The 56,418-nt window shown below is 70.1% G+C and carries 53 protein-coding genes and 4 pseudogenes (1 of these 57 only partly in view); 32 read left to right on the plus strand and 25 right to left on the minus strand.

What is annotated here, in order from left to right; translation table 11 throughout:
• Positions 1-152 precede the first annotated feature (152 nt).
• Positions 153-1,172: a hypothetical protein gene (locus ACFV6H_RS30510; protein WP_385548608.1), complete on the plus strand. Its 1,020-nt coding sequence runs from the start codon at positions 153-155 to the stop codon at positions 1,170-1,172.
• Positions 1,087-1,827: an SDR family NAD(P)-dependent oxidoreductase gene (locus tag ACFV6H_RS30515; RefSeq protein ID WP_384982073.1), complete on the plus strand. Its 741-nt coding sequence runs from the start codon at positions 1,087-1,089 to the stop codon at positions 1,825-1,827. Before ACFV6H_RS30510 ends, ACFV6H_RS30515 begins: the two co-directional genes overlap by 86 nt.
• A gap of 56 nt (positions 1,828-1,883) precedes the next feature.
• Here ACFV6H_RS30515 and ACFV6H_RS30520 read toward each other — a convergent pair whose 3' ends face one another.
• Entirely contained in the window at positions 1,884-2,186 is a 303-nt protein-coding gene (locus tag ACFV6H_RS30520; RefSeq protein WP_385548612.1) for a hypothetical protein, read from the minus strand.
• A 305-nt stretch (positions 2,187-2,491) separates the two neighbouring features.
• Here ACFV6H_RS30520 and ACFV6H_RS30525 point away from each other — a divergent pair.
• From ACFV6H_RS30525 to ACFV6H_RS30540, 4 genes and pseudogenes are all read left to right on the plus strand, one after another.
• A pseudogene (locus ACFV6H_RS30525) lies at positions 2,492-2,839 on the plus strand (DUF6879 family protein); the annotation flags it as partial.
• Positions 2,836-3,669 carry a helix-turn-helix domain-containing protein gene (locus ACFV6H_RS30530; protein ID WP_385548615.1) on the plus strand — a complete coding sequence of 278 codons (834 nt, stop codon included), beginning with the start codon at positions 2,836-2,838 and terminating at the stop codon, positions 3,667-3,669. The pseudogene ACFV6H_RS30525 and the gene ACFV6H_RS30530, both read left to right, overlap by 4 nt.
• Before the next feature lie 53 nt (positions 3,670-3,722).
• The gene (locus tag ACFV6H_RS30535; protein ID WP_385548618.1) at positions 3,723-3,959 is read left to right on the plus strand and encodes a DUF397 domain-containing protein; all 237 of its coding nucleotides are present in this window, start codon (positions 3,723-3,725) and stop codon (positions 3,957-3,959) included.
• 76 nt (positions 3,960-4,035) lie between these two features.
• Positions 4,036-4,458: a hypothetical protein gene (locus tag ACFV6H_RS30540; RefSeq protein WP_385548621.1), complete on the plus strand. Its 423-nt coding sequence runs from the start codon at positions 4,036-4,038 to the stop codon at positions 4,456-4,458.
• A 76-nt stretch (positions 4,459-4,534) separates the two neighbouring features.
• Here ACFV6H_RS30540 and ACFV6H_RS30545 read toward each other — a convergent pair whose 3' ends face one another.
• Positions 4,535-5,077: a YbhB/YbcL family Raf kinase inhibitor-like protein gene (locus ACFV6H_RS30545; RefSeq protein ID WP_385548624.1), complete on the minus strand. Its 543-nt coding sequence runs from the start codon at positions 5,075-5,077 to the stop codon at positions 4,535-4,537.
• An 82-nt stretch (positions 5,078-5,159) separates the two neighbouring features.
• Between ACFV6H_RS30545 and ACFV6H_RS30550 the strand changes: the two genes are divergently transcribed.
• Both ACFV6H_RS30550 and ACFV6H_RS30555 read left to right on the plus strand, forming a co-directional pair.
• Positions 5,160-5,825, plus strand: a complete 666-nt coding sequence (locus ACFV6H_RS30550) for a GntR family transcriptional regulator (protein WP_385548627.1) — start codon at positions 5,160-5,162, stop codon at positions 5,823-5,825.
• A gap of 55 nt (positions 5,826-5,880) precedes the next feature.
• Positions 5,881-6,735, plus strand: a pseudogene (locus tag ACFV6H_RS30555) (hypothetical protein).
• A 96-nt stretch (positions 6,736-6,831) separates the two neighbouring features.
• On the opposite strand, the gene ACFV6H_RS30560 reads toward ACFV6H_RS30555, so the two are convergent.
• The 6 genes and pseudogenes from ACFV6H_RS30560 to ACFV6H_RS30585 all read right to left on the minus strand — a co-directional run bounded on the left by ACFV6H_RS30560 (position 6,832) and on the right by ACFV6H_RS30585 (position 11,691).
• A complete protein-coding gene (locus ACFV6H_RS30560) occupies positions 6,832-7,362 on the minus strand; it encodes a GNAT family N-acetyltransferase (RefSeq protein WP_385548630.1) in 531 nt (176 codons plus the stop codon).
• 112 nt (positions 7,363-7,474) lie between these two features.
• Complete coding sequence (locus ACFV6H_RS30565) at positions 7,475-9,049, minus strand: asparagine synthase-related protein (protein ID WP_385548633.1); 1,575 nt, start codon at positions 9,047-9,049, stop codon at positions 7,475-7,477.
• A 71-nt stretch (positions 9,050-9,120) separates the two neighbouring features.
• Positions 9,121-9,282, minus strand: coding sequence for a hypothetical protein (locus ACFV6H_RS30570; RefSeq protein ID WP_384982048.1), 162 nt, complete (start codon positions 9,280-9,282; stop codon positions 9,121-9,123).
• A gap of 247 nt (positions 9,283-9,529) precedes the next feature.
• Positions 9,530-9,835 (minus strand): DUF397 domain-containing protein, encoded by a 306-nt coding sequence (locus tag ACFV6H_RS30575; RefSeq protein WP_385548636.1) that lies wholly within the window; start codon positions 9,833-9,835, stop codon positions 9,530-9,532.
• Positions 9,825-10,664: a Scr1 family TA system antitoxin-like transcriptional regulator gene (locus tag ACFV6H_RS30580; RefSeq protein WP_385548639.1), complete on the minus strand. Its 840-nt coding sequence runs from the start codon at positions 10,662-10,664 to the stop codon at positions 9,825-9,827. Before ACFV6H_RS30580 ends, ACFV6H_RS30575 begins: the two co-directional genes overlap by 11 nt.
• A 116-nt stretch (positions 10,665-10,780) precedes the next feature.
• A pseudogene (locus ACFV6H_RS30585) lies at positions 10,781-11,691 on the minus strand (aminoglycoside phosphotransferase family protein).
• Between ACFV6H_RS30585 and ACFV6H_RS30590 the strand changes: the two are divergent.
• The 11 genes from ACFV6H_RS30590 to ACFV6H_RS30640 all read left to right on the plus strand — a co-directional run bounded on the left by ACFV6H_RS30590 (position 11,671) and on the right by ACFV6H_RS30640 (position 22,858).
• The gene (locus ACFV6H_RS30590; protein ID WP_385548642.1) at positions 11,671-12,306 is read left to right on the plus strand and encodes a hypothetical protein; all 636 of its coding nucleotides are present in this window, start codon (positions 11,671-11,673) and stop codon (positions 12,304-12,306) included. The pseudogene ACFV6H_RS30585 and the gene ACFV6H_RS30590 sit on opposite strands and share 21 nt — an antisense overlap.
• Positions 12,296-13,276 (plus strand): tetratricopeptide repeat protein, encoded by a 981-nt coding sequence (locus ACFV6H_RS30595; protein ID WP_385548644.1) that lies wholly within the window; start codon positions 12,296-12,298, stop codon positions 13,274-13,276. Before ACFV6H_RS30590 ends, ACFV6H_RS30595 begins: the two co-directional genes overlap by 11 nt.
• 132 nt (positions 13,277-13,408) lie before the next feature.
• A complete protein-coding gene (locus tag ACFV6H_RS30600) occupies positions 13,409-13,948 on the plus strand; it encodes an RNA polymerase sigma factor (RefSeq protein WP_385548979.1) in 540 nt (179 codons plus the stop codon).
• Complete coding sequence (locus ACFV6H_RS30605) at positions 13,945-14,799, plus strand: zf-HC2 domain-containing protein (protein ID WP_385548647.1); 855 nt, start codon at positions 13,945-13,947, stop codon at positions 14,797-14,799. The genes ACFV6H_RS30600 and ACFV6H_RS30605 overlap by 4 nt, the downstream gene beginning before the upstream one ends.
• Before the next feature lie 99 nt (positions 14,800-14,898).
• The gene (locus ACFV6H_RS30610) at positions 14,899-15,708 is read left to right on the plus strand and encodes an ABC transporter ATP-binding protein (RefSeq protein WP_385548650.1); all 810 of its coding nucleotides are present in this window, start codon (positions 14,899-14,901) and stop codon (positions 15,706-15,708) included.
• Entirely contained in the window at positions 15,705-17,219 is a 1,515-nt protein-coding gene (locus tag ACFV6H_RS30615; RefSeq protein ID WP_385548653.1) for a hypothetical protein, read from the plus strand. The genes ACFV6H_RS30610 and ACFV6H_RS30615 overlap by 4 nt, the downstream gene beginning before the upstream one ends.
• A 122-nt stretch (positions 17,220-17,341) precedes the next feature.
• The gene (locus ACFV6H_RS30620) at positions 17,342-17,962 is read left to right on the plus strand and encodes a hypothetical protein (protein ID WP_385548656.1); all 621 of its coding nucleotides are present in this window, start codon (positions 17,342-17,344) and stop codon (positions 17,960-17,962) included.
• 176 nt (positions 17,963-18,138) lie between these two features.
• A complete protein-coding gene (locus tag ACFV6H_RS30625; RefSeq protein ID WP_385548659.1) occupies positions 18,139-19,419 on the plus strand; it encodes an RNA-guided endonuclease InsQ/TnpB family protein in 1,281 nt (426 codons plus the stop codon).
• 194 nt (positions 19,420-19,613) lie between these two features.
• Positions 19,614-20,117, plus strand: coding sequence for a hypothetical protein (locus ACFV6H_RS30630; protein ID WP_385548662.1), 504 nt, complete (start codon positions 19,614-19,616; stop codon positions 20,115-20,117).
• A gap of 213 nt (positions 20,118-20,330) precedes the next feature.
• Positions 20,331-22,028 (plus strand): ribosomal protection-like ABC-F family protein, encoded by a 1,698-nt coding sequence (gene abc-f / locus ACFV6H_RS30635; protein WP_385548665.1) that lies wholly within the window; start codon positions 20,331-20,333, stop codon positions 22,026-22,028.
• Between the two features lie 125 nt (positions 22,029-22,153).
• The gene (locus ACFV6H_RS30640) at positions 22,154-22,858 is read left to right on the plus strand and encodes a universal stress protein (RefSeq protein WP_385548668.1); all 705 of its coding nucleotides are present in this window, start codon (positions 22,154-22,156) and stop codon (positions 22,856-22,858) included.
• A 98-nt stretch (positions 22,859-22,956) separates the two neighbouring features.
• Here the strand turns inward: ACFV6H_RS30640 and ACFV6H_RS30645 are convergent, their stop codons facing one another.
• Positions 22,957-23,580 (minus strand): hypothetical protein, encoded by a 624-nt coding sequence (locus tag ACFV6H_RS30645; protein ID WP_384982011.1) that lies wholly within the window; start codon positions 23,578-23,580, stop codon positions 22,957-22,959.
• A gap of 347 nt (positions 23,581-23,927) precedes the next feature.
• On the opposite strand from ACFV6H_RS30645, the gene ACFV6H_RS30650 reads away from it, so the two are divergent.
• Positions 23,928-24,638, plus strand: coding sequence for a response regulator (locus tag ACFV6H_RS30650; RefSeq protein WP_385548672.1), 711 nt, complete (start codon positions 23,928-23,930; stop codon positions 24,636-24,638).
• A 6-nt stretch (positions 24,639-24,644) separates the two neighbouring features.
• Here ACFV6H_RS30650 and ACFV6H_RS30655 read toward each other — a convergent pair whose 3' ends face one another.
• From ACFV6H_RS30655 to ACFV6H_RS30680, 6 genes are all read right to left on the minus strand, one after another.
• Positions 24,645-26,453: a GAF domain-containing protein gene (locus ACFV6H_RS30655; protein WP_385548675.1), complete on the minus strand. Its 1,809-nt coding sequence runs from the start codon at positions 26,451-26,453 to the stop codon at positions 24,645-24,647.
• Positions 26,454-26,645: 192 nt separating this feature from the next.
• The gene (locus ACFV6H_RS30660) at positions 26,646-27,641 is read right to left on the minus strand and encodes a GNAT family N-acetyltransferase (protein ID WP_385548678.1); all 996 of its coding nucleotides are present in this window, start codon (positions 27,639-27,641) and stop codon (positions 26,646-26,648) included.
• Between the two features lie 227 nt (positions 27,642-27,868).
• A complete protein-coding gene (locus ACFV6H_RS30665; protein ID WP_161230495.1) occupies positions 27,869-28,552 on the minus strand; it encodes an ABC transporter ATP-binding protein in 684 nt (227 codons plus the stop codon).
• Between the two features lie 116 nt (positions 28,553-28,668).
• Positions 28,669-30,126: an ABC transporter permease gene (locus tag ACFV6H_RS30670; protein WP_385548682.1), complete on the minus strand. Its 1,458-nt coding sequence runs from the start codon at positions 30,124-30,126 to the stop codon at positions 28,669-28,671.
• Between the two features lie 197 nt (positions 30,127-30,323).
• Complete coding sequence (locus ACFV6H_RS30675) at positions 30,324-31,592, minus strand: Ig-like domain-containing protein (RefSeq protein ID WP_385548982.1); 1,269 nt, start codon at positions 31,590-31,592, stop codon at positions 30,324-30,326.
• Between the two features lie 359 nt (positions 31,593-31,951).
• A complete protein-coding gene (locus tag ACFV6H_RS30680; protein WP_066953469.1) occupies positions 31,952-32,311 on the minus strand; it encodes a hypothetical protein in 360 nt (119 codons plus the stop codon).
• A gap of 109 nt (positions 32,312-32,420) precedes the next feature.
• Here ACFV6H_RS30680 and ACFV6H_RS30685 point away from each other — a divergent pair, with 109 nt between their 5' ends.
• Positions 32,421-32,723 (plus strand): hypothetical protein, encoded by a 303-nt coding sequence (locus tag ACFV6H_RS30685; RefSeq protein ID WP_385548685.1) that lies wholly within the window; start codon positions 32,421-32,423, stop codon positions 32,721-32,723.
• Between the two features lie 63 nt (positions 32,724-32,786).
• Here ACFV6H_RS30685 and hutH read toward each other — a convergent pair whose 3' ends face one another.
• The 5 genes from hutH to ACFV6H_RS30710 all read right to left on the minus strand — a co-directional run bounded on the left by hutH (position 32,787) and on the right by ACFV6H_RS30710 (position 39,407).
• Entirely contained in the window at positions 32,787-34,328 is a 1,542-nt protein-coding gene (hutH, locus tag ACFV6H_RS30690; protein ID WP_385548985.1) for a histidine ammonia-lyase, read from the minus strand.
• 587 nt (positions 34,329-34,915) lie between these two features.
• The gene (locus ACFV6H_RS30695) at positions 34,916-36,097 is read right to left on the minus strand and encodes a diguanylate cyclase domain-containing protein (protein WP_385548688.1); all 1,182 of its coding nucleotides are present in this window, start codon (positions 36,095-36,097) and stop codon (positions 34,916-34,918) included.
• Positions 36,098-36,178: 81 nt separating this feature from the next.
• Entirely contained in the window at positions 36,179-37,018 is an 840-nt protein-coding gene (locus tag ACFV6H_RS30700; RefSeq protein ID WP_385548691.1) for an enoyl-CoA hydratase/isomerase family protein, read from the minus strand.
• A gap of 43 nt (positions 37,019-37,061) precedes the next feature.
• Positions 37,062-38,213: an adenylate/guanylate cyclase domain-containing protein gene (locus ACFV6H_RS30705; RefSeq protein ID WP_385548694.1), complete on the minus strand. Its 1,152-nt coding sequence runs from the start codon at positions 38,211-38,213 to the stop codon at positions 37,062-37,064.
• A gap of 321 nt (positions 38,214-38,534) precedes the next feature.
• Entirely contained in the window at positions 38,535-39,407 is an 873-nt protein-coding gene (locus tag ACFV6H_RS30710; RefSeq protein WP_385548697.1) for a biotin--[acetyl-CoA-carboxylase] ligase, read from the minus strand.
• A 116-nt stretch (positions 39,408-39,523) separates the two neighbouring features.
• On the opposite strand from ACFV6H_RS30710, the gene ACFV6H_RS30715 reads away from it, so the two are divergent.
• Genes ACFV6H_RS30715 through ACFV6H_RS30730 form a run of 4 tightly spaced genes read left to right on the plus strand, consistent with a single transcriptional unit; the run spans position 39,524 to position 42,226 of the window.
• A complete protein-coding gene (locus tag ACFV6H_RS30715; RefSeq protein WP_385548700.1) occupies positions 39,524-41,164 on the plus strand; it encodes an acyl-CoA carboxylase subunit beta in 1,641 nt (546 codons plus the stop codon).
• A gap of 21 nt (positions 41,165-41,185) precedes the next feature.
• Positions 41,186-41,392, plus strand: a complete 207-nt coding sequence (locus ACFV6H_RS30720; protein WP_384794285.1) for an acyl-CoA carboxylase epsilon subunit — start codon at positions 41,186-41,188, stop codon at positions 41,390-41,392.
• Positions 41,393-41,450: 58 nt separating this feature from the next.
• The gene (mmpB, locus tag ACFV6H_RS30725) at positions 41,451-41,579 is read left to right on the plus strand and encodes a morphogenic membrane protein MmpB (protein WP_384794288.1); all 129 of its coding nucleotides are present in this window, start codon (positions 41,451-41,453) and stop codon (positions 41,577-41,579) included.
• A 32-nt stretch (positions 41,580-41,611) separates the two neighbouring features.
• Positions 41,612-42,226: a Maf family protein gene (locus tag ACFV6H_RS30730; protein WP_385548705.1), complete on the plus strand. Its 615-nt coding sequence runs from the start codon at positions 41,612-41,614 to the stop codon at positions 42,224-42,226.
• A gap of 27 nt (positions 42,227-42,253) precedes the next feature.
• Here ACFV6H_RS30730 and ACFV6H_RS30735 read toward each other — a convergent pair whose 3' ends face one another.
• Positions 42,254-42,715 (minus strand): hypothetical protein, encoded by a 462-nt coding sequence (locus ACFV6H_RS30735; RefSeq protein ID WP_385548708.1) that lies wholly within the window; start codon positions 42,713-42,715, stop codon positions 42,254-42,256.
• Positions 42,716-43,054: 339 nt separating this feature from the next.
• On the opposite strand from ACFV6H_RS30735, the gene ACFV6H_RS30740 reads away from it, so the two are divergent.
• Positions 43,055-44,809, plus strand: a complete 1,755-nt coding sequence (locus ACFV6H_RS30740) for a biotin carboxylase N-terminal domain-containing protein (protein WP_093602874.1) — start codon at positions 43,055-43,057, stop codon at positions 44,807-44,809.
• A 399-nt stretch (positions 44,810-45,208) separates the two neighbouring features.
• Here ACFV6H_RS30740 and ACFV6H_RS30745 read toward each other — a convergent pair whose 3' ends face one another.
• On the minus strand, positions 45,209-46,174 hold the full coding sequence (locus tag ACFV6H_RS30745) for a DeoR/GlpR family DNA-binding transcription regulator (RefSeq protein WP_385548987.1): 966 nt from the start codon (positions 46,172-46,174) through the stop codon (positions 45,209-45,211).
• 233 nt (positions 46,175-46,407) lie between these two features.
• A complete protein-coding gene (locus ACFV6H_RS30750; protein ID WP_385548712.1) occupies positions 46,408-47,847 on the minus strand; it encodes an NAD(P)H-quinone dehydrogenase in 1,440 nt (479 codons plus the stop codon).
• Positions 47,848-48,139: 292 nt separating this feature from the next.
• On the opposite strand from ACFV6H_RS30750, the gene ACFV6H_RS30755 reads away from it, so the two are divergent.
• The 3 genes from ACFV6H_RS30755 to ACFV6H_RS30765 all read left to right on the plus strand — a co-directional run bounded on the left by ACFV6H_RS30755 (position 48,140) and on the right by ACFV6H_RS30765 (position 51,479).
• Entirely contained in the window at positions 48,140-48,577 is a 438-nt protein-coding gene (locus ACFV6H_RS30755) for a gamma-glutamylcyclotransferase (protein WP_093601482.1), read from the plus strand.
• 184 nt (positions 48,578-48,761) lie between these two features.
• Positions 48,762-49,592 carry a purine-nucleoside phosphorylase gene (locus tag ACFV6H_RS30760; protein ID WP_384981926.1) on the plus strand — a complete coding sequence of 277 codons (831 nt, stop codon included), beginning with the start codon at positions 48,762-48,764 and terminating at the stop codon, positions 49,590-49,592.
• A 192-nt stretch (positions 49,593-49,784) separates the two neighbouring features.
• A complete protein-coding gene (locus ACFV6H_RS30765; protein WP_385548990.1) occupies positions 49,785-51,479 on the plus strand; it encodes a phospho-sugar mutase in 1,695 nt (564 codons plus the stop codon).
• Positions 51,480-51,867: 388 nt separating this feature from the next.
• Here the strand turns inward: ACFV6H_RS30765 and ACFV6H_RS30770 are convergent, their stop codons facing one another.
• Complete coding sequence (locus ACFV6H_RS30770; RefSeq protein WP_385548716.1) at positions 51,868-52,815, minus strand: FAD-dependent oxidoreductase; 948 nt, start codon at positions 52,813-52,815, stop codon at positions 51,868-51,870.
• Positions 52,816-52,825: 10 nt separating this feature from the next.
• Positions 52,826-54,268, minus strand: a pseudogene (locus ACFV6H_RS30775) (carph-isopro domain-containing protein).
• A 288-nt stretch (positions 54,269-54,556) separates the two neighbouring features.
• Here ACFV6H_RS30775 and ACFV6H_RS30780 point away from each other — a divergent pair.
• The 3 genes in view from ACFV6H_RS30780 to ACFV6H_RS30790 are tightly spaced (at most 49 nt apart) and all read left to right on the plus strand, a layout consistent with a single transcriptional unit that may run on beyond the window.
• On the plus strand, positions 54,557-55,006 hold the full coding sequence (locus ACFV6H_RS30780) for an ATP-binding protein (RefSeq protein WP_385548719.1): 450 nt from the start codon (positions 54,557-54,559) through the stop codon (positions 55,004-55,006).
• Between the two features lie 49 nt (positions 55,007-55,055).
• Positions 55,056-56,384, plus strand: a complete 1,329-nt coding sequence (locus ACFV6H_RS30785; RefSeq protein WP_385548722.1) for a glycosyltransferase family 4 protein — start codon at positions 55,056-55,058, stop codon at positions 56,382-56,384.
• Positions 56,381-56,418: the start of a D-2-hydroxyacid dehydrogenase gene (locus ACFV6H_RS30790; protein WP_385548725.1), read on the plus strand. It continues 961 nt past the right edge of the window; the window shows 38 of its 999 coding nt (coding positions 1-38); the start codon lies at positions 56,381-56,383; the stop codon falls past the right edge of the window. The genes ACFV6H_RS30785 and ACFV6H_RS30790 overlap by 4 nt, the downstream gene beginning before the upstream one ends.

Below are 56,418 nucleotides of genomic sequence, written 5' to 3' on the forward strand. Positions count from 1 at the left end.
TCTCCACCCTGGAACGCGGAATCCGCCGAGACGACGACCTCGCCCACACCTACCGCAACTGGCTCCAAACCGCTTGACGAACAATAGGAGCATCAATGCAGCGGGCACCGACCGTCACCGACGCACCATCACCGGCGCACTAGCGTGGGCCCATGTGCGTATCCATGGATCAGGCCGAGTTCTCCGGCACCACCCTGTACGCCGGGCGGCTGCGCCATGACATGCATGGGCTGATCCATGTGCTGGGCTACCAGAACACCGCCGTGAATCTCGCCGACGGCCCCAACGCCATGCTGCTCCACCTCCCGGCGCGGCGGATGAGCCGGGCGAACTTCATCTCGGTGGGACGCAGTTCGGATGTGCTCAGCCGTATGGTCGACGCCGTACGGCCCGTCGGCGCCGGTACGCGGTCCGACATCGCGTTGATGGGCTGGGACGACGACGAACGGGTCGAGGTGTTCGACCACGACATCTACACCGTCCTCCTCGCCACCGACCCGACCTTGCTGCCCGCCGCCCTCGCACAGGTCCCGCCCCACCGGCGTCCCCGTCTCAACCCCCTGCTGCTGGAGTTCTACGCCGTCCACTACCCGGGGTACCCGATCGCCGTGTGCTGCTTCGACAACGCCGAAGCAGCACAGGCGAAGCCGCTGCTCATGTGGTACGAACCGATGTTCCCGGACCGGCTGATACTCCCGGCGCTGGACTGCCACACCGGAGAGCCGCCCGACCTCAAGGGCGAGGTCTCCGCGGATCACTGGGTGCTGTACGGAACGGACGAGGCCCCGGCCGGCTGGGGCGAGCCCGTCGCCCATCCGCCCCGGATGCGCCACGAGCTGCGCCGTTTCCTCCCCGACACCGTCATGGGCACCTACTTCGGCGAACGCCCGCTGCCCAACGGCGGCTTCGTCCTCTCCCACTCGGACCTGCTCACGGGACACCTGAACCGGATCCGCCGTCTGACGTCCGCCGCCCGCCGTCCGGATAATCTGAGCGCGAGGTGGGGACGGAGCGGTCCCGAGGCCGGTAATGGACAGGCCGTAGGCACAGGCAGCAGGGACAGACGGCAGCAGCAGGAGGCAGCGCGTGTCACGTCCGGTCACCGTCGTCACCGGCGGCAGTCGGGGAATCGGCGCGGCGACGTGTGTCCGGCTGGCGGCCGACGGGCATGACGTGGCCCTCGGGTACGTCAGCAACAGCGCGGCGGCGGAGCAGGTCGCGGGCGCCGTGCGGGCGGCGGGCGCGCGTTGTGTCGTCGTACGGGTGGACACGTCGGACGAGGCGGACGTGGAGCGGCTGTTCGACACAGCAGCGGCCGAACTCGGGCCGGTGACCGGCCTGGTCAACAACGCCGGCGTGACGGGCCCGCTCGGCCGCTTCGCCGACGCGCGCACGGAGGACCTGCGGCGGGTCCTCGACGTCAATCTCCTGGGTTATCTGCTGTGTTGCCGCCGAGCCGCCCGGGACATGACCGCCCTCGGCACCGGCGCCATCGTCAACATCTCCTCCGCGGCGGCCACGCTGGGCAGCCCCGGCGAGTACGTCCACTACGCCGCCACCAAGGCCGCCACTGACGCGCTGACCGTCGGCCTGGCCAAGGAACTCGGCCCGGCCGGTATCCGCGTCAACGCCGTCGCCCCCGGCATCACCGACACCGACATGCACGCCACGATGGGCGATCCCGACCGCCCGGCCAGGACCGCGCCCGACATCCCGCTCCGCCGCCCGGGCCAACCCTCCGAGATCGCCGCCGCCGTCGCCTGGCTGCTCTCCACGGACGCCTCGTACACCACGGGCACGGTGCTACGGGTCGCCGGCGGGCGGTGAGGCGTTCCGTGATACGGCGTACTCGCCGACCCTCGCCGGCCCTCGCCGACCAGTGATCAGGCCCGGCCGGGCGCCAGTTCGTACCCGTCCAGCCAGAAGCGTACGGAACACTCGTCCTCCGGCTCGACCCTGACGGGCCGGCCCCACCACTCGCTCAGGGCACGGCCGACCTTGTAGAGGCGGATACGTTCCGCCGGGCTGTACGCGGGAAACCGTGCCCAGCCGTTGTCGGCGACGCGGTTGCCGATCTCGCTGAACAGCACGGCGTGGGCTCGCTGTTCCTCCTCCGGCGTCAACGGAGTGATACCGCCGCCGCCCGCCGAGGGCACCTCACGCACGTTGTAGAGATCCCGGACCACTTGGCCGCCTCCCAATGATGAGCACATCAACTCGGGGCCCGCCGCCCCCGTTCTCTCCCCCGCGCATCATCGCAGCTCCCGCCGCCCTGTCCCCGAGGCACCGTTTTATGCGACAACGCGCATAGTCGCGAGTCCGCATGGACGCCCGCGCCCGGGCCCTCGTACGGTCTTGTGCACGGGGTTCAACTGGACCGTGGACCCGTAGACCAGGGGGTTTGGCATGTCTGAACGTACGGGGCTCGTCCGTCTCACCGGCACCGGCACCGGCACCGGCACCGGGAAATGCGGCGGGGAAGACTGCCCCCACAACGCGCCTGAAGCAACTGCGCGAGGAGGGCCGGAAGCAGGGACGCGTCCATATCGTTTCTCGCCCGTTCTCCGAGTACTTGCAGTACGAGTTCACCCAGTACGTGCCTCACGCGCTCGCCGGCGACGAGATCCGGATCCTCGATGTGACCGACCGGGAGAATCCCTTGCCGGACGTTCAGGACTTCTGGATGTTCGACAGAACTACGGTCGTCCTGATGCATTACGAGGCGGACGGTACGCAGATCAGTCGCGAGGTGTACGAGGGTGATCCCGCCCCGTTCGTCGAGTATCAGCGGATCGCCGTGGCCGAGTCCGTACCGTTTCTGGAGTATGTAAAGGAGTGACATTCGAGCCGGAGCAGCTTGGCCGGACACGACAGGACTTGGCCGCCACGCTGAAGGATCTACGCAAGCGGGCCGGTCTCTCCGGGGATCGGCTCGCCGCGCGCTGCAATATGTCGCAGTCCAAGGTGAGCCGGATCGAGAACGGAAAGACTCGGCCGAGCCTTGTCGATGTGGAGCAGATCCTCAGAGCTGCGGACGCCTCGCCCGCTCTGGTCGCGGAGGTCCTGGAACTGGCCAGGATCGCCCACACCGAATGGCGCAGTCTCCGCGACCTCCGAAGAAAAGGGCTGGGCACACGACAGGCGGAGTTGAAGGCGCTGGAAGCCTCCTCCACCCATATGCGCTACTTCCTGCTTTCGATGGTTACCGGGCTGCTCGCGACCCCGGCATACGTTCGAGCCAGCCTGGCAAACGTTCCCGCGGACACCAGAGCGGCAGTGGCCGGAAAGCTGGAACGGCAGGCCGTCCTCTATGACCAGTCCAAGACGTTCCATTTCCTTCTCACCGAGCAGGCCGTCAGATGGCCGGTCGTGGAGCCGCTCGCATTGGCTGAACAGATAGATCGCCTTTCATCTCTCTCCCATCTGCCGAATGTGCATATCGGAATCATCCCGGTGGGGACATCGACTCCCGTCACCCCGCTCAGTACGTTCACGATTTACGACAGGTCGCTGGTCACCATTGAGACGCCGACGGGAAGCATCGTCCTGCGCGACCACCAGGATATCCAGAGCTACTTGGATGAGTTCGCGGGATACGAGGAATGCGCACTGTTCGGAGAGGAAGCCAGAGAGCTGCTGTCCGGCTGGGCGACCGTCTGCCGCTCGTGATCTTTAGTCCAGTGCGTGAATAGGCCTCTGTACCGGGCAATGCACCGGGCACCATGAACCCACTCCAGCCAACAGGATTTGAGGGAGGAAGCGTGGCACAGTACGAGTTCCGCACCGCTGCCGCTTGCGGTGGTCCGTGTACCGAGGGCTGCGTTGAGGTGGCCACGAATGTGCCCGGCATCGTGGCGATACGTGACACGAAGACCGAGGCCGTCATGCAGTTCACCGTTCAGGAGTGGAGCGACTTCCTGACGGGTGCAAAGGCCGGAGAGTTCGACCTCTCGGCCTGATTCCGCATCACCGCCGACAGCCTCGCCCTCCACCGTGGGGCGAGGCTGTCCGCTGCCCCGAGGAAGGGGACAGGCAGTGCAGCACATCCATGGGTATTCCTGGCTGGGCGAGAAATCGTCCTTCGACAAGGAGAGCGAACGGCGGCCGGAGAGTCCGGCCTTCGCTCATTCCGAGCTGCCGCCAATACAAACGGGCAACTGGCTTCTCAAACCCGTCGCGCTGATCCGGGGCACATGGGAGGAGCCCAAGGAGGCGGGGGAATGGCTCGGCCGGCAACTTGACGAATTCGCGCCTCGGTTCGCCTTCGACCGCGAGCGGGACGCGGAACGACTGGGCCAACTGGTACGGGCGGCGGTGGAGCGGGTTGGGTGGGGAGGCGACGTATCGTACGGGCACTATCTCAGGGGGAGCGTGTTTCATTCCCTGGCCCTGGTGACATGCCGGCCGAGCCGCGCGGCGCAGACCGCTGAGCCCCGCTGTCCGTTGGGCGGATTGTAGTGCTCAAGGCCTCCGTCGCCGAGACGCCCGGGGGACGGGTGCGGTGGGCTTCGTTCGGTCCCCGGGGGTGTCGGGGTCAGGGGGCTGGGGTCTCTGCGGTGGCGGTGATCGTTGCTCGGGCCAGGATGTGCGATGCGATGTTGAAGCCGAGGAGTGCCGGGGTGCCGTCGGCGGGGACGTCGATGTCGGGCGTATCCAGGGCGTGCACGGTGATGACATAGCGGTGCGGGCCATGGCCGGCCGGTGGCGCGGCGCCGATGAAGCGGGCCAGCCGCGCGTCGTTCGGCAGCTGGAACGCACCGGCCGGCAGGCCCGACCCGGCGTCGTCCCCGGCTCCCTCGGGGAGATCGGTGACATCGGCCGGGATATTCGCGACGGCCCAGTGCCAGAAGCCGGACTGTGTCGGCGCATCCGGGTCGTACACGGTCACCGCGTAGCTCTGCGTGTCCTCGGGCGCGCCGGACCAGCTCAGTTGCGGCGAGCGGTCCTCGCCGCCCGGAACTCCGAACATGCCGGACATCTGCGTGGCCGGCAACGCCTCGCCGGCCCGCACGCCGGTGCTGGTCACGGTGAAGGCGGGCGCCGCCGGCAGCCCGGCGAAGGGATCGTTCCCGTTCATTCCCTTGTGTTCCTCTCCTTGGATCCTTGGTATCTGCGATCGATTATTACATCAATAATCGATTATCTGCTACCGTCATCCTATGACGACAGGACGCGGATCACCCTCGGAGCGGCTTTACACCACACTGCGCGCGGCCATCCTGCACGGCGTGTTCGCACCGGAGCAGGCGCTCAAGCCGCAAGAACTGGCGAACACTGAGAACGTCAGCCTCGCCGTCGCACGCGAGGCCCTGCTCCGTCTGGTGGGCGAGGGCTTGGCGGCCCGGCTGCCGAACCGTGGGTTCGCGGTCCCGGCGGTGAACGCCGAGCGCTGGCAGCAGATCACGGAGGCGCGTGCCGTCACCGAGCCGGTGATGCTTCGGCTGTCGATCGAGCGAGGCGGTGTCGACTGGGAGGTACGAGTCCGAGCCACGCACCACCACCTCGCCCGCACGCCGCTTCAGGAACCGGGCGATACGTTCGTCTCGGACGAGTGGTCCGAGGCGCACCGCCAGTTCCACCGCGCGCTGCTTGAGGGCTGCGGCAATCCTGTACTTCTGGACGGCTTCGACCGCATGTGGACAGCGAGCGAGCTGGCCCGGCGCTGGTCGGGCGCCATCGTCCCGGAGCGGGACGGCATGAAGGAGCACGCCGCCCTGGAGGAGGCCGCCCTGAGCCGGGATGCCGAACGCGCCGCCGACCTGCTCGCGCGGCACGTCAGGCATACCGCCCAGAGCCTGACCGTACGCACCGTACGCAATGACTGACTCTCTGCGGCAGCCCGGGCGAATCCAGCAGCTCAGATGAGGTCAGGAGACAAACATGGATACGACCGCCGGCCGCCGCTGCCACAACGTCGTCAATCCCCTGCACACAGCCATGTACTTCGCACCGGAGCCGGCGGACGAATTCGCGACGCTCGGGCTGGAGCGAGGAGCCATGGCCTACCTCGCGGGCCGCGCGGCCCCGCTCGGGACGGTCGGTGCGGGCACGGTCACGGCGACGTTCTACAACTTCAACCACGAGCATGTGGCCCGGTACATCCCCGCGGCATGGACGGTCACCACACCGGAGGCGGTGCTCACCGCGCGGCTGCGCGGCGCGGACGGGACACTGCGGCGGCTGCTCGGCGAGGAGGCCCTCGCGTCGAAGGAGATGGCCGAGGCGGCCGAACTGGCGCTGCGCGCCACCGAGGCATGCCGCCGCGAGGCGCGGCCTCTGTACGCCGCGAACGCCGACCTTCCCGTACCCGAGGAGCCGCACCTGGCCTTGTGGCACGCCGCGACACTCCTGCGCGAGCACCGAGGTGACGGTCACCTCGCCGCTCTGGCGGTGGCCGGCCTCTCCGGGATCGAGGCGCTGGTCCTGCACAACGCCACCGGCAAGACGGTGACGTCGGCCGTGCTCAAGCACACTCGCGGATGATCCGCGGAGCAGTGGGCCGCCGCCCGGGACCGGTTGCGTGAACGCGGTCTGCTGGACGAGGCCGGGGACCTCACGGAGGCCGGCGCGGCCCTGCGCGGTGAGGCCGAGGCGCTCACCGACCGCCTCGACGCCGCCCCGTACGACCACCTCGGCCCCGCCGCCACCGCGCGCCTCACCGAACTGGCCGACGGCTTCACCCGGATCGTGAGGGCCGCGGGCGCCTTCCCCACGCAACTCTTCGGCAAGGGCTGAGGCGCCGGCCCGCGCCGGGCCGGGCGCCATGGTGCGGCGCTGCGGGCAGAGCGCTGAGCCTCGCTGTCCGGTACGACGGCGACCCGCGCGGGTCGCTCAAAAGGCCTGTGTGCCGCTGCCCTTGAACATCTGCGCCAGTTCCGCAATCCGTTCCGCGCGTCGCGCCATCAGGTAGACGCGGTTACGCGTGCGCTGCACCTCATGCAGCAGAGTGAACCCCTGAGTCCGGTAGTAGCTGACCAGGCCGGGGAACATGCATCCCCGCCGGACCCACCGCTTGCCCTCACGCGCGGCCCGGTCCACCGCCCAAAGGGCGATGAGCGTTCCCGGCTTGTGCTCGCGGTACGCCGGGTCGGTCACTGTGGTGAAGAGGTAGTGAGCCGGCTCGGCGAGTTCCTCGGGCGTCCAGCCCCACGGAGGCGTTTCCTCCTGCACAGTGGTGCAGCCCACGATGTGGAACTCATCGTCTTCCAGCACCCACATGCCGCCGTGGGAGTTCTCCGCCTGGGCCGCGAGGTTGTCCGCGCTGTCACGCCAGCTTGGCATGGAGCGCTCCTCAAGCCACGCGGAACGGGAGCGGATCATGGCGGCGACTCCGGGAACGTCGGCCACCGTGGCCAGGCGCATGACGAACATGGGTAAGACCTCCGTGCGTTTTCTTCGAGCAAAGCAGCCTCCCACAGCGAAAGGCCGGTGGGCGGATCTCCGGCCGAGACAGCGGAGAGGACCCCCTCACGAGTCACAGAAACGCTTGGGTCGCGAGGTGGAGGTCAAGGACCTGGAGTAGCTGCGCGTCTCCGTTCTCACGGTACGTGCCTGCATTGAGGCGCCGGACCGCTTGCCGGAGGCCGTCCGGCGCGACCAACTCATCGTCGAAGAGAACCGAGCCCTCTTTCAGCATCCTGGCGAAGAGGGGACGCGCATGGGTGGTGAGCGAGTGTTGCACGACCTCGGCGAAGCTCTCGCGTTCAGCCGGGTGAGTCACGTCGTCGCTGAGTCCGAGTGCACCGAGCTGACGTCGCTGGAGTTGCTTGAGTTCCCGCCAGTCAATCGGCAGCCACTCGCCGAGCTGGATCAAGCCCGGGTCCGCGAACGGGTGTACCGGCCAGATCCCTTCCCGTAGGAGCACGGGGGCCGTGGTCTCCAAGGAGAGCAGACTCATGGAATTGACCACGGCGGGAGGGGCGATTCCGTCGTCCGTGAACTCCAGGGCGTTCCGTGCCCTCTCTCCGATCCAGGGCAGCAAAGCAACGTCTTTCGGCTCGCCCATTGCCTTGTGCGGGTACTCCGCTTGTGAAAGGGCCACCATCTCGTCACCGCACAGCCCTGTCACGACGGTGCGGGCACCTTGCTCGGCAAGAGCCTTCGTCATGCGGGTGAACGGGCGGTGGAGCGGTTCCTCATAGGGGCTGATCAAGTCGCCGCGTACCCGCGCACATTCAGGATGGAGCGGTGCCTCCTCCATCGCGTCGATGAGCAGGTCCTGGCCGGCGAAGGACAGTGCTGTCCGCATTTCCTTGCGCCGCCGGATCTGCTGGGCACGGCCCGGACCGCCGATCAACAGGGCTGAGGTGGAGATACGAGCAGGGAAGCGCTGTGCGGCTCGCGTTGCCAGGGTGCCGGAGTCGAAGCCGCCCGTGAGGTGGAAGGCCGTGGTTTCGAGTTCGAGTGGGCGAAGGTCCACGGCGTCGTCCATGGCCTGGACGAATGCGGCCAATACGTCCGCCTCGGGCGCCAATTCGCGGGGTCCGCTGTGGAGAGCCGGCTCCGGGTAGCACAGGAAGAGGTGACCACCGTAATAGGCGGTGGCCCGTTCGGTGAGACGGTGGATACCACGGAACGCGGTATCAGTGCTGTAGCGGGGGCGGTAGATCAGTAACCGCGCTACCTCACGAGGGTTCAGGCCGACGGCGTACTCCCGCAGGTCGGCCATGTCCCAGGAGCCGTACAAGCCCGTGTCGTCGTGCGCGAGGTAGAGCGGAGTCGTCCTGCACGGGCCGGCGGTGACGCGGACTGGTTCGTCCCGGACCATCTCCACCAGGACGAAGTCCGTCGGCCACTGACCGGCCAGTTCCTTGGCTCGGTCGTACTCACCCGTGGTCACGTTGCGCGGTGCGGAATCGGCGGTGGAGCATCCGGCGACGCGTTCCCGGACAGTGAGAAGCGTCCGTTGCCCATCGGTGACGGCCATCTGTTCCACCATCGGATGCGGGAAGGGAGCCGCCTCACTGGAGTGGTCCACCGTCATGTACCGAGTGCCATCCCATTTCCAGGTGACGTCGTCGGCGTAGGGGGTCAGGCGCAGCTTGATCATGGTTGCCTCCAAAGGACGCTCTGGGGTACGGCGCGCGTGGTCATACCCCGGAGCGCTTCATCAGTGGGAGATCAGACCTTCGTCGTGTCGTATGTCATGGCGCCGTCCGACGAACCGGACTCCTTCTTGTACTCGTGGCTCTCAGCCGGGGTCTGGACACGACGAACCGCCTTGGTGATGAACAGGCCTTCGAAGGGCCGTCGCCGCTGCGTGGGCGGCGTGAAGTCATTCATCCGCTTCCTCCTCTTGTCGATGTACGGAAGGAATGCCGCAGACCCGGATGTCCGACGGTTGGCGCGGCAACTCCTCTCTGTGACAGCAGAGTTGCACTGCGCATGCACGGAGGCCAGGCAGGTGCTCATGACGCGACGGCTGTCATAGCGCTGCCGAGGGTTCGGAACGAGGCAGGCAGCGGCAAACCGTTGAGCCCCGCTGTCCATTGAGACAACGGGGCTCGGGGAGGGTCGGGCGCGTGAACGGTCAGGCGTTCAGGGTGTCCTTGGTGAGGGCGGTGATGAAGGACGACCAGGCGGGCGCGGGGACGGTGAGGGCCGGGCCGTCCGGGTTCTTGCTGTCGCGTACGGGGACGATGCCGGGGACGCCGTCCGCCACTTCGACGCAACTACCGCCGTCCGGATTGCTGTAACTGGACTTGCGCCAGCCTGCGAGCTGCGACGCCGGGATGATGTCTGTCACCTCGACGCAACTGCCGTTGTCCGGACCGCTGTAGCTGGACTTGCGCCAGCCGGTGAGGACGGACGCCTTGGGAATGCGGCTAACAGTCATTTTCGTAATCCTCAGCCACCGATTCGATGAGGGCCAGGGATGCCGCTGGAGGCAGCGCGGCGGCCCTCGTCAAATCGTATGCCTGACGGAGCTGTCGCACGAGGTTCGGATCGTCGAACAGGGCTCCGGTGAATACGCCCTCGACGTACGCCAGGTCGGGGGCATCGTCAAAGCTCATCAGAGTGGCCATGCTGCCCATGGTCGCGTGAGCTCCCGCAGAGAACGGCACGACCTGCAAGAAGATCCTGTCTTCCCTCATCAGCCGTGCGAGGTCGCGGAGTTGCTCGGCCATCACGGCCGGGCCGCCGACCACAGTTCGCAGGACCGCCTCGCTGAGGACGACCCACACAACGGGAGTCTCCGGGTTGTCCAGCAACTGTCGACGGGCGGTTCGGCCTTTGACCAACTCGTCCATCCGCTTCGGGTTGGGGTTGGGCTCCCCCGACCGGTACACCGCCCGCGCGTAGTCCGGCGTCTGCAGTATCCCCGGGACCAGTGAGACCGCGTGCTCACAGATCGTCGTCGCCAGGCGCTCCGCCTCCGCCGCCTCCCTGAAGTGCGCGGCGTACTTGGCCTCTTCGAGGATGCTGAGCATCCGGTAGAAGCGGCCTCCTGTGTTGAGCGCCTTGTCGATGCGCTTCGCGTCCTCCGCACGCGGCATGCGCCTGCCCGCCTCGAAGTGGGCGATCAGGCTGGCGTGGCAGACCACGCAGTCGCCGAGTTGTTGCTGCGTCAGGCCGGCGGCCTCGCGGGCGATGCGCAGTTCCCGTCCGAAGTGCTTGCGCGGGGGCAGGTACTCCCGCGTCTCGCGCTGGTCCTCTTGCCGCATTTCAACGCTCCTTCTTGACACGTGTTTTGTCGGGCCATGCCCCCAGTCGGAGCGTACGCGCCCACCTTTCACTCTGTAATTCGTTCATCACAGAAAGCGACATGACAGAGGAATCGTCAGGCCTCTCCCAGCACCGCCCGGATCACGTGCCGTGCGTTGCTCGCCATCGCCGGGTTCGTCGTCCGGTAGTACGGCAGCGCGATCAGCGCCTGCGAGAGTGTGCGGGCCCGGCCGCGGGTCCAGGTCGCGTCGTCCGCACCGAGCGTCTCGCGGAAGATCTGCCTCGCGTCCGGCGGCAGCAGGTTCCAGGCCGGGAACAGATCGCAGGCCGGATCGCCCACTCCCGTACATCCGAGTCGATGACCGAGGTCAGCCTGCCGCCATTGTCCACCAGCAGGTTGCCCGGCATCAGATCGGCGTGCAGCCATACCGGTGGCCCGTCCCAGCCGGGCGCTCGTAGTGCGTCCTCCCATACGGCGGTCACTGCGTCGCAGTCGACGCCCTCCTCGGGGATCGCGCGCAGTTGCTCGATCGCCGCCCCGGTCGACGCGTCGAGCGAGGCGAGCGGTCCGCCGCGGTAGGCCTTCGGCGGCTCGGGCGGCTCGGGCAAGGTGATGCTCCGCATTGCCGCCACGAATCCGGCCAAGTCCTTTGCCAGCAGCGCGGGTTCGCGCAGCGCGCCCGCCTCTGGGTTCTCGCCCGCCAGCCAGCCGTACACCGACCACGGCCACGGATAGCCCTCGGCAGGCTGACCGGCTCCGAGTACTTCGGGGATGGGCATGGGCAGTTGGCGCGCGAGGCGAGGCAGCCACTGCTGCTCCAGCGATACGTCCTTGGCTCCGCCCTCCACCAGCGGCAGCCGTACGACCATGCCGTCGCCCAGCCGGTACATGGCGTTGACCGTCCCGCCGGACGGAACCCGCTCCACCGCCAGCCCCGCCCACCGCGGGAACTGCCCGGCGATCAGCCGCCGTACGAGGTCGTCGTCGATGGCGTGGAGTCCGGGATGCATCTGCCCTGTGGTCATGGCGCGCCATCCGATCGCCGCACGCCGACGGGCGTCAAACGCTTTTCCGGGCCGGTGTCGCGGCGCGCGGGCGCGGAGGGCGGCGTGGGCGTCCGCGTCAACTACGGTCGTGGTACTAGCCTGTTGGTCGTAACCGACCGGCAGCATCTGCATGGGGGAAGCGGACAGGTGGACGGCGCCGCGCAAGGGAATGGACGGGATGCGGGACATCCCGTACCCGAGCCCGGGGCGGCTCCTGCTCCCCCGTCGGCCGCCGCGTCCGGAGCGGCCCCAGCGGCCCCGGCCCCAACCGCCGCCCCCGCCGCCGCGTCCGCGGCCCGGACTCCCAAGCATTCCAATGCCATTGACGGGCACGCCCGAATCGTCGGGCACAGCATCCAGGCCGGCGAGATCAACGGCGATGTGCATGTCCATCCGCCGCCAGCGACGCCCGCTCCCGCCCCCGCCCCCGCCGTCGCGCCCGTACCACCGCCCCGAGGCACTCAGCCGTCCGGTGAGGCGCGTGTGGTGATCCGGGTGCAGAGCGGAACGGAGACGATCGAGTTCTTCGACGAAGGTCTGGCGATGTACTGGATCAGCGCGCGCTTGCAGATGGGCCTTGGCTATGAACAGTGACCACGACATCCATGGAGTCCACGACACCCAGGGCGTCCACGCCAACCGTGCCATCGACGCGGAGACGGCGGAGAGGGCCGTGGCAATCCTCGAATCCCCGCAGGGCACCTACTCCAGCCTTGCCGAGACGGACAGCGCCATCGCGCCCCTGGAGCACGTCCTCTCCGCGACCCCGGACGGGCCTCTCCGTACCACCATCCTCTCCAACCTCGGCCTGATCCGGATGGCCCGCTTCCAACTCACCTCCGCCCGCACGGACCTGGACTCCGCCATCGCCTGCCTGCGCGAGGCACTCGCGAGCCGGGAACCGTACGGGAGCCATCCCGCGCTCAGCGCCACCATCCCCAATCTGATCAGCGCGCTGCACACCCGCGCCGAGTTCACCGGTGAATGGGACGATCTGGACGAGGCGATCGCGTGGGGACGCGAGGCCGTCGTACGGCTGCCGCCCGAACTGCCGCAGCGGGCCGCCGCGCTGGCGAGTCTGAGCAGCGCGCTGCGCATCCGGTACGAACGGTCGCAGTACGCCGGCGATCTGACGGAAGCCATCGACCTGGGTCGGCAGGCCGCCGCCGACCTCCCGCCCGACCATCCCCGGCTGGGCCCGGCGCTGTCCAATCTGGGCGGTGCGCTGATGGCGTCGGGGCAGGTGGAGGAGGCGGTGGCCACGTACGAGTGGGCGCTCTACAGGTTCCGCGCGGCGGGGAACTGGGGGGGTACGGCGCGGACGCTGAACAACCTGGGCGGGGCGCTTACGCAGGCGCGCCGGTTCGTGGAGGCCCTCGTTGCCTACGAAGAGGCGCTCGAAGAGTTCCGTGCGATTGGCGACGTGCGGGGGCAAGAGCGGGTGACGCACAACCTGGCGGTGGCGCGGGCGCGGCTGCCTGAGCTCGTGTTCAAGCTGGACGAGACTCCCGTACCGCCCGAGCCCGAGCCCGCCCCCGCACCGGATGCCGGGCACGGCGCGTAAGCCCGTGCCCGCCTGCCGTAGGCCCGTACCACCGCCCATGTGACGCAGCCCACACCCCCACGAAAACCTGGCCGCCGTCCCGGGCGTCTAGCCGGTGTGGGATCACGCAGGAGAACACTCGCGCTCGCCGAGCTGGACGAGGAAGGACTCGTCCGGCTCGTCGCCAAGGGCGACCGCGCCGCGTTCGAGGAGTTGTACCGGCGCACCGCGCCCTGGCTGGCCGTACGGCTGCGGCGGCGGTGTGCGGACGAGCAGATCGTCGCCGAGGTCATGCAGGAGACATACCTCGCGGTGTGGCGGGCCGCAGGCGCGTTCGCGGGCGCGGCGGTCGGCGGTACGGCCGTCGGCTGGCTGTGGACGATCGCCGCGCGGCGCCTGGTCGACGCGTTCCGGCGGCGGGCGCACCACGCGCGGCTGCCCGAGGCGGTGGCGGGCGGGGGCGTACGTACCACCGCGCCCGCCGCCGAGGACGAGGTGCTGGCGGCGACCGTCGACGGTGAGGTCGGCGACGCGCTGCGGCGGCTCGCGCCCGAACTGGGCGACGTACTGCGGGCCATGGTGCTCGACGGACTCACCGTACGGGAGACCGCCGTACTGCTCGGCCTGCCGGAAGGCACCGTCAAGACCCGCGCCCGTCGGGCCCGGCGAGCCATGCGGGAGGCACTGTCATGAGCGACAACTATGAGCGCAGGGGTACGGATACGGGCCCGGCGCCCGCGCACCACGCCTCCGAGCCGCTCATCAGCCGCTACGCACGCGGCGACACCTCCATCCCGGGCGACGAGGTCTGGGCGCTCGAAGCCCATCTCGAATCCTGCGCGCTCTGCCGGGCCCGGCTCGCCGCCGCCGTGGAGAGCGCCGCGCCCGCGGTGACCGCGCTCGTCGGCGGTGTCTGGTCCGAGCTGGCGCCGCTGCTGCCCACCACCGCTCCCATGCCCGGGCGCCGCCGCTGGGCCGTACCTCTGCTGGCCTGGGCCTCTCCGGTGATGATGCCGTGGATGTGCACGACCGTCCTCGTCACGCTGCTCGCCGTCCTCTTCGACCGGGTCAGCGGCTCGGGAATCGACTTCGTCCTCCTCCTGGCTCCCGTACTGCCCGTCCTGGGCGTCGCCGCCTCCTGGGCGCGCGCCCTCGATCCGGCGTACGAACTCACCGCGGGCACACCGCGCGCCGGGCTCCCGCTGGTGCTCCGGCGCACCACCTCCGTACTGGTCGTGGTGATCTCCCTGCTGACGGTCGCCGGCTGGATCACCGGTACCACCGTCGCCCAGTGGCTGCTGCCCTGTCTGGCCTTCACCACCGGCACGCTGGCGCTCGGCGGGCTGATCGGCGTGACCAGGGCGGCGGCCGGACTGGTGCTGGTGTGGGCGGCGGTGATCGTGACGCCGACCGTGGCCGTGGACCGTACGCCCTTCGCCTTCCGGACGGACGCCCTTCCCGTGTGGGCCGCCGTCCTCGCGCTCGGCCTGGCGGTCGTGATCGCCCGCAGAGGCTCGTACGCCCTGCTCGGCCCGCTCCGCTGACGCACCGTCAGCACTTCCGTTTCCCTCGCCGACACGACACGACACCACCAACTGCCCACCCACCGAAAGGTCCTCACCCATGACCGAGGAAGTGACGACATGACACGCGGCGTGACCGCTGCCGAAGTGGCGCCCACCGCATACGCCTGGGAGATCCACGCCGAAGGGCTCAAGGTACGGGCCGGAGGCCGCAAGATGGCGGTCGACGGTCTGGATCTGGCCCTCGGAACCGGAGTGCACGGGCTGCTCGGGCCCAACGGCGCCGGAAAGACCACTCTCATCCGCGCCCTCGCCACCGTCCTGCGGCCGGCCGATGGCTCCCTCGAACTGCTCGGCGCGCCCGCCGGCGCGCAGGCCGGCCGCCACGAGCTGCGCCGGCGGATCGGTTATCTGCCGCAGGAGTTCGGCTACTACCGGCGCTTCACCGTCCGCGAGTTCATCGAGTACATGGCCTGGCTCAAGGAGGTTCCGGCCGCGGAGATCCCCGGTGCCGTACAGCGCGCCGTCGAGCGCGTCGGGCTCGCGGACCGCGCCGACCAGCGGATGAAGACGCTGTCCGGCGGCATGGTGCGGCGCGCCGGTATCGCGCAGGCGATCGTCAACGATCCGCGGATCCTGCTGCTGGACGAGCCTACGGTCGGACTCGACCCGGCGCAGCGGCTGCGCTTCCGCGAACTGCTCCACCAGCTCGGTACGGACAGTTGTGTCGTCGTCTCCACGCACCTTGTCGAGGACGTGGCGGCGGCCTGTACGGATGTACTGCTCATCGCCGACGGGCGGACGGTGTTCAGCGGCACGCCGGACCAACTCGCGGACGCGGGCGGGCCCGAGGATCCGGGCGACAGTCCGATCGAACGTGGTTACGCGGCGCTGCTCATGCGCTCCGAGCCGGGAAGAGGTGCCTGGTGAACTCGCCACAGCCGTCACAGCCCACGCCGACGCCGACGGCAGCCGCCGCAAACCTCAAGGCCCCGGCCCCGGGCCCGGGCCGCCCGCGCAGAGGCCGGATTCTGCGGATCGAGCTCCGCCGCTCCACCGGTCTGTGGCTCGGCGCGCTCCTCCTGCTCGGTTCGGTCGCCCTTCTCCAGCTCTTCGGCGGCGGCCCATGGGCGGAGGGCGCCGAGTCCTGGACCGCGCAGTGGACGTCCGCCGCCTGGTGGGAGCGGTATCTGATGGTGTTCCTGTTGCCGCTGGCCGTGGCTGCCGGCGCCGTACAAGGGCTGCGGGACCACCGTTCCGGGATGACCGAACTCCTCGGCACCACGCCTCGTCCCGTCCGGCAGCGCTCGGCCAGGACCGCGGGCGCGCTGGCGCTCATTCTCGCCACCGCCTATCTGCTGGTCTTCCTCTACGGAGGAGTCCAGGTGATCGGCAATGAGGGCTACGCGCATCTGCGCTGGCTGCCCATCGTGGTGGTCGGTGCGCTGGCGCTGGTCGCCGCGGCCTGGCTGGGGATGGGTGTCGCCAGGACCGTACCGTCCGCGCTGACGCCGCCGGCGCTCACGCTGGCGACGCTGATGGCCGTGGTGCTCGTCCATGACGCGGTCACGCCGGGCATGTTCCCGAACCGGATCGTGCTGCTGTCGCCGTCGCTGGCCGAGGTGCACAGCACGTTTCTGAACGTCGCGTGGCGTGTCAACGCCGGACAGACGGTGTGGCTGCTCGGTCTCGCCGCCACGGGTTTCCTGCTGCTGGTGGCCGGGAAGGCGCGCGCACGGCTGCTGGCGCTGCTGCCCGTGGTGCTGGGCGCGGCGGTCGCGGTGCCGCTGCTGCCCGCGCATCAGGACCGTAATTACGTCATCGACAAGGCGGCGACGGCGCTGGTGTGCGACGGCCCGGTCTGTGTGACGCGGGTGCACGAACGGGAACTGGCCGTGCTCGCGGGTCCCGGCGAGGAGGCGCTGCGGCTGCTCACCGGGGCCGGGCTGCCGGATCCGCCGTCGGCGGTGCGCGAGACGGTCCCCGCGTGGCCGCTCGGTCCGTGGCAGCCGCAGGCGCCGCCGCAGCCCGCCGGTTTCATCCCCGTGGACTTCGAGGCACAGGCGCTGAGCGGCGCCACGAAGGACGAGGTGCTGCGCGGTCTGCTGGCCGGGGCCGGTACGGCGCCCTGTGTCGTGCCGCTCAGGTCGTATCCGACCGAGGAGGAGGAGCGCCGGTACGACAGGACCAAGGCCGTACGAGAACTGGCCGCGCGCACGGTGGCCGCCGCCTGGTTCACCGGCGAACTCAAGCCACTGCCCGGCACGGGCGAACTGCGCGCCGACGCGGGCAAGCTCGCCGGTCCGGCCTGGAACGCGCTGCGCGCACTGCCTACGGACGAACAGCGCACCCGGATCGCGGCCCTGCGGACGGCGGCGCTGCGCTGCGAGGGCGACCTGCTGGCGGTACTGACGGTGCTGAAGGAGGACGGCCCGAGGTGAACGATGTGACGCCCGGGGAGCAGCCGAGACCGAAGGAACGGCCGGGATCTGTCAGGTCGTTGGCGCCGTACGCACGGTCGTTGGCGCCGTACGCACGGTCGTTGGCGCCGTACGCACGGTCGTTGGCGCCGTACGCACGGTCGTTGGCCGCGCGGGCCCGGTGGTCCGTGCTCTACGGCCGGTCGCGTCAGGTGCCTGCCTCGGTCGCCGCCGTGGTGGTCTGTGCCGTCGCCGTGTGGTCGCTTCCTCGGAGCGGGACGGACGGAGATCCGAGGATGATGGCCCTGCTGCTGACCGCCGTGGTGGCGGTGGGCGCGATCGGGCTGAGTGGGCAGGACCTCGCGCTGGACCGTACGGCGGCGATCCGCTGGGCGCCTCGGCGCGCAGCGCACGTGCTGCTCATCGGCGCGCTCGCCGTGGGCGTACTGCTGGTGCTGTCGGCCCTGTCGGTGTTCTCGGCGCCGGGCGGCGGGCCGGTTCCGGTGGCGTACGCCGTACGGAACGGCGCCGGGCCGGCGGGCGTCGCCGCGATCGGGGCGACGGTGTGGGGCGGCCGGTACGCCTGGGCGCTGCCGGTCGGCTGGTGCGTGGCCGCGTTCTTCGTACCGGCCTCCGGAGGGCCGGCGGCCCAGGTGGCGACCTGGATGCTCCAGCCGTCCGGCACGACCGCCGCCACCTGGACCTCGGCCGTGCTCGCGGTCGGCGGCGGGCTCGTCTACGCGCTTGCCGGACCACGGCGCTGACAGTCCGTCAGACGGTCCGTCGAGAAGCCCGCGCAATCAGCGTTCACCCGGCCGACACCGGAGCGACGGCCGAATGCCACCGGGCAGGTCCGGGAAAGGTGAATGGATATGCGCGGTCCGCCATGCCACCGGCGCGGGCGCGGCCCCACACCCGCCGCCCGGCTATTCTCTCGATCGTGAGTCAAGGCACCACGGTCAAGCAGCAGTTCGGGCACCGTGCCCGTCTCGCACTGTCGCGTCCCGAGGTGTTGAAGACTGATAGCCAGGCGCACGCGGCCCGCACCCTGTGGAACCTGCTGCACGCCTGGTGGCGGATAATGCCGAAAGAAAAACGGACTCTTGCGAACGCGGATGCCGCCATACGCCAGGCCCGCAAGGACATCGACTTTCTCGCTGTCCTTCCCGCGCAGGCCGCGCAAGCGGTGCTGAAGACGTACTTCCAGGCGTGGAAGAACTGCTGGGACGGCCGCGCCGGCGCCCCGAATTTCAAAGACCGGTTCCGCACGGTGATGTCCGTGGACGTTCCACAGGGCCGGGACCTGAACATCACCCGCGTGCACCGCCGCTGGGGCATGGCCAACATTCCCAAGGTGGGCCGGGTCCGGTTCCGGTGGACCAAGGACCTGCCCGTGGGCAAGCATGCCAACACGGAGAACCGGATCACCGGGGCACGGCTGATCAAAGACGCGCTCGGCTGGCACATCGCCTTCCGTGTCCAGACCTTGGAGGTCGAGCCCGAACCCCACCAAGGGCCGGAGGTCGGCATCGACCTGGGCGTCACCGTGCCCATCGCTCTCTCAGACGGTCAGACGTACGAACACGGCGAGTGGCTGACCGGCAAGGAGAAAGCGAAGCTCCTGCGCCTGGAGCAGCGCGCCGCGCAGCGTAAGCAGTACCGCAAGCCCGGCGAGCGCGCCAGCCGCCGACTGCACCACACCTACGACCAGATCGCAGGACTCCGCGCGAAAGCCAAGCGCAGAGCCCTGGACTGGCAACATCAGACGACCACCGCCATCGCCCGCACATACGGCACAGTCGTGGTCGAAGCACTCACCATCACGAACATGGTCAAGTCGGCCAAGGGAACCATCGAAGAGCCGGGGAAGAACGTCACCCGGAAATCCGGGCTGAACCGCTCCATCAGCGGGGAGGCGTGGGGCCGGACAGTCACCATGCTGACGTACAAGACCGCCCGGCACGGCGGCACCCTGCACAAGGTCCCGGCCCCCAACACTTCCCGGCGATGCTCCGCGTGCGGCTTCATCACGCCCGGGAGCCGGGAGTCCCAGGCCGTGTTCGTCTGCAAGAACCCGGACTGCGGCTGGTCAGGCAACGCCGACTGGAACGCAGCCCGGAACGTCTTGCATCTGTACCGGATGGGCCACGCGCTCATCCCGGCTGCCGGGAGGGCAGTCGTCAGGCGCGCCAAACGCGTCAAGCCCGCTGCCGCAAGGTAAGCAGGAATCTCCCGGCTACAGCCGGAAGAACACTTCAATTCACGCGTGACATCGGCTACCAGGCGCCGGACGGCGCGGCCGAGTATCTGGAGTTCCTCTGGGGCACCTGGCTGCGTGACCGCGTCGACCTCGGCACGTACGACCTCGGCAGCTCCGCCTCGTATCTGGCGGCGGTCCGCAGCGCCTCCGAGATCATGTCGAGGACGCCCGGTGACACCGTCATCGCCGACGGCCACACAGCCGACGAGCTCGGGCGGATGGCGGAGTGGAACGGCGGCAAGAAGCCGACCGGCGGTGAGTTCGGGAAGCTCAGCGCGCCGATCTCGGACGCGAAGCCCGGCAAGCTCGCGTACGCGCTCGACTTCCGGAACCGGATCCCGGCCGCGCCCGCCTGTACGAACACACTGACCGGCGTCCACACCGGGCCGCTGGTCATCTCCTCCGGTGTCACCTGCCTCGACGGCGCCCGGCTCACCGGGCCGGTCGTGGTCCGCGCGGGCGCCGGTCTGGTGGCGAAGGGCGCGGACATCACCGGGCCCGTACAGGCGGTCGGCGCGCGTGTCGTCGAGCTGTGCGGTATATCGCTGACCGGTCCGCTCTCCGTGGTGAACACCAAGGAGCGGCTGACGCTCACGGGCCCAGGCTGCACACCGAACACACTGAACGGCCCGGTACAGCTCGTCGGCAACCCGTCGTAGCGAACCACCGTCGCAGCGCACCTCGTGCCGTCGTAACGCACGGTATTAGCCGGGCCGCCTCCGCGCGGCCCGGCTACACTCGACGCCATGTTCGCGCACTACTACTTCCTGTGATTCCGGACCTGCTCCTCCAGGTCCCCCGGAATCCAGCCCTGTCCCCGCCACCGGATACCAGGTGCGCGGGCGTCAGGGCGTGTCCTCACAGGAAGAAGCATGCGCGAGCGCGCCCAATTGGCGATGAAAGACGTTTCCAAGGCGTACGGCGACCGGTCGGTTCTCGATCAGGTGTCGCTGACCGTACGTCCCGGCGAGAAGGCCGGTGTCATCGGGGAGAACGGCTCCGGCAAGTCGACACTGCTGCGGCTGCTGGCCGGGACCGAGCGTCCCGACGGCGGTGAGATCACCGTCGGCTTCCCGGGCGGTGTCGGCCATCTCGCCCAGACTCTGGAACTCGATCCGCAGTGCACCGTCCAGGACGCCGTCGACTCCGCCCTCGCCGAACTGCGGGCGCTGGAGCGCCGGTTGCGCGAGGCCGAGGAGGTCCTCGGTGAGAGCGGTGAGGACGGACTGGCCGCGTACGGCGAGCTGCTGACGGCGTACGAGGAGCGCGGCGGCTATCAGGCCGACGCCCGGGTCGATGCCGCACTGCACGGTCTCGGGCTCGCCCGGGTGACGCGCGGGCGCCGGCTCGGCTCGCTCTCCGGCGGCGAGCAGTCCCGGCTGGCGCTGGCGTGCGTGCTGGCGTCGGCGCCCGAACTGCTGCTGCTCGACGAGCCCACCAACCATCTCGATCTCCAGGCCACCGGCTGGCTGGAGGAGCAGCTCAGGGCGCACCGAGGAACGGTGGTCGCCGTCACCCACGACCGGGCGTTCCTGGAGCGGATCGCGACGACGATCCTGGAGGTCGACCGGGACACACGGTCGGTGACGCGGTACGGGAACGGCTGGCAGGGCTACCGGACGGCGAAGGCGGCGGCCCGGCAGCGGTGGCGTCAGGACCATCTGGAGTGGCTGGCCGAGGTGGCCCGTACGGAGGAGCTGGTGGCCGCGGCCGGGCAGCGGCTCGCCGCCACCGGGAAGGATCCGCGCCAGGGATTCGGCAAGCACCGCCGCTCCCATGAGGCGAAGCTGTCCGGGCAGGTGAGGGCGGCGCGGGAGCGGCTGTGGCGGCTGCGCCAGAAGCCGGTGCCCGCTCCTCCGGAACCGCTCAGATTCGCGGCCACGCTGAACTCCGGCGCGGCGCCGGGACCGGCGGCAGGCGCTGAGAGCCCAGCAGGCGCGGCGAGCCCAGCGAACGTACGCAACGTCGTCGCCGAGCTGGCCGACGTGGTCGTCGGCGACCGGCTCCAGGTGGCCGGTCTGTGCGTACGGGCGGGCGAACGGCTGCTGGTGACGGGCCCCAACGGTGCGGGCAAGAGCACTCTGCTCCGGGTGCTGGCCGGTGAACTGCGCCCGGACAGCGGCTCGGTGAGCCGTCCCGCCCGGACCGGCTATCTGGCACAGGAGCTGCCCGCCGTACCGTCCCGGCTCCCGCTCCTGCGCGCCTTCGCGGCGGGCCGGCCAGGGCTGCCGGAGGAGTACGAGGCCGAGCTGCTGGCCCTCGGGCTGTTCCGGGCGGAGGACCTCGCCGTACCCGTCGCCGCGCTCTCGGCCGGTCAGCGGCGCAGGCTGGAGCTGGCCCGGCTGGTGAGCCGTCCCGCGGAGCTGCTGATCCTCGACGAGCCGACGAACCATCTCGCGCTCGCCCTGGTCGAGGAGCTGGAAGAGGCGCTGCGGAGCTACGCGGGCGCGGTGGTGGTGGTCTCGCACGACCGCCGCTTCCGGGCCGGTTTCACGGGCACGCGGCTGGAGTTGCGGTCGGGCCGTGTCGTACGCGCCGTACGTGCCGAACAGGAGGACACGCCTCTTTAAGGGCCAAGTCGCTCTCCGCCGGGTCCGATTGGCCCCTGCCTGCGGCCCGGCCGGAGAACGGACGCTGATGCGTGTGACCGTCCGCGGACAGGCCGGCCGAGCAACAGCGGAGGAAGGGAAAGCACATGTCCGAACGCCATGTGGTCGTGGGCATCGACGGATCGATCATCTCAACCCGCGCACAGGACGCGGCTGTCGAGGAGGCCGTACGCAGGTCGGTGCCGCTGGAGATCGTCTACGCGGTGCCGGACCTGGACGTGGCCGGCCCGCTGCTCGCCACGTCCGCCGCCCGTGTCCGTACGCGCCACCCGGAGCTGAAGGTCCGTCTCAGCGCCGTCGCCGCCGATCCGGCGGAGGCGCTGGCGCGGAAGGGCGAGCGCGCGGCGCTCACCGTCGTCGGCACCCGCGCCCTGGGCGGGCTCGCCTCGCTGGCCTCACGGTCGGTGGCCCGCCGGGTGGTGGAACGTACGCGCTGCCCGCTGCTCGTCGTCGGCGCGGGCCATCTCCCATACCACGCCCGGACGGGCGACGTACTGCTCGCCGTCGAGACGGACGCGGACATCGAATCGGCGGTCTTCGCCCATGAGGAGGCCGCGCGCCGTGGCGTACGGCTGCGGCTCGTCCACACACCGCTCTACGGTCCGCCCGTACGGTCGGTGGACAGCCTGATCGCCGCCACCGCCGACGCGTGCGTGGTCGTCATCGCGCACCACCCGCACGGGAACGGCCACGGGAACGGCGGCGCACACCACGGGCAGACGGCACACGCGCTGATGTACCGCTCCCGCTGCCCGGTGTTCGTCGTTCCCGCGGGCCTCGGTGCTCTCTGAACGGTACGACGACGGTACGACAACGCAGATCGGCCGGGGTGCGGTGAGGCACCCCGGCCATGTGCTGCGCTGTGTGCGCCGCTGCGTGCGGCGACGGCTCAGAAGAGCCAGCGGTTGCTTCGTACGAAAGGCAGTTCCTGCCATATCCTGCCGAGCCCCCAGGTGCGGCCCGCGGCGGCGAGAGCGAGAACGATCATGACGACCGCGTACAGGACGTGGTAGTCCACGACCGGATTCGAGGACATGCTCGGCGATCCGTCGGCGAGATGCCTGGCCAACGGCCATTCCGCGGCCCACATCAGAGCCATCATCACGGTGCCCGCGGTGGCCGCGAGCCGCAGCGCGATGCCCGCGGTGAGCGCGAGACCGATACCGAGCAGGCCGAGCATGAACAGCCAGTCGGCCCAGGCGTCCCCGGCCCAGGAGCGGAAGGTCGACTGGAACGGTCCCACGGCGACATTTCCGAGGAAGCCCTTGGTGGGCGATCCGCCGTCGATCCAGGCGCCGGTGGACTGTGTCGCATAGCCCCAGCCGAAGGTCTTGTCGAGGAACGCCCAGAGAAAGACGAACCCGAGCAGGATCCGCGCGGTGGCGGCGCCCCGGGCGAGCCATCCGGTGACAACGGCCTCGGACCGGACACCGTCGGCCGACAGCGCCGCCGTGGGCCGGTGCGCTGTGAGGAAACGGAACCTGGTGTGACGAGGAGTCTGGTGAACTGCCATGTCGGTCATCCCTTTCGGAGGACTGGGCGGGGCGGGGGCGGGAGCGGTGTCCTGGTGGTCGGTCCTGTGTGCGGCTCCAATCTCCCGCCGCCACAGCCGACGCCGCTGCGGCCCGACGGCCCTCCCCGCAGGGCCGAACGGCACCGAACCGAGGGCCAGTTGGGGCCGGAGACACCCCGGTGAAAGCCCGGTGACACCGAGGCCGGAGAAAGACCGGGGAAAGAGGCCGTTCGGCCCTCGGGCGGAAGCGGCTTGAGACCCTACGGCCCTGGTGCCGGCAGGGCCGTCACGCGACGATCGCGGGATCGCGGGACGATTCGTCTGCCGGGAACCACCGAGGAATCCTTATGAGCACAGCCCGTACGTTCTCGTCGCGGCATCCGATCCGGGTGTTCCTCGTCGACGGCCATGAGACGGTCAGGCATGCGCTCCGCGACGTACTCGACGCCGAGCCCGGCATCAGGGTCGTCGCCGATGCCGGCTCGGTGGGCGAGGCGCTGGCCAGGCCTCCGTCACCGGCTCCGGATGTCGCGGTGCTGGATGTCCGGTCGCCCGATGCCGACGACATCACGGCCTGCCGGGAGCTGCGGTCGAGGATGCCCGGTCTGGCCTGGCTGACGCTCACCTCGTTCGACGACGACACGGCGCTGCTGAACGCCGTGCTGGCCGGTGCGTCCGGTTATGTGCTCAAGCAGATCAAGGACTCCGCCCTCGTCTTCGCCATCCGGGCCGTCGCCTCGGGCCGGTCTCTGCTCGATCCGGCGGCCACCGCACGGCTGTTGGGCGATCTGCCCGCACGGACGGCCGCCGCCGGGACCGGCTCGGCCGGGCCCGGTGCGCCGGCTCCCGCCGCGCTCTCGCCGGAGGAACGGCACCTGCTGAGGCTCGTCGGCGACGGGCTCACGGACCATCAGATCGGACGGCAGCTCTCCCTCACCGAGAAGGCCGTCCGTGACCGGATCGCGCGTCTGCTGCCGAAACTCGGGATACGGCAGGGCGCTCCGGCCTCCGCCTCCGCCGCCATCGCGCGGACGCGGACGCAGACGCCTCCGCCCTGAGGCGCCCTATCCCTCGGGCTCGGCAGCCGCCATATCCAAAGACCCCGACGTCGTTGTCGACGCCGAGGCCGACGCCGACTTCGACAACGGCACCCGCCACACAAGACGCGCGCCGCCTCCCGGCGGAGTGTCATGGACAAAGGCGCCGCCCAGCGCGACGCTCCGCTCCTTGATGTTCTTCAGCCCGCTGCGCGCGGCCTCCGGCCCGAAGCCCACACCGTTGTCCGCGACCGTCAGGCTCAGTTCACCGGGAGCGACGACCAGCCGTACGTCGACGGCCGTCGCCCGTGCGTGCCGCGCGATATTGCTCAGCGCCTCCACCAGCACCGCGATCAGATGGTCGGCGATCGCGGGAGGCACATCCGTATCGACCAGTCCCTCCGTCCGGAGAGCGGGACTGAAGCCGAGCGACGCCGCCGCCGCTTCGACCGAGACGGCCACCCGGGCGCGTACTCCCTCGGCCGCCCGGCCCGTCTCCTTCGTACGGAGTCCGAAGATCGTCGACCGGATGATCTTGATGGTGTCGTCCAGATCGTCGACCGCGCGCTCCAGCCGTTCGGCGGCCTGCGGGTGCTGGACGAACTTCTGGGTGCTCTGGAGCGTCATTCCCGTCGCGAACAGCCGCTGGATCGCCAGATCGTGCAGATCACGCGCGATACGGTCACGGTCCTCCAGGAGCGCTATCTGCTCGGCGGCGCTGCGGCGTTCGGCCAGTTCCATGGCGAGCGCCGCCTGCCCGGCGAATCCGAGCAGCGGAACCGTCTGGCCCGCACCGAAGACGGGACGGCCCGCACCGCGCGCGAGCAGCAGCACACCGCGCACACCACCGCGGCTTCCCATCGGCACCGCCACCGCCGGTCCCAGCCCCGACCATCGCGCATCGCCGCCGCTGAACCGCGGATCGTGGGCGATGTCGGTGCTCACCACAGGTTCGGCGGCGGAGAACGCGGCCCCGATGAAACCGTCACCGTCCGCCACCCGCAGCCCGTCGTGCACCTGCGCGTCCTGGCCCACGGCGAGTACGGTCCGCAGCTCGCCCGTGAGTCCGCCCGTGAGCTGGCCCGTGCCTTCGACCGGCAGGGCCACCAGGCCGAGATCGGCCGAGACGATCTGCCGGGCCCGCTCAATGATCAGTTCGAGTACCTGGGCCCGCGGCCCGCCCGACAGCAGACTGCTCGTCACCTCCGCGCTGGCGGCCAGCCACTGCTCCCGGCGCCGCGCCTCCTCGTACAGCCGCGCGTTCTCGACGGCGACACCGGCCGCCACGGCCAGTGTGGAGAGGACGGACTCGTCCTCCGCGTCGAACTCCTCGGCACCGCGTTTCTCGGTGAGATACAGATTGCCGAAGACCTTGTCACGCACCCGGATCGGGACGCCCAGGAAGGAGTGCATCGGCGGATGGCCGGCCGGGAAACCGTACGAGGAAGGATGCTCGGACAGCTCCGGCATCCGCAGCGCCTCCGGATGGCGGATCAGCTCTCCCAGCAGACCGTGGCCGCTGGGCAGCGGGCCGATCCGCGCTCTCAGCTCGTCGTCGATGCCCACCGTCAGGAACTCCGAGAGCTTGTCGTCCTCGCCGATCACGCCCAGCGCACCGTACTCGGCGTCCACCAGCACGACCGCGGCCTCGACTATGCCGCGGAGCACCTGCGGCAGATCCAGTTCGCGTCCCACGGAGAGCACCGCCTCCAGCAGGCCGTGCACCCGGTCGCGCGTGCTGCGGACCGCGTCGATACGTATCTGGAGCTCTTCCAGCAGCTCATCCAGACGCAGCCGTGGAAGATGCTCAGCCGAGTTGCTTCGTTCCGACCCCACAGAGCGCCTCCCCTAGACCGACCGGACCGACCGGACCGTCCAAGCCCGTTCCCGTTGCCCGTTCCCGTTGCCCGTTCCCGTTCGAACCGCCGGCCGGCGGACAGGCCGGCCCGAGGGCCACGATAGAGGCCGGTCGCCGGCTCAGAGCTCGGTACGACTCAGAGCTTGGCACGGCTCAGAGCTTGGCACGGCTCAGAGCTTGGCGCGGAAGATCCCGGCCGGGCGCTCGCGGCGGTAGCCCAGCGCCGCGTTCACGGCGAGCATCGAGGCGTTGTCGTCCGCGACGGTGGTGGTGATCTCCCGTACGGCGGGATGCAGTTCGCGCAGTCTGCCCAGCAGATGGCGTTTGACCGCCCGGCCGAGACCGCGGCCCCGGTGGGCCGGGACGACGACCGTGTCGTACTGGACCGCGCGGGTGTCGGCCGGATCGCACAGCACCACTTCCGTATACGCCACCACGGCGTCGCCGTCCGTCGTGTCGAGCACGGCGGCCGTGAGGACGACTCCGCCGCGCCGCTCCATCACCCGGGCCGCGGCTCTCACCCGTGCCACGTCCGGGCCCGGTCTGCGCTGGTCCAGCTGCCCTCCGGGCACGGTCGTCGGCGCCTCCCGTACCGCCGCGTGGGCGCGGGCGAAGGACTCGGCCGGTCCGTCGGGGACCGCGCCCGACCAGTCGGTGAAGCGGAAGCCGTCGGGCAGCGCGGGCGGCGGGATCTCGTCCACCGCATGCTGGACGCGCAGTACGTACCAGCCGAGCGGCAGCACATTCGTGAAGCCGAGGCTGTCCACGAACGCCTCGCCCGCGCCGCCGAGTTCGAGCACGGTCGAGACCGAGGTGCGCCCGTGCACGAGGAGTTCGGCGCGTACGGCCGCCCAGAGCGCGGCGCCGACGCCGTGCCGCCGGGCGTCGGGCCGTACGACCAGGGCGTCGAGAAAGGCGGTGTGCCTGCTGTCCTGCTCGGTGAACAGGAGCAGCGAGGCGACGCCTTCGTACGAGCCGTCCGGCGCCAGCGTCGCGAGATGAACGTTACGCCCGTGCAGCGGAGGCACCCGCAGCTTGCCCGCGGTCTCCGCCCTGCTGGGCTCGGGCACCGAGGCCGGCAGATCGCGGACGTGTGCGGCGCTGACCACCGCGTGCCAGGCATCTGTCTCGGCGTCCGACGGCGGGCTTCCCAGAGTGATCAGCATGGACCGAACCTACGCGTACGAGGAGGGCGACGCCCCTGAGTTGACGGGACGTCCGGGCTGGGCGGGACAGGGTGCTCGTGCCCCGACAGCACGAGCACCCCACAGCGCGAGCGCCGCCCGGCACAAGCACCGCTCGGCACAAGCATCCCCCGCTGCCCGGTCCGTACGGGCCGTACAGTCCGTACGGCCCGGCGGTCCGTGCGCCCCCGCGGTCCGGTCGGTACGGCTCAGGCCGCGGCGTTCTCGGTGACCGTGACCCGTCCCTTGCGGATCGTGGCGAGCCGTGGCGCCCGGCGGGCGATCGCGCTGTCGTGAGTGACCATGATGAAGGTCAGGCCGTGCTCTTTCCAGAGGCCCTCCAGCAGTTCCATGATCTCGTCACGCATCGACTCGTCCAGATTTCCCGTGGGTTCATCGGCGAGCAGCACCTTCGGCCTCTTGACGAGCGCGCGGGCGATCGCGACGCGCTGCTGCTGGCCGCCGGAGAGTTCGCCGGGCACATGGCCGAGGCGCTCGCCGAGACCGACGGACTCCAGGGCCTCCGCGGCCTGCTGCCGCCGGGCGGCGCCCTTGACGCCGAGCGGCACGAGCGCGGTCTCGACGTTCTCCTGCGCGGTCAGGGTGGGAATGAGGTTGAAGCTCTGGAAGACGAAGCCGATGTTCTCGGCGCGCACCTTGGTCAGCCGGGCCTCGGGCAGGGACGCCAGATCCACACCGTCGAACTCGACGGTCCCGCTGGTCGGGCGGTCGAGCCCGCCGAGCATCTGGAGGAGCGTGGACTTGCCGCCGCCGGTGGGGCCCTGGATGACGAGCCGGCCGCCGTCCTCGATGGTCAGATCGACGCCCGCGAGCGCGTCGACGGTCTTCTTGCCGCGCTGATAGCGCTTGGTGACGCCGCTGAGCTGGTACACGGTTCAACTCCTGCTGTACGGACTGCTGCACGGATTGCTGTACGGGCTGCTGTTCGAGGGTGTGGGGCGAGAGTGCTGGGCGAGACGGTGAAGGAGCATGAGCCGGCGACGGCACCTCATTCGAGCCGCCGCAGCGCGTCCGCCGGGCGCAGCCGGGACGCGCGCCAGCCGCCGAAGCCGCCCGCGATCAGCCCGCCCGCCACGGCGAGTCCGACGGCGACGGCGAGGGTGGCGAGCGAGACGGGCGCGGTCAGGGCGATGTCGAGCGCCTTGCTCGTGGCCTGCCGCGCCGGTCCGCCGCCGCTCGCCAGGCCACCGCCGAAGCCGCCACCACCGCCACCGCCGCCGCCCGTGGAGCCGAGCTGCGCCGTGAGCGTCGGGCTGATGGCCGTGACGAGATACGCACCGCCGAGTCCCAGCGCGATACCGAGCACACCGCCGAGCAGACCGTTGACGAGCGCCTCGCCCACGACCTGACGCGTCACCCGGCCGCTCTTCCAGCCGAGCGCCTTGAGCGTGCCGAACTCCCGTACCCGGCGGCTGACCGCCGAGGAGGTGAGCAGACCGGCCACCAGGAAGGCGGCGACCAGCACGGCGATGGAGAGCCACTTGCCGACGGTCGTGGCGAGGTCGGAGGCGGTGGACAGGGAGCCGGAGACGGTGTCCGCGAGATCGGCCGAGGTGGTGACGGTCGTGTCCGGGATGTTCTTCTGGATGGCGGACTTGACGCCCTCGATCTGCTGCGAGTCGGCGGCCTTCACATAGACCGTGGTGACCTTGTCCTTGGAGTCGGACAGGGTCTGGGCCTTCTTCAGCGGAATGTAGAGATTGGCGGCGGCGTCGCCGCTGTCGGCGGTCGCGACACCGACGATGGTGAACTTCGTGCCGGAGATGGTGACGGTCTTGCCGACCGCGAGGTTCTTCTCCTTGGCGTACGCGCTGTCGACGATCGCGACGGCCGCGTCGGTCTCGTCACTCGTGAAGGCGCGGCCCGCGGTGATCTTGGAGGAGGTGAGCGGGCCGAGGGCGGGCGCGGAGACATCGGTGCCGTACACCGAGTAGGTGTTGACGTCGAACGCGGCGCCGCCGCCACGGACCTCGCCGCCACCGCCACCGGTGCCGCCGCCACCGCTCTTTCCGCCGCCCTGCGGCGGAGTGAACTCGCCGGGCTTGAACTCGCCGTTGACCTTGAGCACGGTCAGGCTCAGCCCGCCGACGGCATCGGCGACACCGTCCTGGTCGCCGACCTTGGTGACGGTCGAGGCGGCGAGCGTCTGGAAGCCCTGGACCAGCACCCGGTCACTGCTCTGTTCCGCGTCGTCGCCCTTGGCGTCGAACTCGAAGCGCGGCCTGGTCTGGCCGCCCTCGCCGGGCGGCGGGGCGGCCTTGGTGACGGTCATGTCGGTGCCCAGGCCGTACAGCGACTGCAGGACCTTGTCCTGCGCCTGGCTCATACCGGAGGAGACCGAGCTGACGATGATCACCAGCGCGATGCCCAGGGCGAGCCCCGAGGCGACGACGAGCGCCGCCTTTCTGCGACGGCGCAGCTCGCGCCTGAGATAGGTGAAGAACATGGGCGTGAAGCTAGGCACCGGGCGTGATGAAGTGTTGAGGCCCGGGTAAGAGCTGCATGAGAACGCGAACGGCGGCGACACCGCAAGGGTGCCGCCGCCGTCGGGCGTACGAAGGAGAACCGGGCCCGGCCGGCCGTACGGTGGACCGGGACCGGCAGGCCCGGCAGGCCGTACGAGGAAGCCGGACCGGGAGCGGATCAGACCTGCGAACCGGCCTGCCAGTCCGCCCAGTTGAGGTTCCAGCCGTTGAGGCCGTTGTCGGGCTTGATGGTCTTGTCCGGGGAGTTCTTGACGATGACCACATCGCCGATGAGCGAGTTCTCGTAGAACCACGCCGCCGGCTGGTTGGGATCGCCCGCGCCCTTCACATCCGCCAGACCGACACAGCCGTGGCTGGTGTTGGCGGTACCGAAGATGGACTTGGCGCCCCAGTAGTTCCCGTGGATGAAGGTGCCGGACGTGGACAGCCGCATGGCGTGCGGGACGTCCTTGATGTCGTACTCGCCCTTGCCGTCGTTGTCCGTGAAGCCGACCGTCGCGCCGTTCATCCGGGTCTCCTTGAACTTCTCGGAGATCACCATCTGACCGTTGTACGTCGGGTTGTCCGGCGAGCCCGAGGAGATCGGGATCGTCTTGATCGTCGCGCCGTCGCGGGTGACCGTCATCGTCTTGCTCTGGGCGTCGACGGTGCTGACCTGGTTGCGGCCGATCGTGAACGTGACCGTCTTCTGCTGGACACCGAAGACACCGGAAGCGCCCTCGACACCGTCCAGATTCAGCTTGAGCGTGACGGTCGAGTTGCCCTGCCAGTACTGCTCGGGACGGAAGTCGAGCCGCTGCGAGCTGAACCAGTGGCCGACGACCTCCTGGCCGCTGCTGGAGGTGACCGTGATCCCTTCCTGGACGGCCTTCTGGTTGGTGATCGCCTTGTCGAAGTTGATCGAGACGGGCATACCGACGCCCACCGTGGAGCCGTCCTCGGGCGTGAAGTTCCCGATGAAGCTGTTGGTGGGCGAGACGGTGGTGAAGGACGAGTTCTCATGAGCCTCGCGGCCCTTGCCGTCCTTGGCCGACGCGGCGATCTTGTACGTGGTGGACCGGTCGAGCTGGCCGTCCGGCTGCCAGCTCGTGGAGTCGGCGGAGAGCGTGCCGGGCACATCGGTGCCGTCCGCCGTGGTCATCGTGACCTCGGTGAGCGTGCCCTTGGTGACCGTGACCTTGGCGTCGTTGTTGATACCGACGTTCGTCGCGCCGTTCTTCGGTGAGATGGCTATCTGGGCCTCGGAGGTGTCCTTGGCCGCCGCCTCGTCCACCTGGGCCTGCGACGACGGAGACTTCGTGCTCTCGGCGGACCCGTTGTCCGCGCCCTCGCTACAGGCCGAAAGCACCAGCACACCGCCGAGCACCGCGGACGCGGCCATGAGGCCCCTGCGCCGCTTGCTGTCCGTCATCACACGTTTCTCCATCATCGACGCCAACCCTGCCGCTAACCCTTAAGAACTGCTGTACCGGTTCGCCCGGTTCCACATCAACCCGAGATGTGTCGCACACCACTCGCCGCTCCGCATGGGCGAGCCCCGGTCCGTCGGTGACGCGGACCGGGGCTTCCAGGGTGACACGCTCGTGTACCAGGGCTTGCCATCAAAGTCCCGTCTGCCCGGCGACGCCTGGCACGCACGCTCGCCGCGTTGTCGGGATCATCCAAGTACGTCCAGTACGAGGATGACCCTCCGCCTTGCGATCGCACGCACCAGACGCCGCCGGGCCCGCCCTGCGGGCGGACGACGCTACTTTGACGGCAAGCCCTGGACCCGACCAGCCGGTACTAGACCCGACCAGCCGGGGCTTCCTCCTCCTCTTCGGCCGGCTCGTCCCGATCGTCGTCGTCGAGGTCCCACTCCGCGGAGTCCGGGTCGTAGTCGATCTGCTCGCTGGTCCACGAGGCCTGGGCGAGCTGGACGCCGGGAACCGTCCTGACCAGGTCGAACGGCTCCACGAGATACGCGATGGCCTCGGCCTCGTCCTCTCCCACGGCCGTCTCGGCGTGGGCGCGCTCGTCGTCCGGCATGAACTCGTCGGCGCCGATACGGGCGAGGGCGGTGGCGCTCAGCTTCTCGGGGTCGTCGACCTCCAGCACCAATTCCACCCGAAGCCGTACATACCGTGATGTTTCTGTAGTGGTCATACGACGGAGCGTAGGGCTCAGACCCCCCGCGACTTTCCCGCGACCCGCTGCTTTCACTAGCATCGGCGCACCCAGCCAATTCGGCGTTGTCACAAGGGGGATCGATTCCGTGTCCGTCGTACGCCGACCGCTGCTGACAGCCACCGCCGCCGGGACCCTGCTCTGTGCCCTGTGGTTCGTTCCGTCCGCGAACGCCACCGATGAGCAGGGCGAGCCGGCCCAGGTGTCAGCGGCCACCGCCCAGGGCCTCTCCACCGGGGACTCCGACACCTCGGAGAGCCCACGGCATCTCGCCCTCGCCGATACGGGCAGCGTGGACACCACGCCGTATCTGTTCGGCGGGACCGCCTTTCTGATGATCGGCGCGGGGTTCGTCGCGTACTCGCTACGAAGAGACGCGAACATGCTCTAAGCATCCGCACCACAGAAAGGAGGGCCGCCCGGAACACCGGGCGGCCCTCTTTGCCGTACGAGCTCAGGCCAGCGGCCCGGTCACCGGCTCCACCGCCGCGATCAGCCCGCCCTCGCGTACGAAGGCGTCGGCCGCCGCGAGATCGGGCGCGAGGAAACGGTCGGGGCCGGGGCCCTGGACACCGGCGGCGCGCAGGGCGTCGATGGCGGCCCTGGACGCGGGCGCGGGCGTCAGCCCTTCCCTCAGCTCGATCGCGCGCGTCGCGGCGTACAGCTCGACGGCGATCACCCGGGTCAGATGGTCGACGGCGGTACGGAGCTTGCGCGCGGCCGACCAGCCCATCGAGACATGGTCCTCCTGCATCGCGGAGGACGGGATCGAGTCGACCGAGGCCGGGACCGCCAGCCGCTTCATCTCGCTGACCAGGGCGGCCTGTGTGTACTGGGCGATCATCAGGCCCGAGTCGACGCCGGGATCGTCGGCGAGGAACGGCGGCAGCCCGTGCGAGCGGTTCTTGTCCAGCAGGCGGTCCGTACGGCGCTCGGCGATGGAGCCGAGGTCGGCGGCGGCGATCGCCAGGAAGTCCAGGACATACGCGACGGGCGCGCCGTGGAAGTTCCCGTTGGACTCGACACGGCCGTCGGGCAGCACCACGGGATTGTCGACCGCCGAGGCCAGTTCACGGCCGGCGACGATGTCCGCGTACTCCAGCGTGTCCCGTCCGGCGCCGGCGACCTGAGGTGCGCAGCGTACGGAGTAGGCGTCCTGGACACGCGGCGCCTCGTCCTGCTGGAAGTGGCCGGTCAGCCCGGAGCCGGCGAGCACCCGCAGCATGTTGGCGGCACTGACGCCCTGTCCGGGATGCGGGCGGATGGCGTGCAGCTCGGGCGCGAGGACCTTGGCGGTCCCGAGCAGGGCCTCCAGGCTGAGCGCGGCGGTGATGTCGGCGGAGGTGTAGAGCCGCCTCAGATCGGCGATCGCCATCACCAGCATGCCGAGCATGCCGTCCGTGCCGTTGAGCAGGGCGAGGCCCTCCTTCTCGCGCAGCTCGACCGGCGCGATGCCGTGCGCGGCGAGCAGCTCGCCGGCCGGCGCGACGGTGCCGTCGGGGCCCTCCGCGTCGCCCTCGCCCATGAGCGTGAGCGCGCAGTGCGAGAGCGGCGCGAGATCGCCGGAGCAGCCGAGCGAGCCGAACTCGTGGACGACGGGCGTGATCCGGGCGTTCAGCACGTCGGCCATGGTTTGCGCGATCTGCGGCCGTACGCCGGTACGCCCGGACGCCACGGTCTTCAGCCGCAGAAACATCAGCGCCCGCACGACCTCGCGCTCGACGCGCGGTCCCATCCCGGCGGCGTGCGACCGCACGATGTTCCGCTGAAGCTGCGTCCGCAAGTCCTGCCCGATGTGCCGCGTGGCAAGCGCCCCGAACCCGGTGGACACGCCGTACACGGGCTCGGGCTTGGCCGCGAGCGCCTCCACGACCTCCCGGGCGGCAGCCATCGCCCCGAGGGCCTCGGCCCCAAGCTCAACCCGAGCGAGCCCCCGCGCGACGGCGACGACGTCCCGCCCGCTCGTCCCGGCCGTCCCCACCACGACAGTGTGCATATCCATATTCAGGAGCCTACGGACTGAATCCAAAAGTGTCACCTCCCGGTGGGGGGCCGTGGACGGGGCCCGTTCCGTCCTCAATCGCCGGACGGGCTGGATTTTCCGGCCTGGCCCCTACCGAGCGGGCACCCGGCACCGGCGTTGGCCGTTCCGTCCTCAAACGCCGGACGGGCTTGTTTTTTCGGCCTGCGGCCGGGGTACGGCGAGGAGCTTGCCCCCTACCGTCTGGGAGCCCGGTGCCGGGGCGGGCCGTTCCGTCCTCAATCGCCGGACGGGCTGGATATGCGGCCCGGCACGAGCCGCAGCCGGGGTTCGGGCGGGAGGGGGGCGGGGTCGGAGGAGGTGCGTGTCCGGACACTAAAGCGTGATTTGTGCCGCACACGAAACCCGCACCCAACAACCCACCCGCACGCGGCGTAAATCATGCCGTCCGGACATGTACCTCCGGAGGCCCCGACACCCGCACCACCGCGAACGCGACCCCGCGCCGCAGGCGCAACCGGTGCCGGCCGGCAAAACCAAGCCCGTCCGGCGATTGAGGACGGACCGGCCCCGCGCCGAAACGGACCCGAAACCACGGCCCCCTAGCCGGGAGGCGCATCGTCGGGAGGCGCGTCTCGGAAGCGGCGGCGGTCCGCCGCCCGTGGTGGCGCGTCCGCCAGCGCCACCACCGCGCCGTCCCGCCCCGCCACCACCGGTTCGCGCGACCGCGAGCCCTTCGCCCGGTACTGCGCCGCGTCCGCCAGCCGGAACAGCCGCCGTGCCGTCCGTACCTCCCCGATCGGATCGCCCGTCGAAGCGATCCCGCACGCCACGCCCTCGCCCAGATTCAGCTCGCCCGCCCGCACGCACAGTTCGTCCGCCACCGCGATCACCTCGTCCGCCGTAGGCCCCACGGCCACCAGACAGAACTCGTCGCCGCCGAGCCGCGCGGCCAGCGCGCCGGGGAGCTTCGCGCCGCAGACGGAGAGGACCGTGCCGAACCGTTCCAGCAGACGGTCGCCCACCGCATGCCCGAGCGTGTCGTTGACCCGCTTGAGACCGTTGAGATCGCAGACGACCAGGCTCACGACGGAGCCGTCCTTGCGGTGTCTGCCGACGGCCTCGTCCAGCCGTACGTCCACCGCCCGCCGGTTGGCGAGCCCGGTCAGCGGGTCCGTGAAGGCGAGCCGGCGGACCTCTTCGAGCCGCTCCGTCTGGGCGATGCCCGCCGCCACCACGGACGCGATGACGGTCGCGAAGTCCGTATCGTCCGGGCCGAACACCGGCAGTCCCGGAGGACGGGCCACATACAGCTCGCCCCAGGCCCGCCCGTGCAGCACGATCGGCGCGACGACACAGCAGCCACGGCCGCGTCTGCGCAGCGTGGCCACCCGCTCATGGCGATATCCGGGCGCCCGCACGGCGCCCTCGGCCCGCACGGCGCCGACGGCCCGCGCCGGGCCCGTCGCCGTCTCGACCCAGGCCTTCGGGCCGCCGCCCGCCGCCCAGCGCTCGTGCAGGAATTCGGTGATCTCGGGAAACCGGTGCACGGGATAGGTCTCGTCCTCCGGGAACTCCTCCTCGTCCTCGGCCCGCTCGCCCACATTCACCAGCACCTTGAGCCGTCCCAGCTCCCGCTCCCACACCGAGAGCGCCGCGAAGCTCCCGCCGAGCGCCTCGCGCGCGCCCTGCGCGGCGGCCCGCCAGGACTCGATCGGCGTAGGGGCCGCCGCCATCGCCTGAGACAGTTCCACTATGGCGCGCAGACGCCCATCCACTCCCATAACCCCAGCTTAGGACGGTATGGCGGGATTTGATCATCGACAGCGAGGAGTGATCATCGCGCCTTCACCCACAGGGCCCGTTCACTCTCCCGGCCACTCCGGCTTCCGCTTCTCGTTGAAGGCCGCGACGCCCTCCGCGCGGTCACCGGAGAAGGCCACGGAGCGCCACGCGGCGTCCTCCACCTCCAGGCCGGCCCGCAGATCGAGCCCGTGTCCGAGCCGCAGCGCGCGCTTCGCGGCGCGCAGGCCGACGGGCGAGTTCGCGGCGATACGCTCCGCCAGCGCGAGGGCCTCGTCCCGGTCGGCGCCCTCGTCCACCAACAGGTCGACCAGACCGAGCCGCTCCGCCTCCGCCGCCTCCAGCCGCCGGGCCGTGAAGATCAGCTCGGCGGCCCGCGCGGCTCCGACGCGGCGCGGCAGCAGTTGCGTACCGCCGCCGCCCGGGATCACTCCGACCGAGACCTCGGGCAGTCCGAGGACCGCCGTACGGTCCGCGACGATCAGATCGCAGGCGAGCGCCAGCTCGAAGCCGCCGCCCAGCGCGAAGCCGTGCACCGCCGCGACGACCGGCATCGGCAGCTCCAGCACGCCGGTGTACGCGGCGCGCGCGACCGGCCGCTGCCGTACCAGGTCGGCGTCGCTGAGGGAATTGCGCTCCTTGAGGTCCGCGCCCACACAGAAGGCCCGCGCGTGGGTGGAGGTCAGGACGGTGGTACGTACGCTCCCGTCGGCGGCGAGCGCCACGCACGCGGCGGCGATGGACCTGGCCATCTCCGTCGACACGGCGTTCATCGCCTTGGGCCGGTCGAGCACCAGCTCCGCGACATGACCGCCGCCGCCGTGCCGCCGTACGACAACGAACTCCCCGAACCGCCGCCCGTCCCCCGCCACACTCTCCGTCGCCTCTTCAGCCCTGGCCATACACGCACCCCTCCCGGTTAACGATGGTTCACCGGAGGTGATCCTAGGTGCTCCGCCGTCCCAGCAGCCATGGCTCCACCACGCCGAGCCCGCGCACCGGCCGCTGCCACATGGGCTGGAGGCCGAAGCGGTACGGAGGCGGTGCCTGGCCCTCCTTGTCGGCCTGTGCCGCCGCCTCGGCCGCCTGGGCCTCGGAGGCCGGCGCCTCGCCCGTACGGATCAGCTCCTCCGCGAACGCGCCGTCGACCAGGACCGTGTCCTTGGGCGCGATCGAGGTGAGCCTGCTGGCCAGGTTCACGGTCGTACCGAAGACATCGCCCATCCGCGTGGTGACCGTGCCGAACGCGATGCCCACCCGGAGTGCCGGCATGGACTCGTCATGGGCCATCGTCTCTATGAGCCGCAGCGATATCTCCGCGGCCGTGCCCGCGTCGTCCGCCGCGAACAGGACCTCGTCACCGAGCGTCTTGATCAGCCGGCCGCCGTGCGCGGCGACGAGATCGGCGCAGGTCGTCTCGAACGCCTCGACCAGCTCGCCCAGTTCCTCCTCCTCCAGCCGGCGCGTCAGCCGTGTGAATCCGACGAGATCGGCGAAGCCGACGGCCAGCCGGCGGTCGACCATCTCCTCGTCGTCGGCGGCCTGGACGACTCGTCCGGTCGCGGCGGCGAGCTGGCGACGCCAGACATAGACGATGAACTCCTCCAGCTCCGGCAGGAGCAGCTCCACCAGCGGATACGTGACTTCCGTACGCGTCATGCCCGGCTCGGGCGGCTCGGTCAGTCCCTCCAGGAACGAGTCGATCTGCCACTCCGCCAGCCGCGCGGTGGTCTGTCCCGTCGACCGCGCGACCTGGATCGCCATCGGCTCGCTGAGCAGCCCGGCCTCCACCAGACCGGCGAGCCGGCGCAGCGCCAGCACGTCCGCCTCGGTGAGCGCCTTGGCCTGGCCGATGTCGGCGAAGCCCATGGCGCGCCAGAAGCGGGAGGCGAGATCCATCGAGACACCGGCGGTACGGGCCGCCTGGAAGGGCGTGTAGCGGCGCTCCGCGCCGAGGATGAGCTGTTCGAGGCGGATGGCCAGCGGATCGTCGGTCGGCTCGGCCGTGTGGTCGACGACATGGTGCGGGGTCGGGAATCCGGACGGTTCCGACGGCCGCTGCGCATCCTCGCCGGAAGTCGAATCGTCGACGGTCACCAGCCGCCTCCTGCCCGTTCCCTGCGCACTGTCCTGCCGATCTGTCGTGGACCGCCTCAACGATACGGCAGATGTGCCCTGGCTCACGTCCCACCCACCAGCCTATTTATACGTCCGCGGGGCCGTCGGCGGGAGCTGTTCCGGCTGGTCCTGACGCCCTGGAATCACCGCGTCGCGCGCCGCCACCACGAGCACCGCCGAGCGACGCCGAGCGACGCGGTCCACCGTCCCGGGCTCACCGCGCCGAGCCCGCCACCCACCGGCCGCCCACCGCCGTCAGCCACCGCCGCCGTCCACCGCCACGCGCCGCCGCCGGCCGGCTCAGCCCGCCGCCCGCAGATGCACGATGTCGCCCGCGCCCACCGCGTGCCGCTCGCCGTCACCGGTCCGTACGACCAGCCGGCCCTCGCTGTCGATCGCCACCGCTTCGCCGACCAGCTCCCGCTCGCCGGGCAGCTCCGCCCGTACCGGCCGTCCCAGCGTCGCGCAGCCCGCCGCGTACGCCTCCTGGACCCGGGAGAGCGCCGGATCGCCGCCCGCCTCCCGCCACTGCCCGTACCACCGCTCCAGCGACCGCAGCACTCCGCGCAGCAGCGTGTCCCGGTCCAGCGACACCGCGTTCGCCAGGGCCAGCGAACCGGCCGTCGGCACGGGCAGTTCCGACTCCCGCAGCGAGACATTCAGCCCGATGCCCACGACGACCGCGCCGTCGCCCGCGCCGTCGCCCGCGCGCTCGGCAAGGATCCCGCCCGCCTTGCGCTCCTCGCCACCCACGGTCACCAGCAGGTCGTTGGGCCATTTGAGGGCCGTGTCCACGCCCGCCGCCCGCGCCAGACCGGTCGCCACGGCCACTCCGGTCAGCAGCGGCAGCCAGCCGTAGTGCCGGACCGGCACCTCGGGTCCCGGCCTGAGCAGTACGGAGAAGAAGAGGCCGGAGCGGGCCGGCGCCGTCCACCGCCGGTCCAGCCTGCCGCGTCCCGCCGTCTGCTCCTCGGCCACCAGCACCGCGCCCTCGGCCAGGCCCGCCGCGGCCCGTCCGGCCAGATCGGTATTGGTGGAGCCGGTCGCGGGAACCACGTCGAGCGAGGTCCACAGACCTCCGGATCTGATCAGCCCGCGGCGCAGCGCGCTAGCGTTGAGAGGTGGACGGTCGAGGTCGGACCAGCGGCTCACCGGGGTGTCTGAGTCGTTCATGCAAGCCACCCTAGGTGTGGCAAACACCGCACTGCCGAACGGTATCCACGCCGATACGCTACGGATCAGTAGCGCCGGAACACCCGCATCCGTGACCCGCAGGGAGCCGCATCCCGATGTCCGAGCCGGAAATCGCCCACGGAACCGCCACCGGAACCGCCGCGGACGTGTCCGCAGCGACCGCCGCAGCCCACACCACCGCGGACAGGATCGCGGACCTCCGGCGCCGTATCGAGGAGGCCACCCACGCGGGCTCCGCGCGCGCGGTGGAGAAGCAGCACGCCAAGGGCAAGCTGACGGCGCGCGAGCGGATCGGTCTGCTGCTCGACGAGGGCTCGTTCGTGGAACTGGACGAGTTCGCCAGGCACCGCTCCACGGCCTTCGGCATCGAGAAGAACCGCCCGTACGGAGACGGTGTCATCACCGGTTACGGCACGGTCGACGGCCGTCCGGTCTGTGTCTACTCGCAGGACTTCACGATCTTCGGCGGCTCGCTCGGCGAGGTCTACGGCGAGAAGATCGTGAAGGTGATGGATTTCGCGCTGAAGACCGGCTGTCCGGTCATCGGCATCAACGACGGCGGCGGCGCCCGTATCCAGGAGGGCGTGGCCGCGCTCGGTCTCTTCGCCGAGATCTTCCGCCGCAATGTGCATGCCTCGGGTGTGGTGCCGCAGATCAGCCTGATCGTCGGCCCGTGCGCGGGCGGCGCGGTCTACTCGCCGGCGATCACCGACTTCACGGTGATGGTCGACCAGACCTCGCACATGTTCATCACGGGCCCGGACGTCATCAAGACGGTGACCGGCGAGGACGTGGGCTTCGAGGAGCTGGGCGGCGCCCGTACGCACAACACCACCTCCGGTGTCGCCCACCACATGGCGGGCGACGAGAAGGACGCGATCGAGTACGTCAAGTCGCTGCTCTCGTACCTCCCGTCGAACAATCTCTCCGAGCCGCCCGCCTTCCCGGAGCAGGCCGCGCTGGAGACGACCGCCGAGGACCGTGAACTCGACACGCTGATCCCGGACTCCGCCAACCAGCCGTACGACATGCACATCGCCGTCGAACATGTGCTGGACGACGGTGAGTTCCTGGAGACGCAGGCGCTCTTCGCGCCGAACATCATCACCGGCTTCGGCCGTGTCGAGGGCTTCCCGGTCGGTGTCGTCGCCAACCAGCCGATGCAGTTCGCGGGCTGTCTGGACATCAACGCCTCGGAGAAGGCGGCACGTTTCGTCCGTACGTGCGACGCCTTCAATGTCCCGGTGCTGACCTTTGTCGACGTCCCGGGCTTTCTGCCGGGCGTGGACCAGGAGTACGGCGGCATCATCCGGCGCGGCGCCAAGCTGATCTACGCCTACGCGGAGGCCACCGTCCCGCTGATCACGGTGATCACCCGCAAGGCCTTCGGCGGCGCGTACGACGTCATGGGCTCCAAGCATCTCGGCGCCGATCTCAATGTGGCCTGGCCGACCGCGCAGATCGCGGTGATGGGCGCACAGGGCGCGGTGAACATCCTGCACCGCCGTACGATCGCCGCGGCCGGTGACGAGGAGGCGCAGGAGACGGCGCGCGCCCGGCTCATCCAGGAGTACGAGGACGCGCTGCTCAATCCGTACGCGGCGGCCGAGCGCGGCTATGTCGACGCGGTGATCATGCCCTCGGACACCCGCGCGCATATCGTCAAGGGCCTGCGCCAGCTCCGTACGAAGCGGGAGAGCCTGCCGCCGAAGAAGCACGGGAACATCCCGCTCTAGGACTCAGGGAAGGAGCCGCAGATGATCAAGGTCCTACGGGGCAAGCCGACGCGGGAGGAGCTGGCCGCCGCGCTGGCGGTGGTCCAGGCCCGTGCCGCGGCGGCGGCCAACTCACCGGCGCGGACGCCCGAACCGCCCGCCGAGTGGGCGTCCCCCACGCGTATCGCCCGCCACCGCACACCGAGCCCCGGCCCGCGCGCCTGGGCACGGACGTACTGGCCCGGATAGCGGCGGCTGAGTACGGGTACTCAGGCGCCGCGAGCACGGCGGCCGGAAGATCGGTTCCATGCTGTGGTCCGATCCCGAGAACGAGCCGCCCAAGGAGCTGCGCGACGCGCAGACCATGCTGCGCCGCGCGGGCGTGCTGCTCGCGCTGACGGTGGTGGTGGCCATGATCGTGCTCGGCCTTCCTTGACAGTCGGCAAGAGGCCTCTTACGGGGCCTACCATGGCCCGCATGACTGCTCAGCGCCGCCGGATCGTGCTCGCCTCCGCCTCGCCCGCCCGGCTCGGACTGCTCCGGCAGGCCGGGCTCGCGCCCGAGGTGATCGTCAGCGGTGTCGACGAGGACGCGCTGTCCGCGCCCACACCCGCCGAACTGGCGCTCGTACTCGCCGAGGCCAAGGCCACCACGGTGGCCGCGCTCCCCGAGGCGGCCGGCGCCCTGGTCATCGGCTGCGACTCCGTACTGGAACTCGACGGCGAGGCGCTCGGCAAGCCCGTGGACGACGAGGAGGCCACCTTCCGCTGGAAGTCGATGCGCGACCGTGCGGGTGTACTGCGCACCGGCCACTGTCTGATCGACACCACGACCGGCCGGCGCGCCTCCGGGACCGCCTCCACCACCGTGCGCTTCGGCAGCCCGAGCGACGCCGAGATCGCCGCGTACGTCGCCTCCGGCGAACCGCTCCATGTGGCGGGCGCCTTCACGCTGGACGGCCGCTCCGGGCCCTTCGTGGACTCGATCGAGGGCGACCACAGCAATGTCATCGGTCTGTCGCTGCCGCTGCTGCGCCGGCTGCTCGCCGAGCACGGCATCGCGATCACCGATCTGTGGGTCTGAACCGCCCACGCCACCACGGCAGTTGACTCAGGCCGGCGCCGGTCCCTCGGCCCGCGCGGAATCCTCGTCACGGCTCGCGCCTGCGCGCGGCTGCGGCCCGTACGCGACCAGGACCAGTACGAGCATTCCCATGACGACCATCATGAACGCGAAGGCCGTCCACCCGACCAGTCCCACCGTCACCGCGCCCAGCACCGCGTGCACGACCGCGCAGGCGGTCAGCGTGAACCGGGCCGGCCGGCCCGGCGCGCGGTCCCGTACGGCCGTACGGACCAGAAGCACCGCGCAGAGTACGAGACAGAGCCCGAAGACACCGCCCGCCACCCAGGTGCCCATGGACATCGCGCCCGGATCGAGCCCGGCCAGGGACATCTGCTGGTTGTCCACCACCGTGGCGAGCACGCCGTTGACGAACACGACGCCGACCGCCTCCAACAGCAGCACGATCGCAGCCACCCATGCCACCGGTCTCCGTCCCACGGCTTCCACCTCTTATCGCTGTTACCGCCAGTACGAACGACATCGCGCACGCTACTAACGGGTAAACCTTCGGACAAGGGCCCGAGCAGAGGCAAAGAATCATTCGGCCATTCGTAGGGACTCCACAAAGAATCGCGATCCGCCGAGGTGCAGTCGGACAGAGAGCTGGGCCACATCAGGACGCTACTGTGCGACGGTGGATCGCGGCGTACCGTGGTGTCACAAGGGATTTCGCGACTTGAGCGAGCCTCGAAACACGCTCCGTGTGGGGAAGCTCACGAATGGGGACTGTTCGATGGGGCGTGTCGGCAGTCCCTAAACTCAGCTTGTTTCAAGGAGGGAGCCATCGTGCGCAAGGTGCTCATCGCCAACCGTGGCGAAATCGCTGTCCGCGTTGCCCGTGCCTGCCGGGATGCCGGGATCGAGAGCGTCGCGGTGTACGCGGATCCGGACCGGGACGCTCTGCACGTCCGCGCGGCGGATGAGGCGTTCGCTCTGGGCGGTGACACCCCGGCGGCCAGTTATCTGGACATGGCCAAGGTGCTCCAGGCGGCGAAGGACTCGGGTGCGGACGCGGTCCACCCGGGCTATGGATTCCTGTCCGAGAACGCGGAGTTCGCCCAGGCCGTCCTGGACGCGGGTCTCACCTGGATCGGCCCGCCGCCGCAGGCGATCCGCGACCTCGGCGACAAGGTCGCCGCGCGCCATATCGCCCAGCGCGCCGGTGCTCCGCTGGTCGCGGGCACTCCGGATCCGGTGTCCGGCGCCGACGAGGTGGTGGCCTTCGCCCAGGAGCACGGTCTGCCGATCGCGATCAAGGCGGCCTTCGGCGGCGGCGGACGCGGTCTGAAGGTGGCGCGCACGCTGGAGGAGATCCCGGAGCTGTACGACTCCGCCGTCCGCGAGGCCGTCGCCGCCTTCGGGCGCGGTGAGTGCTTCGTGGAGCGCTATCTCGACAAGCCCCGCCATGTCGAGACCCAGTGCCTGGCCGACGCCCATGGCCATGTCGTGGTGGTCTCGACGCGTGACTGCTCGCTCCAGCGCCGCCACCAGAAACTCGTGGAGGAGGCGCCCGCGCCTTTCCTCACCGATGCTCAGAACGCCGAGCTGTACGCGGCGTCGAAGGCCATCCTCAAGGAGGCCGGATACGTCGGTGCGGGCACGGTCGAGTTCCTGGTCGCCGCAGACGGCACGATCAGCTTCCTGGAGGTCAACACCCGTCTCCAGGTGGAGCATCCGGTGACCGAGGAGGTCACCGGCATCGACCTGGTACGGGAGATGTTCCGTATCGCCGACGGCGAACCGCTCGGCTACGACGATCCGCCGGTGCGCGGCCACTCCTTCGAGTTCCGCATCAACGGCGAGGACCCGGGCCGCGGCTTCCTGCCCGCTCCCGGCACCGTCACTCTCTTCAGCCCGCCCACCGGGCCCGGAGTCCGGCTGGACGCGGGCGTCGAGACGGGCAGCGTGATCGGCCCGGCCTGGGACTCCCTCCTCGCCAAACTCGTCATCACCGGCGCCACCCGCGAACAGGCCCTCCAGCGCGCGGCCCGCGCGCTGGACGAATTCACGGTCGAGGGCATGGCCACGGCGATCCCGTTCCACCGCAAGGTCGTCACCGACCCGGCCTTCACCTCGAACCCGTTCACGGTCCACACACGGTGGATGGAGACGGAGTTCGTCAACGAGATCCCGGCCTTCGCGACTCCGGCCGACACCGACACGGACGAGGAGCCCGGCCGCGAGACGGTCGTCGTAGAGGTCGGCGGCAAGCGCCTGGAGGTCTCCCTGCCCACCAGCCTGGGCATGACCTTGGCCCGCACGGGCCTCGCGGCCGGCGCGAAGCCGAAGCGCCGGGCGGCGAAGAAGTCCGCCTCGGCGGCCTCGGGCGACACGCTCGCCTCGCCGATGCAGGGCACGATCGTGAAGGTCGCGGTCGAGGAGGGCCAGCAGGTCAAGGAAGGCGACCTGATCGTGGTCCTGGAGGCCATGAAGATGGAACAGCCCCTGAACGCCCACCGCTCGGGCACGGTCAAGGGCCTCGCGGCGGAAGTAGGCGCGTCTCTGACCTCCGGCGCGACGATCTGCGAAATCAAGGACTGACGCCCCTGCGCGAAAGGGCCACCGGACACCTCCGGTGGCCCTTTCGCATGGACCCGGTCCTCAATCGCCGGACGGGCTGGATTTTGCCCCACAGTCTGGGAGCCCGGCACCGGGCTGGGCCGTTCCGTCCTCAAACGCCGGACGGGCTGGGTAGGTGCCCGGCACCGGGCGGAAACCCGGCGTGCGGCGGGAGGGGGGCGGGGTCGGAGGAGGTGCGTGTCCGGACACTAAAGCGTGATTTGTGCCGCACACCAGCCCGCGCACGACAACGAGACCCGCACGCGGCGTAAATCATGCCGTCCGGACATGTACCTCCGGAGGCCCCGACACCCGCACCCACCACGCACCCGGCCCCGCGCCGCAGGCGCGCACCGCGCGCAACGCGCGCACCCCGAGACGCTACCGTCGACGCAGATCCGCCACCCGCGCCCGTTCCCCCGGCTCCTGCGTCGTCAGGGCCGCCGCCGCGCTGCGCAGTTGCGGTCCCGGACCACTCGTGTGCGTCCGCCGCTGCCCCGGAAGCGGCACATCCCTACGCGGCTGACGCCCGGCCGGAACCCCGTCCGCACCACCTGAGACACCCGCACCACCCGCACCGCTACCCGCACCTCCGGCGCCACCCGCGCCCGCCACCGCGATCTGTACCCCCTGGTCCGCCAGGGCCTGAAGCTCCGTGCCGGCACGGTCGTCCTGCGCGGGCGGCTCGTCCGTCACCAGCCGGCTGATCAGATCCGTCGGCACCGTCTGGAACATCGTGTCCGTACCGAGCTTGGTGTGGTCGGCCAGCACCACGACCTCCGCTGCCGCCTGCACCAGCGCCCGGTCGACGCTCGCCGAGAGCATGTTGGAGGTGGAGAGACCGCGCTCCGCCGTCAGCCCGCTCCCCGAGAGGAACGCACGGGTGACCCGGAGTCCCTGGAGGGACTGCTCGGCCCCGCTGCCGACCAGCGCGTAGTTCGACCCGCGCAGCGTGCCGCCGGTCATGACGACCTCGACCCGGTTGGCATGGGCCAGCGCCTGGGCGACCAGCAGTGAGTTGGTGACGACGGTCAGCCCGGGGATCCGCGCGAGCCGGCGGGCCAGCTCCTGCGTGGTCGTACCGGCGCCGACGACCACGGCCTCGCCCTCTTCGACGAAGCTCGCGGCGAGATCGGCGATGGCCGTTTTCTCAGCCGTCGCGAGATGGGACTTTTGCGGAAAGCCGGATTCTCGCGTGAATCCGCCCGGCAGTACCGCACCGCCGTGCCGGCGGTCGAGGAGTCCTTCTGCCTCGAGCGCCCGCACGTCCCGCCGTACGGTCACTTCGGAGGTCTGGACGACGCGGGCGAGCTCACGGAGCGACACGGCTCCGTTGGCGCGCACCATTTCGAGGATCAATTGACGACGTTCTGCAGCGAACACGAAACTGACAGTAACCCCAACGACCGTCTGCTTTCAGCAGTTTGCGCCGAATAACAGAAGTTGTACACAGACGAGCGCACGGAGTGGTATACGGCGACGAGACGGTCGCCCACCACACACAAACACCGACAAAACCTGCCAGAACCCGGCCGGAGCCTCGCGAGAACAGCGACAGAACCCCGCCGGATCCCGTCGCGTCAGCTCTCCTCCGCCGTCTTCCGCGTATGCAACTGCCGCGCCACCTCGGCGATCGAGCCCGACAGCGACGGATACACGGTGAAGGCGTTCGCGATCTGCTCGACGGTCAAACTGTTGTCCACCGCGAGCGAGATGGGATGGATCAGCTCGCTGGCACGTGGCGCGACGACCACGCCGCCGACCACGATGCCCGTACCGGGACGGGCGAAGATCTTGACGAAACCGTCCCGCACGCCCTGCATCTTCGCGCGCGCGTTCCTCAGCAGCGGCAGCTTGACCATCCGCGCGTCGATCCTGCCGCTGTCGACGTCCGCCTGGCTGTACCCGACGGTGGCGATCTCCGGGTCGGTGAAGACGTTCGAGGAGACGGTCTTGAGGTTGAGCGGAGCCACCGCGTCGCCGAGGAAGTGGTACATCGCGATCCGGCCCTGCATGGCCGCGACGGAGGCGAGCGCGAAGATCCCGGTGACATCGCCGGCCGCGTAGACGCCCGGCGCGGAGGTACGGGAGACCCGGTCGGTCTTGATGTGGCCCGACTCCTTGAGGAGGACACCGGCCTCCTCAAGGCCCATGCCCGCGGTGTTCGGTATCGCGCCGACCGCCATCAGACAGTGCGATCCGGTGATGATCCGGCCGTCGGAGAGAGTGACCTCGACACGGTCGCCCACGCGCTTGGCGGCCTCGGCCCGGGAGCGGGACATCACATTCATCCCGCGGCGCCGGAAGACGTCCTCCAGCACGGCGGCGGCGTCCGGGTCCTCGCCGGGCAGCACACGGTCGCGGGAGGAGACCAGCGTGACGCGCGAGCCCAGCGCCTGGTACGCACCGGCGAACTCGGCTCCGGTCACACCGGAGCCGACCACGATCAGTTCCTCGGGCAGCTCGTCGAGGTCGTAGACCTGCGTCCAGTTGAGGATGCGCTCGCCGTCCGGCCGCGCGTCCGGGATCTCCCGGGGATGGGCGCCGGTGGCGATCAGCACGGCGTCGGCGGTGAGCGACTCCTCGCTGCCGTCGGCCGCGGTCACGATCACCTGCCGCGAACCGTCCATGGCCTGCCGGCCGTCCAGCCGGCCCCGGCCGCGCATGACACGCGCGCCGGCCCGGGTGACGGAGGCGGTGATGTCATGGGACTGCGCGAGCGCGAGCCGCTTCACCCGCCGGTTGACCTTGCCGAGATCGACGCCGACGACACGGGCCGACCCCTCCAGCGGAGGCGTGTCGTCCGCGACGATGATGCCGAGCTCCTCGTACGAGGAGTCGAAGGTGGTCATCACCTCGGCCGTCGCGATGAGCGTCTTCGACGGTACGCAGTCGGTGAGCACCGACGCCCCGCCGAGGCCGTCGCAGTCGACAACGGTCACCTCGGCGCCGAGCTGGGCGCCCACCAGGGCCGCCTCGTAGCCGCCGGGTCCGCCGCCGATGATCACGATCCGGGTCACGAAAAAGTCCGCCTCGCGTTGTCAACCCGGCCCGTCTGCCACCCCGGCCGGGGTTCCGGGGGAGCCCCCGGGGGATGCAGTCGTACTCCATTGTCCCGCACGGTTCAAGCTGCTTCGCCCCGGGGCCTCCATCCGGGAACCCGCGGGCCCGGACTTCCGGGAACCCACGGGCCCGGACATCGGTAACCCGCGCGGCCGGACATCGGTGACCCGCAGGGCCGGCATCCGGTAACCCGCAGGGCCGGACCGGTGGATCGGCGGCCACGCCCGTACCTCCCGTACCCTCAACCTCATGTCGCTCTACGCCGCGTACGCCGGCAACCTCGACGCGCGGCTGATGTCCCGCCGCGCCCCGCACTCCCCGTTGCGCGGCACCGGCTGGCTCAACGGCTGGCGGCTCACCTTCGGCGGCGAGCAGATGGGCTGGGAGGGCGCGCTGGTCACGGTCGTGGAGGCACCGCGCTCCCAGGTCTTCGTCGCGCTGTACGACATCGCCCCGATGGACGAGGACTCCATGGACCGCTGGGAGGGCGTGGGGCTCGACATATACCGCCGGATGCGGATCCGTGTGCACACCCTGGACGGCGAGGAGCCGGCCTGGATGTATGTGCTCAACGGATACGAGGGCGGCCTGCCCTCCGCCCGCTATCTGGGCGAGCTGGCGGACGCGGCGGAATCCGCGGGCGCTCCTCACGACTATGTGATGGAACTGCGCAAGCGTCCCTGCTGAGCCACGGCGCGAAGGCGACACACACCCGGCCTGAAATCGATGGACATAAGGCGCATATCAGGCGCCCGATCGCCCATTCGCACTCCTGCGGCGACGCCACCTGTCCGAAACGGCAGTACAACGATGTCAAGACCGTGTGCGCTTCATCTACGCGCGTAGGGAATGACCGGCTACCCTCATCCGCGTGAACGCATCTGTTATCCCGGCCAACGCCGACGGACCCGCCGATCCCCTGGCCGCCGCCGGCGCCGCCGCCGCGCGCCTGCGCGAGCTCACCGGCGCCGAGACCCATGACGTCGTCCTTGTGATGGGCTCCGGCTGGGGACCGGCCGTCGAAGCGCTCGGCGCGCCCGAGGCGGAATTCCCCGTGACCGATCTGCCCGGGTTCCCGCCGCCCGTCGTGGCGGGCCACGGCGGCACGATCCGCTCGTACAAGATCGCCGACAAGCGCGCGCTGGTCTTTCTCGGCCGTACGCACTACTACGAGGGCCTCGGCGTCGCCGCCGTGGCCCATGGAGTACGTACCGCCGTCGCCGCCGGCTGCAAGACCGTCGTCCTGACCAACGGCTGCGGCGGACTGCGCGAGGGCATGCGGCCCGGCCAGCCCGTGCTGATCAGCGACCACATCAATCTGACGGCCGTCTCCCCGATCGTCGGCCCGAACTTCGTGGATCTGACGGACCTGTACTCGCCGCGGCTGCGCGCGCTGTGCAAGGAGATCGACCCGGATCTGGAGGAGGGCGTGTACGTACAGTTCCCCGGGCCGCACTACGAGACGCCGGCCGAGATCAATATGGTCCGGGCGATCGGCGGCGACCTCGTCGGCATGTCCACCGTCCTGGAGGCCATCGCGGCCCGCGAGGCCGGCGCCGAGGTGCTCGGGATCTCGCTGGTCACCAATCTGGCCGCGGGCCTGTCGGGCGAGCCTCTCAACCACGAGGAGGTCCTCCAGGCGGGCCGCGACTCGGCGACGCAGATGGGTGCGCTGCTGGCCCAGGTGCTCGAACGCGTCTGAGCGGCGTCCGGGCAGGGAAGGACAACAGGCCGGAGCCGCGATACTCGGCCCGTACTCGGCCCACCACCGCGACTCGGCCCACCACCGCGGCAACCATCAATTGAGCAACCCCGACGGCGAGCAGCCACCTCCGCGAGAGCGGCGCCGGCTCAGGCGCATAAGGAGCCCCCCACCGTGCAGCAGCAGGACCCGATGGAGCAGGACGTCATCAGCCGGGCCAGGGCCTGGCTGGCCGAGGACCCGGACCCGGAGACGTGCGAGGAACTCGCCGCGGTCATCGAGGCCGGCGATCTGGACTCGCTCGGCGAGCGGTTCGCCGGCACGTTGCAGTTCGGCACGGCCGGGCTGCGCGGCGAGCTGGGCGCCGGGCCCATGCGGATGAACCGCGCCGTGGTCATCCGGGCCGCGGCCGGGCTCGCCGCGTATCTGAGGAACCGCGGCGCCGACGAGGGACTGGTCGTCATCGGCTACGACGCCCGCCACAAGTCGGCCGACTTCGCCCGGGACACCGCGTCCGTGATGACCGGTGCGGGCCTGCGCGCCGCCGTACTGCCCAGGCCGCTGCCCACGCCGGTGCTCGCCTTCGCCGTACGGCATCTCGGCGCCGTGGCCGGAGTGATGGTCACCGCGAGCCACAACCCGCCTCAGGACAACGGCTACAAGGTCTATCTCGGCGGCGGCTCCCAGATCGTGCCGCCCTCGGACGGCGAGATCGCGGCGGAGATCGACGCGATCGGCCCGCTGGGCTCCGTACGGCGTCCGGAGGACGGCTGGGAGATCCTCGGGGACGAGGTCCTGACGGCGTATCTGGAACGTACGGACACGGTCCTGACACCCGGCACTCCGCGGACCGCGCGGATCGTCCACACGGCGCTGCACGGCGTCGGTACGGAGACTCTCCTGGCGGCCTTCGCGCGCGCCGGCTTCCCGGAGCCCGTGCTGGTGGCGGAGCAGGCCGCGCCCGATCCCGATTTCCCGACCGTCGCGTTCCCGAACCCGGAGGAGCCGGGCGCGATGGATCTGGCCTTCGCCACGGCCCGGCGCGTCCAGCCCGATCTGATCATCGCCAACGACCCGGACGCGGACCGCTGCGCGGTGGCCGTGCCCGACGACGCGGACACGGCGGATGGCGGCGGCACGGCGGGCGGCGGCGCGGCGGGCGGCGGCGCGGGCTGGCGGATGCTCAGCGGCGACGAGGTCGGCGCGCTGCTCGCCGCGCATCTCGTGCACAAGGGCGCGACGGGCACGTTCGCCGAGTCGATCGTCTCGTCCTCGCTGCTCGGCCGGATCGCCGAGGCGGCGGAGCTGGGATACGAGGAGACGCTGACCGGCTTCAAGTGGATCGCACGCGTCGAGGGCCTGCGGTACGGGTACGAGGAGGCGCTCGGCTACTGCGTCGATCCGGACGGCGTGAAGGACAAGGACGGCATCACCGCCGCGCTGCTCGTCGCCGAACTGGCCTCCGAGCTGAAGGCCCAGGGCCGTACGCTCAGCGATCTCCTGGACGATCTGGCCGTCACCCACGGCCTGCACGCCACGGACCAGCTCTCGGTCCGCGTCAAGGACCTGTCCCTGATCGCGGACGCGATGCGCCGGCTGCGGGAGAAGCCGCCGGTGGTGCTGGCCGGTCTGGACGTCGTCTCCGTGGAGGACCTGGCGGAGGGCTCACCCACACTGCCGCCGACGGACGGGCTCCGGTACCGGCTGTCGGGAACGTACCGGGCACGCGTGATCGTCCGCCCGAGCGGCACGGAGCCGAAGCTGAAGTGCTACCTGGAGGTCGTGATCCCGGTGGCTGACGCGCCGGGTCTGGCGGAAGCGAGGGCGAGGGGGGCGGAGGTTCTTGGGGCGCTGAAGAGGGGGGTGGCGGGGGCGGCGGGCATTTAGGCGGTGCGCGCCTGACGGCGGGGCGTTTCGCGCCTGCGGCGCGGGAGCCGGTCCGGTGGTGGGTGCGGGGGCCGGGGCACTCCGGAGGTACATGTCCGGACGGCATGATTTACGCCGCGTGCGGGTCGGCTGTCGGGTGCGGGTTTCGTGTGCGGCACAAATCACGCTTTAGTGTCCGAACACGCACCTCCTACGACCCCGACCCCCTCCCGCCGGTGGTCCGGCTGCGGGCCCGGTCCGGGCACCTACCAAGCCCGTCTGGCGGAGCCACTCCAGCCCGATGGGGCGGCTCCGAAGGCCGGGGGGGCGGTGGCGGGCGGTGAAGGGGGAAGTGCAGGGGGTCGGAAATGGCGTCCGAGGAAGGGCGCGGCGTAAGCAGTTCATGTCATCAAGAGCCTGCCAGGCGCATGGTTTCCTCAGCGCACCCCCACGACAGCGTCACGCCGGCGCCTCCATGCCCGTAGTTGTGCACGACCACGATGCCGTCCCGCCGCTCTGCCTCCACACGGACCGTGGCGCGGGTCGGCCGGGTGCCGATGCGGTGTTCGAGGACGCGAGCCTCGGCGAGCCGGGGCTCGATCTCGGTACAGCGGGCGAGGATGTCGGCCGCCGCCTTGTCGTCGGCCTCCACGTTGCTTTCGCCGTCCACGGCCGTTCCGCCCAGGACGACAGTGTCGCCGTGCGGGTAGAAGCACAGCAGGTCCGGTGAGGAGCCGGTGTCTTCCGAGAAGAACTCGGTCAGGCCGGGGTTGGCGATCACGACGTGCTGTCCCCGGATCGGCCGGAGGCCGGTGTCCGGCACCAGAACTCGGGAGCCGAGCCCCGAGCAGTTGACGATGGCGGCTGCGGGACCCGCGTCGTCGAGGGAGGCGAGCTTGTGCTGCTCGATGGTTCCTCCGGCAGCCCGAAGCCGTTGGAGGAGGTAGTCCAGGTAGACCGGCATGTCGATCAGCGGCACGGTGAACCGGAAGCCGGAGGTGAATCCGGCCGGGAGCTCGACGGCCTCGCACGGCCGGAAGCCCGGCAGCGTGGTGGCCCATTCCGGTGGGGCCTCGGCCGCACGGGATGCCTCAATACCACTGGTCAGCCGGACGCCGGTCGCCGGGTCGTCGGCCAGCGAACGGAAGACCTCCAGTGACCGCTGCCCCCACTGGTCGACCTTGTCCTTCGGCTCGACCAGGTACGGGCCCCACATCGCGCCGGCGGCCAGTGAGGTGACCCCGGGCACCTGTTCGGCGATCACATGAACTGGAGTTCCGGCCTCTGCGAGCAGGACGGCGGTGGTGAGTCCCGCGACGCCCGCCCCTACTACGACAACGCGCTCCTCTGCGGCCATGCTCTCGACCCTAACGGCCGGGCGGAGTAGTCGGCGCGTGGTGGGCGAGGGCCTTCTCCAGGACTGGAAGGAAACCGCGTACGTACGGATTGCGCTGGCGGCGCCGCAAGTCCCCTGCGAGCTGGTGGAGCAAGGCCGCGCTCCTGGGCGAACGGACGGCGTCAAGGCGGTCCGTCGCGATCTGCCCGATCTCACAGGCGGTCTCCAGGTCGCCATGGGCGCTGTGGCCGAGGGCGAGCCAGGCGCCCTCGAACATGGCCCGACGCTGGCTCGGGTCGCCGCGGGGAACGTCGTACGCCCCGGTCCGCAGCATCTCCGTGCCCTGAGCGAGGAAGCGTCGGCCCTGCACGGCCTTCCCTTCTCTCCTCTGCTTGCGTCCCATCTGGATCAGGGAGTAACCGGCCTGGCAGTCCAGGTGGTTGGCGGTGAGGAAGTACATCCAGCGTGGCTCTTCCCGCCCACCGTCACGGTTCCCGATGAGTTCTCGTGCCGCTCCACGCGTGTGGGCGAAGTCGTTGTCCCGGCCGGCGGAGGCGTACGCGTAGGCGAGGCGCGACAGCACGGAAGCTCAGACAGCAGCAGGGGCGGCGTCACTCGCCCGACGGGCGGCCTCTCCAAGCACGATGGCATCAGCGGGGTGCCCCCGGCCGGCAGCCTGGAAAGAGAGGTCCCCAAGGATGTGTGAGCAGAGAGCGAGATCATTGACCTAGTGCGCGGCTCGTAGGGCGGTGGCGAAGTAGCGCTGGGCAAGACCATGGTCGGCCGCGTCGAAGGCCATCCACCCGGCGAGCTGCCCGATCTCGGCGAGCGCTCGGATCAGCCTGGTCATCACGGCGGAGGAGTGTCCACCCTCGTGAATCAGCAGACCGACTGCCCGGAACTGGGCTCCCACATAGGACAGATGACGGGCGCCGCCATGTTCATCGTCGAGCAACTGGAGCATGGGAAGGTGATGCTCGACCTGGTCCACCAACGGATTGGTACCGACCGCCTCCGTAATCCGGGGTGCGTACTGGCCACGGCCGGCTGTTCCGTCGAGGTACTGGGCGACGACGGCGGTCAACCCGGATCCCGAGATCGCCAGGAAACGTCGGCGGTCGACAAGCCCGCCCATTACCCAGTCCTCCACGATTCCCTCCAATCCCCGCACGGTCCAAGGATGCGCGAGATCGGTATCCGCCGAGATGAGAGCAGAGGAGTCTCCCGCGCGTCCCTGCCACAACTTGGCCACTGATACACCTCTTCCCAATTCCTGGGAAAGCACATAGGCGACCATGGCCGGAAGCGGCGAGCGCGGCAGTGAGCCGGTGTTTCTCCAGTGGTAGGGGGCCGACTCCGCCACGGTTCCGGCGCCGAAGACCCTGTTGAGCTTGCGGGCGAGTGCCTTGGGACTCCAGCCGAGTTCTTCCAGACATTGCGTCAGCACGGCGTTCGGTTCACCTGCCGCGTGCATTGCCACGTGCGACCACCTCACGCCCAGCGGTTCGTCGGATACCTCGTCCTCCCCATGGTGATGCTTTAACACCGTCGAGTAATCGCTATCGAAGGGAAGTTGACCCAGTTGACCCGTTGATCGGGTCCTGCCGAATCGCCTCCTCCGGTGTTCTTGAGTCCAAGCAGAAGGCACCGCCTTCGCCGCTGAAGGAGAAGGGGTCGGGTCTTGAACCACCACGCGAGCATCTTCCAAGGCCTCCCGGGCGGCGTACTGGAGGGCACTCGCGGGCGAAGCGAGCCGGAAACCGTGCACCAGCGCCCTGGCGACCACACCACGGCGACGCTGATCACGGATCTCCCTTTCAGTCCGAGTGCGGCAGAGATCGCACGCGAGGCGGTCATGGTCGCCCTCCACGGGGACATGGAGACAGATCTGGTCGATGACGCCCGCCTGATCGGGTCGGAGCTGGCAACCAACGCGTTCACCTCGGGGAGCCCGCCCTTGGTGCTCTGCATCGACCGGATCGAACGGATCGAAGAGCGGTTCGAGGTCGAGATCACCGTCACCGACGGCGGCTGTCCACTACCCACGGCTCCGACAACACCCGGACCACCGGACGAGGCGGAGTCGGGACGCGGACTGGTCATCGTCGAGGCCCTGGCCGATGCCTGGTCGCTCACCACCAGTACCCACGGCAGCCGTGCCTGGTGTCGCCTGACCCGATTCGCCGGCTCCGACGGAGGCGCCACCCGCTGATGTTCTCCGTCACTCCCACTGGCACCTCTCTCGAAGGAGGCAGCACACAGTGCGCACAAAACGCCTGACCGCCATGGCAATCCGCCCGAAATCTCCCCACTCCCCGGACGTCCGGGGCAAGGGCGATCAGCCGCGCGTGATCGTCGCGCTCCACGAAGGCGTTTACGGAGCCAGTTCGGGGACCGGCTTCAGCAACCGCGCCTTCCTCACGGCGCTCGCCCGCCTGCTGCCCGTAGGCCGACTGGCCGTGGTCACCCCGGACGTTCCCCAATCATCGGGCGACAGTGACCCGCAGTGGACCGCCGAGGTCCAGCAGATGCTCAAACAGGCCGAAGCCGAGATCATCACGATCCCCGACGCACACCTCCTGCCGAAGTCGGTCCAGGGCTGCGAGCAGCTGTGCGACCTCGTCGCCGAGGCGGCCGTACGCATCGCCGACCACTCTGGCCGCTGTCTGCTGATCGGCCTCGACGTTCCCTTCCTCGGCCTCGCTCCTTACACACCGCCGACCATGGAGCTGCTGCTCGTGCCCCGCTCGACCGCCGCGTTGACGCAACCGCAGGACCGGGCCCGTGTCCGCTGGGAGAAGGCCGGCCTGTGGGCGGCCACAGGCCGTGGTGGTCGGATCGGCGCGATCTCCAGCCACATGCGCGGCCACCTCACCGTCAGCTGCGCCCTTCGCCGCGAGAGCATCGTGGATATCCCGAACGGGCTGATCCTTGAAGAAACCGGCAAACCGTCAGCCGTGCTCCCGCTCCCCTTCCGAGCCCGGGGCGGGTTTCTACTGGCCATGGGAAGACCCGTCCCGACCAAGGGTTTCGAGGACCTTCTGAAGGCCCTGCACATCCTGAAAGATCAAGGCGTACGCCTTCCCCACCTTCTGCTGGCGGCGGCGACTCCCGGCGAATCCGACGAGCTCACCCCGTACCAGACTCGGCTGGCCGCCGGCATTCGCGAGTACGGGCTCGACGCGACGCTGGTCACTCGCTTCAGTCCGTCCATCCGCAGCTGGCTCCACAGTCCGGCCCTGCGCGCGGTCGTCGTACCGTCCCGCGAGGAGCCCTTCGGCCGGATACCGCTGGAGGCGTTTGCCGCAGGGGCGAGCCCGGTGGTCGCCACAGCCGCCGGTGGGCTGGCCCAGACGGTGATCGAGGGGGAGACGGGGTTCACCGCGGCACCTGGCGATCCCGCCTCACTGGCTGCCGCCCTCCACCGGGCTCTGACCGTCATGCCGCGCGAACGCTTCCGCCTCGTACGGGCCGGGACAGCGCTCCTTCGGTCGCGTCACGACTACGAGGCCGGCATCGGCTCCGCTCTCAGCAGCATCGCCCCCTGGGCCCTGGCTCCGATGCCCGACGCTGGGAGCGGAAGCCGATGAACCGCCCCGTCGTACTGGTCTGCGTTGAGTCCCC

Source organism: Streptomyces sp. NPDC059743, from assembly GCF_042732975.1.
Classification (GTDB): Bacteria; Actinomycetota; Actinomycetes; order Streptomycetales; family Streptomycetaceae; genus Streptomyces.

Excerpts from the sequence above, each read along its gene's own strand:
- abc-f (WP_385548665.1), top strand. The coding sequence starts at position 20,331 with ATGCGCGAGCGCGCCCAATTGGCGATGAAAGACGTTTCCAAGGCGTAC.
- ACFV6H_RS30670 (WP_385548682.1), bottom strand. The coding sequence starts at position 30,126 with ATGTTCTTCACCTATCTCAGGCGCGAGCTGCGCCGTCGCAGAAAGGCG.
- ACFV6H_RS30590 (WP_385548642.1), top strand. The coding sequence starts at position 11,671 with ATGCATCTGCCCTGTGGTCATGGCGCGCCATCCGATCGCCGCACGCCG.
- ACFV6H_RS30715 (WP_385548700.1), top strand. The coding sequence starts at position 39,524 with ATGTCCGAGCCGGAAATCGCCCACGGAACCGCCACCGGAACCGCCGCG.
- ACFV6H_RS30560 (WP_385548630.1), bottom strand. The coding sequence starts at position 7,362 with ATGCGCCTGGCCACGGTGGCCGACGTTCCCGGAGTCGCCGCCATGATC.
- ACFV6H_RS30535 (WP_385548618.1), top strand. The coding sequence starts at position 3,723 with ATGAACCCACTCCAGCCAACAGGATTTGAGGGAGGAAGCGTGGCACAG.
- ACFV6H_RS30660 (WP_385548678.1), bottom strand. The coding sequence starts at position 27,641 with ATGCTGATCACTCTGGGAAGCCCGCCGTCGGACGCCGAGACAGATGCC.
- ACFV6H_RS30645 (WP_384982011.1), bottom strand. The coding sequence starts at position 23,580 with ATGGCAGTTCACCAGACTCCTCGTCACACCAGGTTCCGTTTCCTCACA.
- ACFV6H_RS30610 (WP_385548650.1), top strand. The coding sequence starts at position 14,899 with ATGACACGCGGCGTGACCGCTGCCGAAGTGGCGCCCACCGCATACGCC.
- ACFV6H_RS30545 (WP_385548624.1), bottom strand. The coding sequence starts at position 5,077 with ATGAACGGGAACGATCCCTTCGCCGGGCTGCCGGCGGCGCCCGCCTTC.
- ACFV6H_RS30730 (WP_385548705.1), top strand. The coding sequence starts at position 41,612 with ATGGCCCGCATGACTGCTCAGCGCCGCCGGATCGTGCTCGCCTCCGCC.
- ACFV6H_RS30745 (WP_385548987.1), bottom strand. The coding sequence starts at position 46,174 with ATGGTGCGCGCCAACGGAGCCGTGTCGCTCCGTGAGCTCGCCCGCGTC.
- ACFV6H_RS30605 (WP_385548647.1), top strand. The coding sequence starts at position 13,945 with ATGAGCGACAACTATGAGCGCAGGGGTACGGATACGGGCCCGGCGCCC.
- ACFV6H_RS30580 (WP_385548639.1), bottom strand. The coding sequence starts at position 10,664 with ATGCGGCAAGAGGACCAGCGCGAGACGCGGGAGTACCTGCCCCCGCGC.
- ACFV6H_RS30550 (WP_385548627.1), top strand. The coding sequence starts at position 5,160 with ATGACGACAGGACGCGGATCACCCTCGGAGCGGCTTTACACCACACTG.
- ACFV6H_RS30595 (WP_385548644.1), top strand. The coding sequence starts at position 12,296 with ATGAACAGTGACCACGACATCCATGGAGTCCACGACACCCAGGGCGTC.
- ACFV6H_RS30575 (WP_385548636.1), bottom strand. The coding sequence starts at position 9,835 with ATGACTGTTAGCCGCATTCCCAAGGCGTCCGTCCTCACCGGCTGGCGC.
- ACFV6H_RS30680 (WP_066953469.1), bottom strand. The coding sequence starts at position 32,311 with ATGACCACTACAGAAACATCACGGTATGTACGGCTTCGGGTGGAATTG.
- ACFV6H_RS30755 (WP_093601482.1), top strand. The coding sequence starts at position 48,140 with ATGTCGCTCTACGCCGCGTACGCCGGCAACCTCGACGCGCGGCTGATG.
- ACFV6H_RS30570 (WP_384982048.1), bottom strand. The coding sequence starts at position 9,282 with ATGAATGACTTCACGCCGCCCACGCAGCGGCGACGGCCCTTCGAAGGC.
- ACFV6H_RS30710 (WP_385548697.1), bottom strand. The coding sequence starts at position 39,407 with ATGAACGACTCAGACACCCCGGTGAGCCGCTGGTCCGACCTCGACCGT.
- ACFV6H_RS30630 (WP_385548662.1), top strand. The coding sequence starts at position 19,614 with ATGTCGAGGACGCCCGGTGACACCGTCATCGCCGACGGCCACACAGCC.
- ACFV6H_RS30695 (WP_385548688.1), bottom strand. The coding sequence starts at position 36,097 with ATGGGAGTGGATGGGCGTCTGCGCGCCATAGTGGAACTGTCTCAGGCG.
- ACFV6H_RS30565 (WP_385548633.1), bottom strand. The coding sequence starts at position 9,049 with ATGATCAAGCTGCGCCTGACCCCCTACGCCGACGACGTCACCTGGAAA.
- ACFV6H_RS30510 (WP_385548608.1), top strand. The coding sequence starts at position 153 with ATGTGCGTATCCATGGATCAGGCCGAGTTCTCCGGCACCACCCTGTAC.
- ACFV6H_RS30765 (WP_385548990.1), top strand. The coding sequence starts at position 49,785 with ATGGAGCAGGACGTCATCAGCCGGGCCAGGGCCTGGCTGGCCGAGGAC.
- ACFV6H_RS30720 (WP_384794285.1), top strand. The coding sequence starts at position 41,186 with ATGATCAAGGTCCTACGGGGCAAGCCGACGCGGGAGGAGCTGGCCGCC.
- ACFV6H_RS30650 (WP_385548672.1), top strand. The coding sequence starts at position 23,928 with ATGAGCACAGCCCGTACGTTCTCGTCGCGGCATCCGATCCGGGTGTTC.
- ACFV6H_RS30640 (WP_385548668.1), top strand. The coding sequence starts at position 22,154 with ATGTCCGAACGCCATGTGGTCGTGGGCATCGACGGATCGATCATCTCA.
- ACFV6H_RS30675 (WP_385548982.1), bottom strand. The coding sequence starts at position 31,592 with ATGGAGAAACGTGTGATGACGGACAGCAAGCGGCGCAGGGGCCTCATG.
- mmpB (WP_384794288.1), top strand. The coding sequence starts at position 41,451 with ATGCTGTGGTCCGATCCCGAGAACGAGCCGCCCAAGGAGCTGCGCGAC.
- ACFV6H_RS30770 (WP_385548716.1), bottom strand. The coding sequence starts at position 52,815 with ATGGCCGCAGAGGAGCGCGTTGTCGTAGTAGGGGCGGGCGTCGCGGGA.
- hutH (WP_385548985.1), bottom strand. The coding sequence starts at position 34,328 with ATGCACACTGTCGTGGTGGGGACGGCCGGGACGAGCGGGCGGGACGTC.
- ACFV6H_RS30700 (WP_385548691.1), bottom strand. The coding sequence starts at position 37,018 with ATGGCCAGGGCTGAAGAGGCGACGGAGAGTGTGGCGGGGGACGGGCGG.